Below are 55434 nucleotides of genomic sequence, written 5' to 3'. Positions count from 1 at the left end.
CGAGGCGCCGGTCAAGGACATCCTGATGTTGGGCGCGGTCCTCGTCGCGGGCTGCCAGACGGTCGGTTACGGCGTCGCCTGGGCCGCCTGGTGGCTGAAGCGGCGGTGATCCCATGAACAATCACCTCAGAACCCTGCGCGCCGACCGGGGGTGGAGCCAGGCCGATCTGGCCGCTGCCCTGGGGGTCTCGCGCCAGACCGTCAATGCGCTGGAGACGGGTCGCTACGACCCCTCCCTGCCGCTCGCCTTCAAGATTGCGCGGGTCTTCTCCCAGCCGATCGAATCCATCTTTTCAGACGAGGCTTGATCATGGCCATCCAGTACGAAACCCGTCCGACATCCCTGCTCGTCAAGGCCGCCATGTTCTCGGGCCTCGCGATCCTCGGCGGCGCGTCCGGATACCTCGCCGCCCAGTTCGCCGATCTGGAGGCGCAGGCCGTCACCTGGGACGACAGTCTCGCCTTCGCGGTCGCCTTCGGCCTCCTGACGATCGCGGCGCTCAGCGGCGTCACCATGCTGATCAAACCGTCCGCCGTTCTACCCGGATGCGGCCTGCTGCAGATCGTCGTCTTCGCCCTGGCCGGCCTGATGTTCCTCGTCCCGATGGTGGCTCCGGCCTCCCTCCCGCCCCTCTGGATCTTCGCCGGCATCGTCGCCGCCTTCGCCCTGCAGACCGTCGCCAACGTGATCGTGTGGCGCCGCGCCGACGAGATGATGCGGCGGCTCATGACGGACACCTCGACCATCGCCTTCTGGGGCCTGCAGAGCGCCTTCTTCCTCTATGCCTGCGCCGAACGTCTGGCCCTGATCGAGCCGATCAGCGCCTGGGGGATGTCGGGCATCCTGATGGTCGTCTATCTGATCTCTTCCATCGTCCCTTCCGTGCGCCGGGGTCTCACGTGAGCCCGGATCGCGCCTCCTCCCGGAACCGGAGATTCGACACCATGCCGCTCGTCAGCCGCCTGAAGAACTCCACCGCCTCGATGGGGCGGATCGCCGTCGGCGCGGCCCTTGGGGTCAGCCTCGCCGCCGCCCTGCTCGCCGGCGCGCCCAAGGCCTTCGCCCAGGACGCCGCGCACGTTCACGACCATGCCGCCATCGTCCAGGCGACCGGCGAGGGCCCGGCCCTGTGGTCCGTCTCCGACGCCGATTCGACCATCTATCTGTTCGGCACGGTCCATGTGCTGCGCCCCGACACCCCCTGGGGTTCGGCCAAGGTCGATGCCGCCTTTGACGCCAGCCAGAATGTCATCTTCGAGATTTCCAACCCCGACGATCAGGCCGCGTTGATGCCCCTGATCCAGCAGCACGGACTGTCGCCCCAGACGCCCCTGTCCAGCCTGCTGACGCCGGCGGAGCTCGCTGCTCTTGATACGGCCGCTCGCTCCATCGGTGGGAGCGCCGCACAGTTCGACCCCCTCCGTCCCTGGCTGGTCGCCCTGTCCCTGTCTGTCGCTCCTCTGGTGAAGGCCGGCTACGATCCCGCCTCGGGCGTCGAGCTGATCCTCAAACATCGCGCCGAGGAGGCCGGCAAGCCGGTCACCGGGCTTGAGACCATCGACCGGCAGGTCGAGATCCTGGCCGGCCTGTCCCAGGAGACGCAGCTCGCCTTCCTGCGGTCGACGCTGGAGGATTTCGACGAGGCCACGACCGAGCTCGACACCCTTGTCGACGCCTGGGCCGTCGGCGACGTCGAGACGATCAACCGCGTCGGCGTCATCGATATGCGCACCGCTTCGCAGGAGGTCTATGACGCGCTGCTCACCCGCCGCAACACCGTCTGGGCCGACGAGATCCAGACCATCCTGGCGGGGTCAGGCACGACGTTCATTGCCGTCGGCAGCGCCCACCTCGCCGGTGACGACAGCGTCCAGGAAATCCTTGAAGCGCGCGGCGTCGAGGTCACGCGCCGGTAGGCGCGTCGGCCTGTCGCACTGTCGGGAAACGGCTGGAGCGGGCGGCGGGAATCGAACCCGCACGAAAAGCTTGGGAAGCTTTCAGGCTACCACTACATCACGCCCGCGGAAGCTGCCGGCAACCTAACGCAAAGCGCCCGGCGCTCAAGTGCGGACCGCGCGGCGCCGGAATTATTCAGTCTTGTGACAATCGTTCCGGATAGGGAGCGCCTGTCGTCAATCTGATGCAAAGTATTCGCCGCGATGATTTGACGAATATCGATCAGGCATCGGATCAACTGTAATAATCCGACGATTTTCTGTCACTTCAACTTTGCAATGACCTCTTAAAGGCGGCGCTCGGGATCGCTGGAAACGTGTCGGAATGACGCGCGGCGTTCCGCACATTTCCAACCCGAGGGGAACTCGATGCTTCGTCTGACCAAGGTTCTGATGGCCGGTGCGGCCGTGATGGCGCTGGCCGCCTGCGGCTCCGCCGAAGTGGCGTCCCCCGGCGAGGGTGATTTCGGCGGCGGCACGGGCGGTGGCGGCACGGGTCCGACCCCGCTGCCCCCCGGCACCCCCGCTGCGGACTGCCCGGCTGGTCTGGCCAACGTCGGCGTCGTCGCCGGCGGCACCCTGCGCGCCTGCCAGCTGCCGGCCGACATCACCGGCAACCTGACCCTGTCGGTCCGCGCCGGCACCATCTACGCCATCTCGGGCCGCACCCAGGTCGGCCTCGACCGTGGCCTTGACCCGGCCTCGACCACCGGCGTCCAGGGCGTCCTGACGATCGACCCGGGCGTGAAGATCTTCGCCTCGGGCGGATCGGACTATCTGATCGTCAACCGCGGCTCGCAGATCTTCGCCGAAGGCACCGCCTCCAACCCGATCATCTTCACCAGCCGCCAGAACATCGAAGGCACCACCACCCTGACCTCGCAAGGTCAGTGGGGCGGTCTGGTCATCGCCGGCCGCGCGCCGCAGGCCAACTGCCAGCTGACTGCCCCGGTCACCTGCACCGGCCAGGTCGAAGGCACTTCGGCCTTCTACGGCGGCAACACCCCGACCGATAACTCCGGCCGTATCCGCTACGTCCAGATCAAGTTCTCGGGCTTCGAGATCTCGACCGGCAACGAACTGCAGGGCCTGACCATGGCCGGCGTCGGTTCGGGCACCACGGTTGAGTTCGTTCAGATCCACAACTCGTCGGACGACGGCATCGAAATCTTCGGCGGCAACGTCAACCTGCGCCGCGTCGTGATCACGGGCGCCGACGATGACGGCCTGGACACCGACACCGGCTGGCGCGGCGGCGCACAGTTCGGCATCGTGACCCAGCGCGCGCCGAACTCGACCAGCCGCTCGGCCGGCTTCGAATTCTCGGCCGCCCCGGCCGCGACGCCGCTGGCCTCGCGTTACGTGTCCCAGCCCAAGATCGCCAACTTCACCCTGGTCGGCCGCGTTTCGCCGATCGACGCCCACACCGTCGCCCACTTCGATACGGGCACGGACGCGACGATCATCAACTCGGTCTTCACCGCCGCCGCCGGTTCGCTGGCCGGCTGCCTGGACATCGCCGACGCCGACACGGCGACCAGCCAGCCGACGTTCAACGCGGTCTTCATGTCCTGCCCGGTCTCGTACCGCGCGGCCAACGTCGCCCGCTCGACCGCGACGTTCGCCCAGGCGCCGAGCGGTGGAAACACCGCCGCCGGCACCTCGACCCTGACGGCCCCGTCGGGCGCCGTGCTGACCAACCAGGTCCTGACCTTCATCAACGGCGCCAACGAAACCGCCGTGACGCCGGTCAACGCCCCGGCGGTCTATCCCTTCTTCACCGCCACCACCTACATCGGCGCCGTCCAGAACGCCGCCGACACCTGGTACCTCGGCTGGTCCTGCGGCCTGAACTCCACGGCCTGCTGATCACGGAAGCACGGCGGCGGTCCCGTGAGGGGTCGCCGCCGACCTTTCCGCTTTCCGTTTGAACCCCTTCGAGGCGCAGATCATGAAGACGCTTTCCCTGACCCTGACAGGGGTCCTCCTGGCCACCAGCGCGCTCATCGCGCCCGGGCTGGTTCATGCCCAGACGGCTCCGCTCGAGCCGACCCCCGCCGAGCAATCCGCGCCTCAGGACGAGAGCACTCAGGTCGATGAAATCGTCGTCCTGGGTCGCTACATCCCCGAGCCCAACCGCGAGAGCCCCGAGGTCGCGGCCTTCCTGACGTCGGAAGACCTGGAGCGCACTGGCGACGCCAGCGCCGCCGCCGCCCTGACCCGCGTCACCGGCCTGTCGATCGTCGAAGGCCGCTTCATCTACGTCCGCGGCCTGGGCGAGCGTTACTCCTCGGCCCTGCTCAACGGTTCGCCCCTGCCGTCGCCTGAACCGCTCCAGCGGGTGGTGCCCCTGGACCTGTTCCCCTCCAGCATTCTGGATGGCGTGACCGTTCAGAAAACCTATTCGGTCAACTATCCCGGCGAGTTCGGCGGCGGGGTCATCGATCTGCAGACGATCGACGCCCCGAACGAGCCCTTCTTCACCTTCGGCGCGTCGATGAGCGGCAACACCGAGACGACGGCCCAGGAAGGTCTGATCTACTTCGGTGGTCGCACCGACTTCCTCGGTTTCGACGACGATACCCGCGACATTCCGGGTCCGCTGGCCCTTGCCTTCAACTCGGGCCGCCAGATTCAGGCGGGGCCGAACTATACCAACGCCCAACTGCGGGCCATCGGCCAGTCGCTGGTCAACGCGCCGCTTCGTCTGCTGCAGATCGAGGAAATCCCGGTCAACGTCGGGCTGGAAGCCACCGGCGGCTTCTCCCACGAGACAGCGATCGGCACCCTGGGCGTGATCGTTTCGGCCGGTTACGACAACAGCTGGCGGACCCGTTCGGGCTTCCAGGAGGAAGGCCAGTTCTCGGGCTCCAACATCGTCGCCTCGACGAGCTACGCCTATGATTCGACCCAGAACGACGTCCAGCTGAACCTTCTCGGCGGCCTCTCGCTGTCGGGCCTGGACCACGAGGTCAAGTGGACCAACTTCTACGTCCGCAACACGACCAAGGAGGCCCGTTCGCGGGTCGGGCCGGACTTCGACGCCGGCGGTTCGATCCTGCGTGACGACTATACCGAATGGTTCGTGCGCCAGCTCTTCTCGACCCAGCTGGCCGGCGAGCACGCCTTCATGGATGGAGCGCTGAACCTGGACTGGCGCGCGGCCTACGCGACCACCTCGCGGGATGCGCCCTATGAGACCCGCTTCGGATACGGCCAGGATGCGGCGGGCGACTTCGTCCACGACCTCGAACGCAATCTGATCTCGTTCAGCGAGTTGAGCGATGACGTCTATTCGGGCGGCGCGGACCTCGCCTACACCATTCCCCTGTCCGACTATCGCGAACTGACGGTCAGCGGCGGTTTCGCCCTGTACGAAAACACGCGGGATTCGGTCCGGCGGGACCTGCGCTTCATCTCTCCGAACGGTCTGACTGTCGAGCAGACCGAGAGCCGCGTCGACTTCCTGTTCTCCGACTTCAACATCAACGACGTGACCCTCCAGCTCAACGAGATCACGGGCTCGAACGGCGCGGCGGCCTATGACGGGGAGCTCGTCGTCAACGCCGTCTACGGACAGGTCGATGCCGAGATCATTCCGCTGGTCAATCTGACTGTCGGGGTGCGGTTCGAGGACGCCGAACAGTCGGTGACCCCGCGCGACCTGTTTGGCGGTTCGGCCACCTTCGGCTCCACCCGTCTCGAGGAGCAGTACTATCTGCCCGCCGGCACCGTGACCTGGAACTTCGCCGAGGACATGCAACTGCGCTTCGGCGCGTCCCAGACTATCGGCCGTCCCCAGTTCCGCGAACTGGCGCCCCAGTCCTACACGGACCCGGAAAGCGACCGGACCTTCATCGGCAACCCGTACTTGGTCGATACCGAACTGCTGAACCTGGATGCCCGTTACGAGTGGTATTTCGCCCGCCAGCAGTTCGTCACGGCCGGGGTCTTCTACAAGAAGCTCGACAAGCCGGTCGAAGCCGTGATCGTCGATGTCGGCAACCAGCGCCAGCAGTCCTTCCTGAACGCGCCGGAGGCCACGATCATCGGGGCCGAGGTCGAGGCCAAGAAGTATTTCGAGTTCCCGGACAACAGCATGTCCTTCATCGCCAACAAGCGGTGGCTGGTGCAGGCCAACTACACCTTCTCGGACTCCGAAGTGTCGGTTGACCGGTCCGACACCGTGCTGACGCTGGGCGGCGCGGGTACGCCGGAACAGGCGGCCTTCTTCATCACCGACGGAAGCCGTCTTCAGGGACAGTCCGAACACGTCGCCAACCTGCAACTGGGCTGGGAAGACGACATGGCGCGGTCGCAGGCGACCTTCATCGTCAACTATGTGTCCGAGCGGATCACCGCCCGCGGGGCGGGTGTCGCCGGAAGCCGCGAGCCGGACTATATCCAGGAGCCGGGCGTCTTCCTCGACTTCGTCTATCGCAAGGACTTCGAGGCCATGGGCCGCGATGTGGGCTTCGCCCTCGAGGTCCGTAACCTGCTGGGCACCGACTTCGACGAGTATCAGGAGCTCGGGAACAAGGTTCGCATCAACAACTACGACCTGGGCTCCAGCGCCTCGGTCAGCCTGACCGCCCGCTTCTAGGCAGGCCTGCGATTTCAAAGACCGGGGCCGTCCACCGCGAGGTGGGCGGCCCTTTCCTGTTTCAGTCCGCGCGGTAGACCACCTCGCCATCGACGACGGTCAGGACCGCACGGCCCCCCGGAATGTCGGCCTCGGGGACGGTCATCAGGTCGATGTCGAAGGCGGTGAAGTCGGCGCGCTTGCCGACCTCGATCGTGCCCAGTTCGTCCTCTCGGAATGAGGCGAAGGCCGGCCAGAGGGTGAACATCTTGAGCGCCGTGGCGCGGTCGACGGCCTCGTTCGGGCGCCAGTCAGGCCCCTGGAAACCCTCCAGATCGCGACGGGCGACGGCGGCGTAGAATTCGATCAGGGGATCGCCGCGTTCGACCGGGGCGTCCGATCCGCCGACCACGATGACGCCGATATCGACCAGGCTGTGCCAGGCGTAGGCGCCGTCCAGACGGGCGTCGCCGAGGCGGGCCGGGGCGAAGTGGAAGTCGCCGATCGCGTGGCTGGGCTGCATGGAGGCGATGACGCCCATCCCGGCGAACATCATCTCATCGCGCGGCCGCAGGATCTGGGCGTGCTCGATGCGCCAGCGCGGATCCCGGATGGCGCGGTCGCCGGGCTGAACCTCGGACATGGCGTCGAGGTACCAGTTGAGCACCTCGGTATTGCCCCGGTCGCCGATGGCGTGGGTGGCGACCTGGATGCCGCTGCGCAGGGCGTTCTCATAGAGGGGGACCATCTCCTCGCGCGTGGTCTGCATCAGACCGGAGGTGTGGGGCGCGTCGGAGTAGGGAGCGTGGAGCGCCGCGCCGCGCGAGCCGAGGGCGCCGTCGACATAATACTTGATGGCCCGGGTGATGATCCGGCCGTCGGCGACGCTGCGCGGACCGGAGGCGACCAGGGCGGCCCCGCCGTCGGGGGTGACCGAGTTGTAGATGCGCAGCGGCGCCTCGCCGGCCTCGGCCATCTGTTCCAGCAGGGGGATGTCGGACCAGGGCGCGCTCATGAAGTGGACACCGGTCCAGCCGTAGCGCGCCTCGACCCGGAAGCCGGCGCGATAGGCGTTCCGCTTCGCCTCGGGATCGGCCTGGGGCATCAGGGGGGCGAGCAGGGACATGGCGGCGTCGACGATGAAGCCGGTCGGCCGTCCGTCGGGGCCCCTGGCGATCTCGCCGCCCGATGGCGCGACGGTCGAGGCGTCGATGTGGGCAGCGGCGAGGGCGGCCGAGGAGGCGGTGATGGCGTGACCGTCGGCGCGTTCCAGCAGGACGATGCGGCCGGGAGCGGCGGCGTCGAGGTCGGCGGCGGTCAGGAAGCGGGCCCCGTTCGCGCTCTCCGGCCAGCGGGTCTCGATCCAGCCGCGGCCGATGATGGGGCCGTCTGGATAGGCCTCAGCCCAGGCCGTCAGCCGCGCCATGGCGTCGACGACGGAGGTCGAGCCTTCGAGGTTGAGGGTCAGCTCGCGCCAGCCGATGCCGTCGAGGTGAGCGTGGCCGTCGGTGAAGCCGGGGAAGAGGGTCGCGCCATCGAGGTCGATGACGGTCAGGCCCTCGGTCGAGGGCGCGCCGTCGGCCGGACCGACGTATGCGATGCGGCCGGCGCGGGCGATGACAACCTCGGCGGTGGGGGAGGCTACATTGCCGGTGTGGATGGTCCCTCCCCGGATCAGGAGGTCCTGCGCCTGTGCCGGAAGAGCGAGGGCAGCGAAGGCGGCGGCGGTCAGGAAGGTTCGAAGCATGCGGTCACCGGACTGGCGGAAATCGGACCGGGAGTTGCGGGGATCGGCGCGCGAAGGTCAAGGCCGGGTGGAGCGGCGGTCGGCCCGGACTTCAAAACACCGTCCGAAGCGTTCGAAGCGTCCGGGAAGGCGTCCAGACTCCAGAAATTGGAGTCCACATAGTCCGTAGAGTCTACTCGGCCGGGGGAGGCGATGGCGATGTCAAAGACCGGGACCAGTGTCTCACGGTTTTCGGGAGCGGTTGGGATAAGGCCTCTGAATAGTCCCGGGCGTTGAAATCGCAGGCGGATTCGAGGGATGTGTTGATGGGTATGGGGTGCGCGTCCTTCTCCCCCTGCGGGAGAAGGTGGCAGCCGAAGGCTGACGGATGAGGGGTCACGCCGGCGGCTGGAGTGCGGGCCGACGGGGCTCACCGGGTAAGCGCTGCGTCACCCCTCACCCGCGCGCGCCAGAACGACGGCTGCGCCGCCGTGCGCGAGCGCCCTCTCCCGCAAGGGGAGAGGGAAGTTAATCAGCTTGCCGGAACGCCGACCACCCCGTCCACCGAGCCCGTCGTGACCGGATGGTACCCCGGTCGCGCCTGCGCATAGACGCGGGTCGCGATGGGGCGGCCCCAGTCGCCCTGGCCCCACAGGGAGGTGTAGAGCGGCAGGACGAATTTGCGGCGGCCCTGGGAGGTCAGGAACCGCTCCAGCGTCGGAACGGCCGGATGGTAGCGATGGGCGACGGCGATCTGGAGCCACTGGAACAGCACTTCGGCATTGCCTTCGGCGCGCAGGTTCAGGGTGGCTTCGAGGTCGGCCAGCTGGGCGTTGGTCAGCCACGGACGGGTCGCGGCGGCGCCTTCGGGACGCCAGGCGAGGAAATGCTGGCGCTCCTGCGTCGACCAGCCGCTCCACGGGATGGCCGAGGCCGGGCCCTTGTCGGCGAAGAAGGCGTCGGCGGCCGTGTCGACGGCGGTCAGGGCCGTGGAGACCGGGGCCTGGGCGTTCGACGGCAGGCCGGGCTGGTAGACCCAGTTGTCGAGCTGCAGCTCACGCTCCAGGGCCGAATCGTCGCGCACGAGGTTGGCGCGGATATCGACGAGGAAGCCGGCGGCGGTCATGGGCCGGAAGGCGTTGCGTTCGAAATAGCCCTTGAGCCAGGCGTCGAAGCGTTCGCGGCCGACGATCCGCTCGATGGTGCGCAGGAAGGCGGCCCCCTTCTCATAGGGGATGTCGTTCAGGCCGGCGTCGGGATCGCGGCCTTCCAGATCGACGTGCAGGCGGGTGTCGAGCGGATCCATATCGGCCAGCGACGACTGCAGGTCGTTCCAGCCGAGGACCTGGAGCATCATCGCGCGGTCGCGGCCGTAGACCGCCTCCATGATGCGGTTCTCGAAATAGGTGGTCGTGCCTTCGTTGAGCCAGATGTCGGCCCAGGTGGCGTTGGTGACGAGATTGCCGGACCAGCTATGCGCCAGTTCGTGGGCGACCAGCGAGACCAGCGACTTGTCGCCGGCGACCACGGTCGGGGTGGCGAAGGTCAGGCGCGGGTTCTCCATCCCGCCGAACGGGAAGGAGGGCGGCAGGATCAGCAGGTCATAGCGACCCCAGCGATAGGGGCCGTAGAGGGCCTCGGCCGCGTCGACCAGCTGGCGCATCTCGGAGAACTCGTTGCGCGCGGCCTCCAGACGGCTCGGCTCGGTCCAGACGCCGACGCCTTCGCCGACCGAGGCGAACGACAGGTCGCCGACCGCGAGGGCGATCAGATAGGGCGGGACCGGATTGGTCATGCGGAAGCGATAGGCGTGCATGCCGTCGGCGGCGCGTTCGCCGTCGGGGGTCAGCATCTCGGCCGACATGACGGCCTTGAGCGCCTCGGGCACGGTGATCCTGGCCGAATAGGTCTGGCGGATGCCGGGGCTGTCCTGGGTCGGGACCCAGGTGCGGGTCAGGATGGCCTGGCCCTGGGAGAACAGGAAGGGTTGCTGGCCGCCCGCCGTTTGCGCCGGGGTCAGCCACTGCAGGGCGGCGGCGTCCGGGCGGGTGGAGTAGGTCACCACGATCTTCTGCACCTTGCCGGCCTCGAAGGCAGGGACGGTGACAGTCAGGGACTGGCCCTTGATCGGGTCTTCGGCGCCCAGGGCGAACTCGAGCGGATTGCCCTTGTCGTCGGCGACGGAGCGGATCTCCAGGTTCTTGACGTCAAGGATGACCTGGGTCGCGCCGGGCTCGCCCGTCACGTCGAGCGCAGCCGTGCCGCTGAGAGTCTTCGCGGCGAAGTCGGCGACGAGGTCCAGATCGACGTGTTTGACCCGGGCGATCGCGGGCTGGGCGTAAGAGTGGATGTCGCGTTCGTAGATCACCGGGGCCGTGGCCGAGGCGGGCAGGGGCGGCATGTCGGACTTCGTGTCACCCTGTCCGCAGGCGGCGAGCAGGGCGAGGGTGGAGGCCATCACGGCGAGGCGGGCGCGGGACATCAAGGCTTACTCCGAAACGTTTCGGCGCGGAGGGAGCCCTGAAAGCGTGGCGAGATCAAGGGGCGTCGCGCCCCGTAGTCTATTGGGCGGCGACCGGGACCGGATTGCGGGCCACGAACAGCCTGCCGCGCTCGGCCAGCAGGACGAACCCGAGGGCGACGATCCCGCAGGTGGTGATGCCCAGGGTCATGGGGACGACGGTGCCGTTAAACGACTGGCCGATGCCGAAGCCGACCAGCGAGCCGATGATGGTCGAGATGAATCCCTGGGCCGAGGAGGCGGTGCCGGCGATATGGCCCATCGGCTCCATCGCCATGGCGCCGAAATTCCCGGCCAGCAGCCCGAAGCAGAACATGGTGCAGGCCTGCAGGATGCCGAAGGTCCAGATGGTCTCGTGGCCGCTGAGGGTGACCAGCAGGTGGATGGCGCCGAAGGTGATGAAGCCGAGCAGGGCCGTGTGGCCGATCATGCGCGAGCCCAGCTTCTCCACCAGTTTCGCGTTGATGACGGAGGCGATGGCGATGCCGCCGGCGATCAGGGCGAAGACGGTGGTGAACAGGGCCGGGGCCTCGAACACGTCGAAGAAAATCTGCTGCGACGAGTTGATGAAGGCGAACAGGGCGCCCGTGATCGCCGTCATGGCCAGGGTGTAGCCGATGGAGATGCGGTTAGTGAGCGCCTCCCTGAAGGCGAGGGCGATCCGCTTCGCCTCGATCGGCAGTCGGTCCCGGGGATGCAGGGTCTCGGGCAGACGAATGCCCGCCCAGATCATCAGGGCGACGCCGGCGAAGGCGAGGACGCCGAAGATCGCCTCCCACGGGGCGATCAGCAGGATCGCCTGGCCGAGCGAGGGGGCGATGACGGGGACGCCGAGGAAGACCAGGAAGCTGAGGCTCATGACCCGCGCCATGGTCCGGCCGGAGAAGCGATCGCGGACGATGGACACGGCCAGCACCCGGGTGGCGGCCGAGCCCAGCCCCTGGCCGACGCGGGCCAGGATCAGGGTCTCGAAGGTCGGGGCCAGCATGGCGACGATGCTGAAGGCGACATAGATGCCGACGCCGATCATCAGGATCGGCTTCCTGCCGAAGCGGTCAGCGAGCGGGCCATAGACGATCTGCATGGCGCCGAAGCCCAGCAGATAGGCAGTGATGACCCATTGGCGGCTGTTCTCGTTGGTGACGCCAAGAGCGTTTCCGATGTCGGGCAGGGCCGGCAGCATGGAGTCGATAGCCAGGGCGTTGAGCGCCATCATCAGGGCGATCATGCAGACGAACTCGGGGAAGCCGGGGCCTTTGGGCTTGGCGATGTCGTCTGTTGCTGAGGTCATTGCGCCCAGATGAGCCTTGCGGCGCGACGCCGCAACCGCGAGGCCTGTCACTTTTCGCAACTGCGAGATGACGCCGAGGGGTCGTCGTTACGGCATGAACTGAATGGTGCGGGCGAACTGATGATCGGCGGACGACCGGTCGGTGGTCGCGTCGCGCATCAGGGCGATGGCCGCCTCGCCGAAGCCCATGCCGGGGTGGGTCTCTTCCAGAACCTTGCAATCGCCGACGTGGCCATCGGCGAAGGCGGTGCATTCCAGGGTCACGGCGACGCTCTGGAGCATCGGCGCCGGCGCGGGTTCGAGCGCCATCATCGGCGCGGGCTCGACGGTGAGCGCGGCGCGGGTGAGCGTCGGGGCGCCGACGGTGGGGTCGACGAACAGGGCGAGGGCGAGGGTCAGAGCGATCATGGGACGGCCTTTGGACTGCCTGATTAATGATCGGCGAACCGGAGCGTTCCAGCTGTGCAGCAGGCGACAACGGACCTATCGCTGTTGTGACCCGTTCGGCACACTGACGAGACGGACAACAGGGCGACCCATGGCGAAACGACCGGCGACGGCGAAGAAGACCCTGTCGGCGGCGAACCTGAAGGCGCTGGGGGACGCGCGGCTGGCCGACCTGCTGATGGAGATGGCCGGCGAGGACGCGGGCTGGAAGCGACGGCTGCGCATGGAGCTGGCGGCCGAGGTCGGGGCGGCCGATCTGGCGCTGGAGATCGACAAGCGGCTGAACACCCTGGCGGGAAGCCGGACCCGGGTGTCGTGGAGGAAGCGGCCGGAACTGCTGGCCGACCTGGCGACGGTGCGGCGGATCATCGTGGAGAAGCTGGCTGCCATGGACGCACGGCTGGGGCTGGACCGTCTGGTGGCGTGGTTCGACCTCTATCCGGGGCTGGCGTCGCGGGTTAAGGATCCGAAGGGCGAACTGGCCCTGTTGTTCGACGGATCATCGAGCGAGCTGGCGGCGACGGCGTCGCTGGCCGGACCGGAGGTGGCGGCGCCGATCCTGATCGAGGCGCTGAACACCCGGTTGTCGGAATGGGGCAGCTGGATCGGGCGCGGGGCGGCGGGTCTGAGCACGCCGCTGGCGCGGGCGCTGCTGGCCGGGATCACCGAGGGGCGTCCGAAACCCACTGGTCGGCTGGCGCTGGTGGTCAGAAAGCTGGCGGATCGGTCCGGAGACCTGGACGCCTGGATCGCCTCCCTGCCGGAGGAGGATCGGGTCAAGCCGGAGATCGGGGCGGAGATCGCACGGCGGCTGGCCGAGGCGGGACGGGCGGGCGACGCGCGGGCGGCTCTGGAGGCGTCACGGCCGAGGGGGAATGAGGCCTCGCGCTGGAGCCGGCGCGAGCCCGAACCGCCGCCGCCTCCGCCTGAAAACTGGCTGACCGCCGAGGTCGCCGTGCTGGAGGCCGAGGGGGATGCGAAGGGGGCCTCGGACGCGCGCTGGATGCTGTTCGAACGGACCCTGGCGGAGGCGCCGTTGCGGGCCGAGATCGCCAGACTGGCGGACTTCGAGGACGTCGTGGCGCTGGATCGCGCTTTCGTCCATGCGGCGGCGTACCCGGATGCGACGGCGGGGCTGCGGTTCCTGATGACCTGGCCGGCGCTGCGCGAGGCGGGGGAGATGGTGGTGGCGCGGGCCGGCGACCTGCGCGGCTCGGCCGATGAGGTGCCGCTATGGGCGTCGCGGCTGGAGGGACGGTATCCGGCGGCGGCGCTGGTCCTGCTGCGGGCGCGGGCGATCGCGCTGACGCGGCTGGCCTTGAGCCGAGGCAGCGAGGAGATCGAGCAGTTGATCCAGCAGGCGGCTGCGTTGGCGGCCCTGATCGGAGACGACGGGCAGGACGGGTTCCTGCTGGCGCTGGAGGAGGCGGCGCGGCCGGTCAGGCGCGGGTGGCGCTAGGACGACGGCGGCGCGATCCGTGCCCTGACGAACGCCTCGACCTGGCTTTCGGCGTCACGGCGCGCCTCGGTGCTCGTTTCGTCGGATCATCTCGTCGTAGGCGGCGATGTTTTCAGTCAGGATAAGGCGAGCGGCCTCTGCGCTCTGCCCTGGAATTGGGGTTTGCCCAAGCTCCGCCTGTCGGAGCATTTCGCTCGCGTTTGCGCGAAGCTGTCTGGCCTGGGCCAGGATGTCGTCCGGGGAGGTATTCATGGACGATAGTCTTGAAGCATCAGCCGGTTAGCGTCCCGTAGTTTATCCTGACAAAACCTCTCCGACCTGTCCGGCAACCGACACGGGAACGGTTCGCATCAGCCCCTCGTTTGCTCGCCGGTCGGAAGCGGCTGCCCCCTTGTCGCGCTACCGCACCATGGATTGTGTCCCGGCACTCGCCGTACTGCAGACGGGCCTGCTCGGCGCAAAACCTTTGGTGACACTGACCGGCCCGAGATCGACAGAGGTCTGGATTTCGCACCGGCTCTGGGGGCCCGATGCGTGAGCCGGAAAATCCGCTGGATCGCTCCAAGTCGCTGGTGCCCCCGGTCGGACTCGAACCGACACTCCTCGCGGAACCGGATTTTGAGTCCGGCGCGTCTACCAATTCCACCACAGGGGCCTGCGGACGGACTTCTTAGTGGGCTATCGCGCGTCGCGCTACTTGAGCGAGGTCTTTTTTGGCGGCTACCGCTTGCGACGCGGTCGCTTGCTGCTTGAGCCAGATTTTCGCTCGCTCCCCTTGCGTTCCATCGTGGTGTAACGCATCTGCGCAGGCATGACCGAGACCCTTCCCGACCTCGCCATCGTCTATGAGCATCCCGAATGGTTCGAGCCGCTGTTCGCGGCGCTGGACCGGCACGGGATCAGCTATGTGAAGGTCCCGCTGGCGGGCAGTACGTTCGATCCGGCCGGGTCGCCGGCGCCGGGGACGGTGGTTTTCTCGCGCGTGGCGATGTCGTCGTTCCTGAGGGAGCCCGAGCATCCGATCTTCTACGCCCAGAGCCTGTTCGAACACTGGCAGGGCCAGGGGACGCGGGTGGTCAATGCCTCGGCCCTGAACATCGACACCTCCAAGGCGCGGCAGATGTCCCTGATCGCCCGGCTGGGCCTGAAGGGACCGGCGACGCGGGTGGCGCACCGGCAGGCGGACATTCCCAGGGCGGCCGAGGGGCTGCGCTACCCTGTGCTGGTCAAGGCCGACATCGGCGGGGCCGGGGCGGGCATCACCCGCTATGACGACCCCGAAAAGCTGGCCGAGGCGGCGGGCGAAAAATGGTGCCCGGTCGGGGTCAACGGTCTCTCCCTGATCCAGGAATATGCGCCGCGCCGGGACGGGAAGATCACCCGGGTCGAGACGCTGAATGGCAAATATCTGTACGCCATCGATATCGAGAGCCCGGGCGACGCCTTCGACCTGTGTCCCGCCGACGCCTGTCTGGTGCGGCCGGGCGCGCCGACCCTGACCATGACGAAGACCACTCCGCCGCCAGAGATCATCGCGGCGGTCGAGCGGCTGGCCGTCGCGGGCGAGCTGGAGGTCGGGGGCGTCGAATATCTGATCGACGACCGGGACGGGTCGGTCCTGTTTTACGACATCAACGGCCTGTCCAACTTCGTCGCGAAGCCGGTCGAGGTGCTGGGCTTCGATCCGCATGACACTCTGGTCGAATGGCTCAAGGGCATCGTGGCCGAAGAGAAGGCGAAACGCGCATGAGGTATGGATACTGGGCGCCGGTCTTCGGCGGGTGGCTGAGGAACATCGCCGACGAGCGCGAGGCGTCGTGGGAGAATGCGTCGCGGCTGGTCAAGCGGTCCGAGGCTTTGGGCTATGACCTGACCCTGATCGCCGAGCTCAACCTGAACGACATCAAGGGGATCGAGGCGCCGGCGCTGGACGCCTGGTCGACGGCGGCGGCGCTGGCGGCGGTGACCGAGACGATCGAGCTGATGGTCGCGGTGCGTCCGAACTTCCACCAGCCGGCCCTGTTCGCCAAACAGGCGGCCAATATCGACCGGATCTCGAACGGACGGCTGGCCCTGAATGTCGTCTCGTCCTGGTGGGCGAAGGAGGCGGAGAGCTACGGCCTGCAGTTCGACCAGCACGACGATCGTTATGGCCGGACGGCCGAGTGGCTGACCGTCCTGTCGCGCCTGTGGACCGAGAAGCGCGTCGATTTCGAGGGCAAATACTACAGGCTGCAGGACGCGATCGTGGAGCCGAAGCCGACCTCCACCCCCGAGCGGCCGCGCCCGGTCATCTATGCCGGCGGCGAGTCGGAGGCGGCCAAGACCCTGATCGCGAAACACTGCGACGCCTATGTCATGCACGGCGACGAGCCCGAGCATATCGCGGCCAAGATCGCGGATATGCGCGAGCGGCGCGAGCGTTTCGGCCTGCCGCCGATGTCGTACGGCATGGCCGGCTATGCCATCGTGCGCGACACCCAGGCCGAGGCCGAACGTGAGCTGGAGCGGATCACGACCATTCCCGGTCTGGCGGACGGGACGCCGCCGGCGGGGTTCGCCAACTTCGACCAGTGGCTGTCGGGGACCGAGCTGGAGCGGGAGCTGAAGATCCGCGAATACAGCGTCTCAAACCGGGGCCTGCGCCCCGGGTTCACAGGTACGCCGGAAAGCATCCGTGCGCGGATGGAAGAGTTCGAGGCCGCCGGTCTTGACCTGGTCCTCCTGCAGATGTCGCCGCAGGAAGAAGAGATGGAGCGGTTCTCCGCCCAGGTGATCCGGCCGAACTGAGGCTCAGCGCGGAGGCAGGCGACTGGGGATCGGCGGCAGGTCGAGGCCGAGGCCGTAGCGGACGTAGAAGGAGACCCGGCGGTCTTCCATCGTTCCCGTCTCGCCGTCCTTGAACTCGACCCGTCCGGTCCGGTGCGCGCCGAGCACGGCCGCGCGGCCGAAGCCCCCGCCTTCCGGGAATTCGCTCTCGACGCGGCACTGGCTGAGTGCGCCGCTGCTCTCGACCCCGCAGATCACGGCCGCGACGCCCATTTCAGAGTTCGTCCGCGAGGGGAAGGTCGGCGCGGGCCGGCTTCGCCACTGGAGCCCCGCGAGATTCTCGCGGTCGGGCGCCTCCGTACTGTCCTGCGGCATCTCGCGATCGCAGGCCTCGAAGACCCGTCCGATCGCCGAGGGCGAGGCGGGCAGGTCGACGGCGATCCGTCGAACCCGCTCACCGTCAGGAACCCCGAGGGCGAAACGGCCGCCGCGTCGAAGATCCCGCCCGATGTGGGCCGGCCACAGGGCGAAAGCGGCCTGATTTCGGCCGCCGCTGACCCAGAGGCTGTCGTCGTCGGTTCGCTCGCCCATCTGGTAGCTGAAGGTCTGGATGCCCTGGCGCGTCGGCAGGCCGGAGACGACCACGCTCAGCGTCTCGTCCTGACAACGGACGGCGACGCCGAAGTTTTCGAAGGTCACGGCCGCGATGCTGAGGTCGCGGGCGGCGTCCTGACCGAAATCCCAATCCTCGCCCGTGTCCTGGGCCGAGACGGGACCGGCGGCGAGGAGAACGGCCATGCCGGCGGATGCGATCCTGCGTGTCTGAACGATCATGGACCTATCGCATCCTGTAGTTGACGCGGAAGCCGATCATTCGGGGGGCGTACTGGCCGACGGTCTCGCCGGGACTGGTCAGGCGCGCGTTGCGGGTGGAGCGCAGGGCGGCCCGGCCAAAGCCGCCGTCAAGCGGGAACTCGGACTCGACCTGGCATTGATCGACCCCTCCGTCGGGCTGGACCACGCAGGTGAGCACCGCGAAGCCCTCGGCATAGTTGGTGGCGGGATAGGTCGGCCGCGGTTGCCGGGTCCAGACCACGCCGCGAGGCAGACCGTTCTCCTCGATCTCCGGCAGGAGGGCGTCGCGCGGATCTTCCAATGGCCGTCCACAGGCGGCGAGGGTTTCGTCGATGGCCGCCGAGGACGAGGGCAGGGTGAGGTCATGGCGAAGGTTCCGGCCCTCGCCGCCCCCGCCGGGAACGACGATGCTGACGGGGCCGCCGTCACGGAGCGAACGCGCCAGGCTGGCGGGGTAGTCGGCCATGGCGACCGTGCGGTCTGTGGTGACGCTCCAGACCGAGTCATGCAGGTGGTCGGCGGAGGGACCGATTCTCAGGGTCCGGATGCGGGCCTGGCGCGGGGCCGCAGGCAGGCCGGCCATGACGGCGCCGTAGGCTCCGTCGACGCAGCGGAAGGCGATGGTCAGACCGGTGGTGGTCGGTACGAAGGCGAAGACAGTCTTGTCTTCCGGCTGACGGACGATCTCCCAGTCGTCAGTGACGTCCTGGGCGAGGGCCGCCCCGGCGCCGGCGAGGAAGAAGAGGGTCGTCAGGACACGGATGGCACGCATACGCTTACTCTCGACTGGAACGGATCAGGCGGCGGCCTCGACGTGGCCGTCGGTTCCGCCGGCGAGGACGCGGCGGGCGCGGATGAACATCTCGATCCGCTGCACGACGATCATGCCGACAACGAACAGAAGGAAGGCGTCGGCGATGGCCAACGCATTCAAATGCCAGGCGGCGGCGTGGGGTTCCAGCACCGAGCGCAGGGCGCTGCGTCCGAGGAACAGGCCGATGATCAGGATGATGCCGAGAGGCGAGGCCTGGGCCTTGAGCGTGCCGTCGGCGTGGCGCTCGATGGTCGTCATCTTGCCGCGCCACCAGCCGGCCGCGCAGCCGAGGCCGAGGCCAAGGGCGAGAGTCGCCCAGGCGATCACGTCAAACGGCGTGTGATCGGCGCCGGGCTCCATACTGGTCCCCCAGAGGGCCAGACCCATCAGGGGGGCGATGATCGCGGGCGTGACCCACATCCACTTCGGCCGCAGCGTCCGGGGCGCGCGGGTCCGCAGCAGGATGATCGGCAACATGATCACGAGCGCGATCAGCGGTGCGTACTGTTGCGGCGTCATGGTTGTTCCCCGAAGCTGGAGAAAGCTACCCCAGAGGGTACAACAGCGGCAAGTCGCCGCCGCCGCTTCCTTCTCCCCTTGCGGGAGAAGGTGGCAGCCGAAGGCTGACGGATGAGGGGTCACACCGATGACTGAAGTCGGCGGACAAGCGTGAGCTGTGAAGTCAGCGTGACCCCTCATCCGACCTCGCTCCGCTCGGCCACCTTCTCCCGCAAGGGGAGAAGGGCTCTTCAGACGGGTTGAACGACCTGTTCAATAGCCCCGAAGATCGAGTGGTGTCGGTCGTCGAGCATCTCGATCCGCACGGTGTCGCCGTGTTTCAGGAAGGGGGTGACCGGCGCGCCCGTATTGATCGTCTCGACCGTGCGGATCTCGGCGATGCACGAATAGCCTTGGCCGCCCTGGTCGACCGGCTTGCCCGGGCCGCCGTCGGCGCCCTTGTTCGAGACCGTGCCCGAACCGATTACGGTGCCGGCGACGAGACTGCGGGTCTTCGCCAGGTGTGCGATCAGGACGCCGAAGTCGAAGGTCATGTCGACGCCGGCGTCGGCCGAGCCGAATTCCTTGCCGTTGAGCTGGACCGACAGGGCGCCCGAAAGTTTGCCGTCCTTCCAGCGATCGCCGAGCGCGTCAGGGGTGACGAAGACGGGGGACAGGGTCGAGGCCGGCTTGGACTGGACGAAGCCGAAGCCCTTGCCGAGTTCGCCGGGGATCAGGTTGCGCAGGGACACGTCGTTGACCAGGCCGACGAGGCGGATGTGGCTGCGCGCCTCCTCCTGCGTGACGCCCTGGGGCACGTCGCCGGTGACGACGACGATCTCGGCCTCGAGGTCGCAGCCCCAGCTTTCGTCGGCGAGCGGGATCGGGTCGCGGGCGCCCATGAAGTGGTCGGAGCCGCCCTGGTACATCAGGGGGTCGGTCCAGAAGCTGGCGGGCATCTCGGCGCCGCGGGCCTTACGCACCAGTTCGACGTGGTTCACATAGGCCGAACCGTCCGCCCACTGATAGGCGCGCGGCAGCGGGGCGGCGGCGTCGCGTTCGTGGAACCGGCCGCGCGGCACGGCCTCGTGGTCGAGGCTCTCGGCCAGGGCGCGGAGCCTGGGCTCGCAATGCTCCCAGTCGTCGAGCGCCGCCTGAAGCGTCGGGGCGATCAGGAAGGCGTCGGTGAACCAAGCGAGGTCCGAGGAGACGACCACGAGGCGACCGTCGCGGCCGTGTTTGAGAGAGGCGAGTTTCATGGCGTCAGGCTAGGCGCTTTCGCCCCGCCTGCAAACCGTCAGCCGCCGCAAGATCAGAGGGAAAGCGCTCGTCTCGCGTCGCGGAGCTCGCGGATTCGCGCCGGACCGTCGGACCAGTGATCGTGGAATTTGCGCACGGCCCGGCTGAGAGCATCGATCTGTTCGGGGCCGGTCATGTGGCGGGTCCCGTCCGGATGGGCGTCGCCATCGTGGCTTGCGTGATTCGTCTTGTCGGGGCCGCAGCCCGGATGATGATGGCCCGCCTCGCCGCAGCCTGCAGCCCCGGCGACGGGCAGGCCGCCGACGTAGACCTGATTGATGGTCACCGACGCGGGCGTGCAGGTGCAGTTGCGGGGCGTGTCGCAGGTGCAGCCGTGCGCCTTTCTGTTGCCGTGGTCGCCGCCGTGGCCCCCGCCATGGGCGTCCCGGGATTCCGTGACCTCGCCGGCCAGTGCCTCCTCGAGCGCTTCGAACGGGCCGGCGATGCCGCCGGCCAGGTCCAGCACGGGGCCGAGGCGCTCGCGGATGACGGCCTTCAACGCTTCCGCACGAGATTTGAGGTCGTTGCTGGAGGCAGCCATGGCGGCGTTGGACGCCTTCAGGATGGCCTTGTGTATGTCAGCCGGGGCCTTGTCGGCATCCCGGCCGCCCGACTGTTCCAGATGCCACCGGCCGAGGAAGAACATGCCTGCCGCGACGGCCAGCAGGAGCAGAAAAAGGATCAGGGCCAGCAGGGGCGGCAGGCCCAGGAACAGGGGCTCATCCACGCGGGAATAGACGCCCTCGGCCGCTTCGAAATCCGATGGATACATGCCCGTTTCCCGCAATCGCCGAACGCCGTGCGATCATGCCGCAGGGGCGAACGCCTGACCACGGAAAAGGTTAACGGCGGACTGTGAAGGTTGTGGGCGTGCCCACCCTGCGTCAGGGCGCGTGGAGGATGGCGCGGGCCTCGACGCCTTCGCGGGCGGCGGCGTCGCGGACCTCGACCTCGACGATGATCGCGCCCTCGGGATCGAGCGCCCAGAGGTAGCGGCGCTCGACCTCGACCGTGCGACCGGACGGGGCGAAGCCCTCGAAACTATCGCCCCACGGAGTGATCCGCTTGAGCTCGGGCCAGGTCAGGGAACAGGCGGAGTTCAGTTCCTCCTGGGCCATGACCGTCAGCTCGTCGGACATAGGCCCCCCGCTCAAGGCCTGGGCTCGTCGCCGTAGATGGCGACGTAGGGGGCACGGTCCGGGCCGATCAGGCCTCGGTACATGCCGGTGGTGGTCATGGCGAAGGCGGGGACCCCGGCTGCATCCATGACGATGACGCCGCCGGACCCGCCCAGCGACAGGGCGTCGTCGACCTCGGCCTGGGCGGCGACCTGGCCGGTCGCGCCGTCGGCGATCCGGGAACAGATGTCGCGGGCCACCGAGGCGCGGATGTAGAACTCCCCGTCGCCGGTGGCCGAGACCGCGCAGCCGTCGCGGTTGGAGGCGTAGGTGCCGGCGCCGATGACCGGCACGTCGCCGACCCGGCCCCAGCGCTTTCCGGTCGTGCCGCCGGTGGAAGTGCCGGCCGCGAGGTGACCCCGGCTGTCGAGGGCGACCGCGCCGACGGTGCCGAACTTGCGCTCGTTCAGCGGCGGGGCGGGCTCCAGCGACGCCATGCCTGCGGCGGGGGCGCCGGCGGGACGCTCGGGGATGGGCAGGGCGTTGTCAGTCAGGAATTTCACCAGCCCCTGCCAGCGGCGCTCGGTGAAGAAGAAGGACGGATCGACCTGCTCGAGCCCCTGCGAAGCCGCGAAGGCGTCGGCGCCCGTGCCGATCAGCATGACGTGGGGCGACTGCTCCATCACGGCCCGGGCGGCGGCGATCGGATGGCGGGTGGTGGTCAGGCCGGCCACGGCGCCGGCTGAAAGGTCCGAGCCGTTCATGACGGCGGCGTCCAGTTCGTTGCGACCGGCGGCGGTGAAGACGGCGCCGCGCCCGGCGTTGAACAGGGGATCGTCCTCCATCAGCTGGATCGCGGCCTGGACGGCGTCGAGCGCCTCCCCACCGTTCCTCAGCACCTCGGCGCCGGCCTCCAGCGCCCGGGTCAGGGCGGCGCGATAGGCGGCGTCTTGTTCGGGCGACAGGTTGGCGCGTTCGATCACGCCGGCTCCGCCGTGGATGGCGAAGGACCATTCCGGGCGGTCCTGCGCGGCGGCCGGGGAGGAGAGGGCGAGGGCGGCGAGCGCCCCCGTCAGGATGCGCTTCATTGTCAGGGTTCCCGCTTGTGGTGCGACCATTTCCAGACGCGATAGGCGACGATCGGAGCGAAGCCGCCGATCAGGGCGCCGGCCAGCACGGGCCAGAAGCCCATCTGGAGCCACTGCCCGATCAGGCCGCCGACCACGGCCGCGACGAGCGGGCCGAGGAACGGCAGCCAGGAGGGAGGCGCGATCTTAATTGGCGTCGACCTTGATGACCCCGCGACGGATCTGGTCCAGCTCGATGGAATCGAACAGGGCCTGGAAGTTGCCGTTGCCGAAGCCTTCGTTGCCCTTGCGCTGGATGATCTCGAAGAAGATCGGACCGAAGGTGTCCTGGGTGAAGATCTGCAGCAGCAGGCCTTCCTCGTCGGAGCCGTCGATCAGGATGCGGTTCTTGCGCATGCGTTCGACGTCATGCCCGTGGTTGGGCAGGCGTTTGTCGATCAGTTCGAAATAGGTCTCGATGGTGTCCTGGAAGACGACGCCGCGCTCGCGCATGGTCTCGACGGTGGCGAAGATGTCGTCGGTGGCCAGGGCGATATGCTGGATGCCTTCGCCGTTGTAGCGGCGCAGATATTCCTCGATCTGGGAGTTCTCGTCCTGGCTCTCGTTCAGGGGGATGCGGATGGCGCGGTCGGGCGCGATCATGGCCTGGGAGAACAGGCCCGTCGCCTTGCCCTTGATGTCGAAATACTTCTGCTCCTCGAAGGCGAAGACGTCGCCGTAGAAGCTGGACCAGGTCCGCATCTGGCCGCGCTTCACATTGTGGGTCAGGTGATCCAGCAGGTGCAGGCCGACGTTGTTCTTGCGCTCGGCCTCTTCCCAGCCCTCGATCTCGTCCCAGCTGTCGTAGAGGGAGCCGGTCTCGCCATAGGCGTCGATGATGTAGAGCAGGGACCCGCCGATGCCGCGCAGCACATAGGCGCCTTCGCCGAGCGCGCCGCCGTCATGCATGTCGGCCGGATGGGCGCCGCGCGCGACGGCCTCTTCATAGGCCTTTTTCGCATCGTTGACCCGGAAGGCCATGCCGTTGGCCGACGGGCCGTGGTCGCGGGCGAACTCGCCGGCGTGACCCTCGGGCTTTGTGTGGACCAGGAAGGTAATGTCGCCCTGCTTCATGCGGACGACGCCGTTCTTCGGATTCACATGGGTCTGGACGAAGCCCATGACCTCGATCTGCTTGATCATCGACTGGGGATCGGGACCGGTGAATTCGACGAATTCGAAGCCATCGACGCCGAGCGGGTTCTCATAGGCGGGGATGGTGGCGTCTGGCGTATGGGCGGTCAGGTCGTCCATGAAGCGTCTCCTGAGTTATTGCGGGACCGGGGCGTTTCAAAGTCTGGGCCCGATCGATTGGCGCGGAACCTAGTCGCGGATCGCGCCAGAGCCAAGGCGGTGAAGCGAGTCCTCGCACTCGAACCTGATCCCGGGCGCGACGAGAGGTCGCGTTGAAGCCGCGCGTTCGCCGCTTCAGTCAACAGAAGGGCTCTAGGGCCGAAACGGCAGGATCATCCCGAAATGCAGATCATCCGTCGTCCCTGGAAGCTGAAGCGCGATGACTGTCCCTGTGATCCTGACTTCGTGGACTGGATTTCCGAGCAGGGACTGCGGGACCAGACCATCTTCCATTTCGGCACGGGCGAACATCATCTGGTTGGCCTGTCGAGCGCCCGCTCCGGGGATGGCAACGCCGTCCTCGGGGTCACGGCGACGCCCGCGGAACACGACGCCTACGTCCGGCTGGCGAAGGTCGAGCCGGAGATGACCAAGCGCTACGTCGTCTATTTCGGCGACATCTACAACGTGAACGCCCGTCTTCTGCCGGACCTGGACATAGCCACCCTGTTCCACCTGTGCGAGTTCGCTGACGACCGCGTCGGCTATCGGGCGCTGAATGACGAGAGTCTGCTGCGGATGGTGGCGGATCGCCTGCGCCCGGGCGGGCGGATTCTGTTCTACACCGGCTCCTATGCCTACCCGCGGGCGGCGCCGATCATCGAGGCCTGGGCAGCGTCGTCGGGCTTCTCCGAGGTCGAGGGATTCAGGAGCCTTCGCGTCTTCCAGCGCGCCTGAACCGGGATCAACCCGGCATGAGCCGGGCGGCCCACCCGGCCCCCATCAACAGTCCCACGCCCAGCACGCCCAGAAGGGTCAGCCAGCCGGTCGCCACCGCCGCCCCGCCCAGCACGAACAGGCCGTCGCGCTGGATCAGGCCGACGGACAGGAGGGCGAGCGCGATCGAGGGGATGGTGTTGGTGAAGGGCAGGACGATGGTCAGGGTGGCCAGGATCATGAAGGCTGCGGCCATCCGCTCTCCTGCGCCGGTGGCGAACACAAGAAGGCGCGGTCGCGACAGGCGGTCGATCCAGCCCAGACGTGTCTCGGCGAAATCGGCCATGGCCGCCAGCCAGCGGCCCCTGGCGCGGAGGGTCAGCACCCGGCGCGGCAGCCAAGGCTCCTCGCGTCCGATCAGCAGCTGGGCCGCCACCAGAATGATGATGACTCCCACCGCCTGGGGCACGCCGTACAGGCCCGGGACCAGGCAGGGAAGCGACAGGATCAGGATCAGCAGGCCATAGGCGCGCTCGTCCAGGCGATCGCGGATCTGGTGCAGGGTCAGGCCTTCCTCGCCCCCATCGTCGGCCAGCCGCCGCAGCAGTCGTCCAAGATTCTGGCTGACGTCGTCCTGATGGCGGGAGAGGGGCTGGATCATCGCCGCTCCTTAGCCGGGCGGGTCCGTGCACCGAGGTGACGCGATGCCGCAGGGATGCTAACGGCGCCCCATGCTGCGCAAACTCTACGACTGGGTCTTCGAACAGGCGCGAAAGCCCTATGCCGAGAAGACGATGGCGGTCGTGTCCTTCGCCGAGGCGTCCTTCTTCCCCATTCCGCCGGACGTGATGCTGGCGCCGATGATCCTGTCGCGGCCGGACCGGGCCTATCGCTATGCGGCGGTGTGTTCGATCGCATCCCTGCTGGGCGGACTGCTGGGCTATGCGATCGGGGTCTTCCTGGAGCCGGTGGCCGTCCGGCTGCTGGAGTTCTTCGGCCACGGCATGGACATGAGCGTCTACCAGTCATGGTTCGCCGACAACGGCTTCCTCGTCATCCTCGGCAAGGGGCTGACGCCGATTCCGTTCAAGCTGGTGACCATCGCGGCGGGTCTGGCCCATTTCCACCTGGGCCTGTTCATCCTGGCCGTGGCCATCACCCGCTCTGGACGGTTCTTCCTCGAGGCCTGGATCCTGAAGACCTGGGGACCGTCGATGCTGGAGATCGTGGAGAAGCGTCTGGCCCTGTCGTTCGTGGTCGCGCTCGTGCTGCTGGTCGGCGGCTTCCTTGCGCTGAAGCTTCTGTAGAGCGGATCGACGGACGCGCGCGCGGCGTCTAAGAACGAGACCATGAGAAGCGCCTACACTCTCCTGACCCGGTGGTGGACCGCCTTCGCCCTGGCGATCTCGCTGGCGATGCTGGGCGCGGCCCATGCGTTCGAGCGTTTCGCAGGCCTGGCGCCCTGCAACCTCTGCCTGAAGCAGCGCGAGGTGTTCTGGGGCGCGGTGGCGATCTCGCTGGTGGCCACGCTCTGGGCTGTCATCAGCCAGGCGCGTCGGGGCACGCCGCGCATCGCCGCCTTCCTGTTGTTCGCCGTCTTCGCCACGGGCGCGATCACCGCCGGCTTCCACGCCGGGGGCGAGCTGAAGTGGTGGGCCCTGCCGGCGCTGTGCTCGGGCGGCGGCATGGCGGATCTGGAAGGTCTGACCTCTCTGGCCCTGGGCACGGGTCCGGCCGAGCGCATCGCCATGTGCGACGCGGTGACGTGGAGCTTCCTCGGTCTGTCCATGGCAGGATGGAACGCCCTGATCTCCGCCGCATTGGCCGGGTTCAGCCTGCTCGCCGCCAAGAGGCCGAAAGATGCCCGCGCACCCCGCAACTGAACTCCGCCGCACGCCCCTGCCCCGTCCGGGACGGGGAGCGATGCGCGCGCGGATGGCCGAGATCCTGCGCGTCGATCACGCCGGGGAGTTCGCGGCGGTTAAGATCTACGAGGCGCAAGCGAGGGTCTTCGACGGCGTGCGCGGCAAGGAAGCGATCACCGCCGACATGGTCGAGATGAAGGCCGGGGAACAGGTGCACAAGGCGCGCTTCGACGCCCTGCTGACCCAGCACGGGGTGCGGCCGACGGCCATGCTGCCGCTGTGGTCGCTCGCGGCGACCGGGCTGGGCGCGGCGACGGCCCTGATGGGCGAGAAGGCGGCCCATGCCTGCACCGAGGCGGTCGAGAGCGTGATCGAAGAACACTACGCCGACCAGATCGCCGAACTGGCGGATCGCGAGCCGGAGCTTGCGGCCGAGCTGACGAAGTTCCGCGAGGAAGAGCTGGAGCACCACGACCATGCCGTCGCTCACGGCAGCCGCGAGGCGCCGGGGTATCGGTTGCTGAGCGCTGTGATCAAGGCGGGCTGCCGGGTGGCGATCAAGGTGTCGGAGCGGGTTTAGAGAATCCCCTTCTCCCCTTGCGGGAGAAGGTGGCCGAGCGAAGCGAGGTCGGATGAGGGGTCACGCTTGCGTCGAACGGCAACTCCGCGAGCCCAAATCCCAGCCGCCGGTGCGACCCCTCATCCGTCAGCCTTCGGCTGCCACCTTCTCCCGCAAGGGGAGAAGGGACTTGGTCAGCGCCTCACATCAAACGCCAGCAGCAGGGTCTTCTGGACGAAGTTGCCGTTGTCGTCGCTGAGCAGATAGAGGCGCGTCCCCGTCGCTGTAGAGACGGCCGCAACGCCTTCGAAATTATCCGTCGAGGCCGGCGGACGCAGATGGATCAACGGCGCCGACAGGGTCCCGTCCGGCGCCATGTGGCGGACGCGGGCCTGCATGTTCAGGGGCGGGACGAACAGGCGCTGGACGATGAACCAGCCCCCCGCCGGATCGATGTCCGCGCCGGTGGTCAGGAAGCCGTCGTCATACGATGTCGGGGCGTTGGGCAGGGGCTCGCAGGCGGCCGCGTCGCACAGCCAGGCGCCGCCGGCCTCGCCGAGCGCGAGCCAGCGGCCGTCGGGGGCAGGGGCCAGACCCTCGATGCCCTGATTGTCCTCGAAGGGATGCTGCGGGGTCGGGACCAGGACCGGGCGTTCGGCTGCCCCGGAGCCATAGGACCAGATGCGGTGGTCGCGCTCGAAGCTGATCAGAACGCGGCCGTCGGGGAGCAGGGCGAGGCCTTCCGCGTCGGCATTGGCCTTGGGCGTCAGGACAGCGCCGTCGGGGCCGGTCAGGGGACGGCTGATGGCGCTGCCGGCCGAGGTGAGGCGGCCGTTGCGGTCGAGCCGGATCGTGAAGCGGACGAGGTCGCCGAAATCGCTGACCACCCAGGCGCGGTCGCCCTCGATCTTCAGGTCCGACAGGCCGTGCAGGTTGGGGCCGCGCAGGACCAGGCCGCCGCCGTAGCTCACGCCGGGCACCAGGGTCGCGCCGCCGATACCGAGCGGGACGTGCCGCGCCTCCATCCGGATCGCGTAGTCGGGACCGGAGATCGGGCCCGGCGCGGAGGTGGCGATGGCCGCACAGGCCGCCAACCCCATCAGGGCCAGCGACAGGGCCGCGCGGAAAATCAGCCGCATCACGCCGCGCGCTTGAGGCGACGAGAGCCCTTCTGAGCCTGCTTGGGCGCGGCGTCGAACAGTTCGGCCAGCTTCTCGATCATGACCCCGCCCAGCTGTTCGACGTCGACGATGGTGACCGCGCGGCGGTACCAGCGGGTCACGTCGTGGCCGATGCCGATGGCGATGAGCTCGACCGGGCTCTGCGTTTCGATCCGCTCGATGACAGCCCGCAGGTGCTTGTCGAGATAGAGGGCGGCGTTGGCGCTCTGGGTGGAATCGTCGACCGGCGAGCCGTCGGAGATGACCATCAGGATCTGGCGGCTTTCGGGGCGCGCCTTCAGCCGGTCGTGGGCCCAGGTCAGGGCCTCGCCGTCGATGTTTTCCTTCAGCAGGCCCTCGCGCATCATCAGGCCGAGGTTCTTCTTCGCGCGGCGCCACGGGGCGTCGGCGGCCTTGTAGATGATGTGGCGCAGGTCGTTCAGGCGGCCGGGCATGGCCGGTTTGCCGGCCGTGATCCAGGCCTCGCGCGCCTGCCCGCCCTTCCAGGCGCGGGTGGTGAAGCCTAGGATCTCGACCTTGACGCCGCACCGTTCCAGCGTCCGCGCCAGGATGTCGGCGCAGACCGCCGCGACCATGATCGGCCGCCCACGCATCGAGCCGGAATTGTCGAGCAGCAGGGTCACGACCGTGTCCCGGAACGGGCTTTCGCTCTCCATCTTGAAAGACAGCGGGCTGGTCGGGTCGGTGATGACGCGGGTCAGGCGGGCGGTGTCGAGGACGCCTTCCTCGAGGTCGAAGGACCAGCTGCGGTTCTGCTGCGCCATCAGTCGGCGCTGCAGCTTGTTGGCCAGTCGGGCGACGACGGAGGACAGGATGGTCAGCTGCTGATCGAGCAGGGAGCGCAACCGATCCAGCTCCATCGGATCGCACAGGTCGGCGGCGTCGACGACCTCGTCGAAGGCGGTGGTGAAGACCTTGTAGAAGTCGACCTGACGGCCGTCGTCGGCGTTTTCCTGACGGTTCGGAAGGGCGCCTTCCGCCACGTCGGGGCCGTCGTCGGCGGCGTCGCCGTCGCGCTCGGCGGGGGAGCCGTCCGGGCGGGCGTCGCGGTCCTGTTCGGAGGTCGGGTCCTCGGAGGCGCCGTCCATCGACTGGCCGCCCTCGCCGCCGCTCTCGTTCTCCTCGTCGTCCTGATCCTCGCTGGCCTCGGGTTCCTGGGGATCGGGTTCCTCGTCGCCCTGGTCCTCGGAGGCGTCGTCGCCGCGTCCGTCGCCGGGATCGAGATCGAGCGCGCGCAGCACATCCTTCAGCGCCTTGCCGAAGGCCGCCTGATCGCCGGCCGTCTCGGCCAGTCTGTCGAGCTGATCCTGGGCCCGGGCCTCGATGTCGGCGCGCACGAGGTCGAGCATGGAGCCGGCGCCGTCGGGCGCGCGCTGGCCTGTCACCCGTTCGCGCAGCAGCAGGGCGACGGCCTCTGCGACGGGGACGCGTTCGGCCTCGGTGACCCGCAGCGCGCCCATCTTCTCCAGCCGGGTCAGGAGGGCGGCGTTCATGTTGTTGCGGACGCCCGCCAGAGAGGTCGAGCCGTGGGCCTCGACGCGGGCCTGTTCGACGGCCTCGAACACCTCGGCGGCGCGGCTGTCGGTGGGGCGCAGGGTCGAGTGGATCGCCGGATCGTGGTTGGCCAGACGCAGGGCGAGCCGGTCGGCCTGGCCCCGGATGGTGGCGCTGTCGCCGTCCGACGGCGTGCGCGGCGGATGGGGCAGGGTCAGGACGCCGCCGGTCAGTTTGGGGCCGTCCGAGCCGAACACGACCTCGAGCTCCGACTGTTCCGCCAGGGCGCGAGCCGCATGGGCGAGCGCGCGCTTGAAAATCTCTGCGGGGGTGTCGGCGGGGGGCATGGGCGACACCTAGGGCGTCGGGGCGGCGGAGGCTAGAGTTCCGCACCCGTCGTGCGCATGATCTCGGCGCGGAGCTCGGGCAGGCCCGCGCCCTTTTCGGCTGAGGTCACGATCACGGCCGGGAAGGCGGCGGGGCGTTTGGAGATGGCCTTCAGTGTCGCCGCCTGAACCGTGTCTCGTTCATGCGCCTTGATCTTGTCGGCCTTGGTCAGGACGATCTGGTAGCTGACGGCGGCCAGGTCGAGCGCCTCGAGGGCCTCGGTGTCGACCGACTTCAGCCCGTGGCGGGCGTCGATCAGCAGATAGACCCGCTTCAGCGTGACCCGGCCGCGCAGATAGTCGCGGCCCAGATTCTGGAACTGGCGCACGGTCGTCTTCGACGCCTTGGCCCAGCCGTAGCCGGGCAGGTCGACCAGGCGCATCTTGCCGTCGAGGTCGAAGAAATTGACCTCGCGCGTCCGGCCCGGCTCGTTGGAGGCGCGGGCCAGCTTGTGCATGCCGACAAGGCCGTTGATCAGGCTGGACTTGCCGACGTTCGATCGCCCGGCGAAGGCGATCTCCGGCAGGTCCGGCTCGGGCAGCTGTTCGATCTTGGCCGCGCCCATGACGAAGGTCGCCGGACGCTGGAACAGGACCCGCGCAGCCTCGACCTCTTCGTCAGAGTACGCGGTCAACCGGCTGTCTTCTTGAGCTTGGAGAAGAAGTCATCGATCGGGTTCTCGGCCCCGAAGCGGTGCATGATGAAATACTGCTGTGCGATCGAAAGGACGTTGTTCCACGCCCAGTAGACCAGCAGGCCCGCCGGGAAGCCGGCCATGATGAAGGTGAAGATGATCGGCATCCAGGCGAAGATCTGGCGCTGAACCGGATCGGGCGCGGGCGGGTTCATGGCCTGCTGCAGCCACATGGTGAAGCCGTAGATGATCGCCAGGACGCTGAGCGCCAGGGTGAAGCCGCCGGCGTGAGAGCCGATCAGACCGCCGACCAGCGGCACGGCGGACGGATCCCACGGGATCAGGCCGAACAGGTTCCAGATGTTGGTCGGGTCCGGCGCCGACAGGTCGCGGATCCAGCCGAAGAAGGGCGCGTGTCGCATCTCGATGGTGACGAACAGCACCTTGTACAGGGCGTAGAAGACCGGGATCTGGACCAGGATGGGCAGGCAGCCCGCCAGCGGATTGATCTTCTCCTTCTGGTACAGCTCCATCGTGGCCTTCTGCTGGGCCTGCGGGTCGTCCTTGTGCTGTTCCTTGATCTTTTCCATCTGCGGCTGGAGTTTCCGCATCTTCGAGAGGCTCTCGTAGCTCTTGTTCGCAAGCGGGAACATGATGAGCTTGATGGTCAGGGTCAGGAGCAGGATGGCGACGCCGAAGTTGCCGACCAGGCCGTAGAAGAACTCGACCAGCAGGAAGATCGGTCGCGTCAGGAAGAACAGGAAGCCCCAGTCGATCGCGTAGATGAAGCGCGGCAGGTCGTACTGCTTCTCGTAGGCCGAGAGGATCTCGTTGCGCTTGGCGCCGGCGAACAGGTGCTGGACCTCGGTGATCTGGCGGCCCGGATTGATGGTCCGCGCCTCGCCCAGCATCCGGGCCTCATGGATGTTGTAGCGGTCGGCGTCCGTGACCACGAACTCGGCCTCGACCTTCTCCGTCTGGGGCGGGATCAGGGCCGCCATCCAGTATTTGTCGGTCATGCCCAGCCAGCCGCCGGTGGACTCGAACTCCTCGCGCGGCTTCTTGGCCCAGTCGCCGTACTTCAGCTGGGTGGTGGCGTAGCCGTCGCCTTTGGAGAAGGTGCCGATGGCGCCCTCATGCAGGATCTGGGTCTTGCCCAGCGACGGCGGCACGCCCTGGCGCTCGATGCGGCCGTAGGGGGCGATGATGACGGCCTGGGTCCCCAGGTTGGCGACCGTGTCGGTGACCGTGAACATGTACTGGGCGTCGATGGCGATCACACGGGTGAACCGCAGGCCCTGTCCATTGTCCCACGTCAGGGTGACGGGCGTGGTCTGGGTCAGGGTCGAGCCGTTGGTCAGGCGCCAGACAGTGTTCGGACCCGGAACCCCGCCGGCGATGTTCTGGCCGGTCCAGCCGAACTGGGCGAAATAGGCGTGCTCCATGCCCTGCGGACGGAACAGTTCCTCATAGGGCGAGGCGGGGTCGATGGTCTGGCGGTAGTTCTTGAGGAACAGGTCGTCGATGCGGCCGCCCTGCAGCGACAGCGAGCCCTGCAGCGTCGGCGTCGAGACCGGAATGCGCGGGACCCGACCCAGCGCCTGGGTGCGGTCGGTGACGAAGGTCAGTGCGCCCGTGGCCGTGGAGCCGGGAACCGCGCCCGCCGTCGCGCCGGCCGGAGCCGCAACCTGTTCGGCCGCAGCGGCTTCCTGGGCGGCCTTCCGGCGTTCCATCTGCGGGCCCATGACGAAGACCTGGTACAGGATCAGGATCGCCGCCGTGCACACGGCGAAGATCACCATGTTGCGCGTGTTCTCGTTCTTCATGCGGATCAGCGGTCCTGAGACGTCGTGTCGGTGGAAACTGGGGCAGGCCGGGCGGATTGAGCGCCGTCGGCAGGGGTCGCGAGCCTTGTAAGGGCCGATTTCACATCGTCAAGCAAACGGTCCCACGGACGGTCCGCGGTGCCCTGTCGCGCGATGAAGACATAGTCGCTGCCGGGGACGCCATATTGCCCGACCATGGTCCTCGCAGCCTCGCGCAGGCGGCGCTTGCAGCGGTTGCGCGCAACGGCCCCGCCGACCTTGCGCGTGGCGGTGAAGCCGATGCGCATCGTCGCATCCCCGTCGCCGCGATCCAGACGCTGCACGACCACGGCGCCACGGGCCTGAGAAACGCCTTTCGCGGCCGCCAGAAACTGGGGCCGCGAGGTCAGGCGATGGATTGTAATGGCAATCGTCATCGGTCCCCCCGGATAGAGGGGGGCAGGCCGCTTAAGCCGTAAGCTTCTTGCGGCCCTTGGCGCGACGCCGCGCAACGATCTTCTGTCCGTTCTTGGTGGCCATCCGCGAACGGAAGCCGTGACGGCGCTTGCGCACGAGTCGCGACGGCTGATAGGTCCGCTTCACGGTCGGCTCCAGAGGTTATGAGTTGCGCAAGGGACGAACGTGTCCTCTGCGGGAAGGGCGGGCGTATAAGGGGCGGGGCTTCGGCTGTCAACGCCGGGGACGCTCTCCGGCAGCTTCGAACGGCCGGGAGCGTTGAGGTGACTATGGACCGGTTCAAACGATTTCTGCCCCTGGTGGTCCTGGCCTGCGTCATCGCCCTGATCTTCGGCATGGGCTGGAATCGCTATCTGTCGCTGGACACCCTGCGCGAGCATGGCGGCGAGCTGCGCGCCTTCACGGCCCAGAACTATGTCCTGGCGCTGCTGGTGCTGATGGCGGTGTTCGCCACCGCGACCGCCAGCGTGGTGCCGGGCGTCTTTTTCGTCACCATCACGGCCGGCTATCTGTTCGGGCCCTGGGTCGGCGGGGTCGCGACCTCGATCGCCGCCACCGTCGGCGCCCTGATCGTCTATGCCGTGGCCCGTTCAGCCCTGGGTCAGGACCTGCGTAACAAGGCCGAGCGCGAACAGGGGATGCTGAAGAAGGTCTGCGCCGCCATCGACAAGGATACCTTCTGGTATGTGCTGGCCTCGCGCCTGGCCGTCGTGGTGCCCTTCCACATGATCAATATCGCCGCCGGCATCATGTCCGTGCGGCTGATGTCCTACACGGTTGCGACGGTCATCGGCCTGTTGCCCGCCCACATCATCTATTGCTGGATCGGGGCGCGGCTGAACCAGCTGCTGGCCGAAAATCCGAACCCGGACATCCAAGCCCTGTTCGGCCAGTTCTGGGCGCCGATGGCCGGCGTGTTCGTTCTGGCCGTGGTCCTGCCCCTGGTCCTCAAGACGGTCCAGAAGCGCCTCCCGGGAGCCGCGACGCCGTGAAGCCGCCCCGGGTGATGCCACGCGACCTCTTTGACCGCCTGCGTCCGCCTGCGGACTGGCGCGAGCGGCTGACGCCCCATGCAACGGATGGCTTGTCGTCGCGCCTGCTGCTGCTGACCGTGCTGTTCACCCTGGCGGTTCAGGCGCTGATCCTCGGGCCCAATGCCGCAAGCTTCCATGAGCGCTGGCTGCTGGACCGGCTGCAGGCGGCCGAGCTGGCCTCCGTGGGCGTCGAGGCCCTGCCCTACAGCGCCGTGGACGACCAGACAGCCGAACAGCTGCTGCGCATCGGCGGGGTGTCGGCGGTGGCGATCAGCGATCAGGGGGTGATGCGCCAGCTGTTGCAGGCCCCGAACCTGGCCCGCGCGCCCGACTTCATCGATCTGCGTCGCCGTAGTCTGGGCGCGCGGCTGCTGGATCCGGTGCGGACCCTGTTCGGCCATCCCGACCGGTCGATCCGGGCCCGCGCGGCGCCGCGTTATCGCTCCGGCGACTTCATCGACGTGGTCGCTCCCGCCGAGCCGCTGAAGATCGAACTGCGGGCCTTCCTGCTCAACAGCCTTCTGGTCTCGATCCTGATTTCCGTGGTCGCGGGCGGGCTTCTGTACGCGGGCCTGTCCTTCCTGGTGCTGCAGCCGCTGCGGCGGGTGACCCGGTCTATCGAAGGCTTCGCCGCCGACCCCCAGACCGTCGCCCCGACCCCCTCTGACCGCCACGACGAGATCGGCCGGGTCGAGCGCGAACTGGCCGTGATGCAGGAAGAGGTGCGTCAGGCCCTGCGGTCCCGCTCCCGCCTGGTGGCGCTGGGCGAGGCGGTGGCCAAGATCAATCACGACCTCAGGAATATGCTGACCTCGGCCCAGATCGCGTCGGAGCGTCTGGCCGATTCCGCCGACCCCCAGGTGGCCAAGGCCCTGCCGCGTCTGGAGCGGGCCCTGGGCCGCGCCGCCGCCCTGACCCGCAATGTGCTCGACTACGGCAAGTCCGAGGAGCCGGCGCCGGTTCTGGACCGCATCGTCCTGGCCGCCGCCGCGACCTCCGCCGCCGAGGACGCGGGGCTGGAGAGCGATGGCGTCCGGCTGGTGAAATCCTTGCCGCCCCGCTTCGCTGTCCAGGCCGACGCCGACCAACTCCACCGCATCCTCGTCAATCTGATGCGCAACGCCCGTCAGGCCATCGAGGGCGATGCAACGCGCACGGTGCGCAGGAAGGGCGGGCCGCTGGGGTCGATCATGGTCGAGGCGTCGGGCGAGGACGGCTGGTGTGTGGTCCGCGTCATCGATGACGGCCCCGGCATTCCGCCGCGGCTGTCGGAACGGTTGTTCGAGCCCTTTGTCTCCGGAGGATCCTCGGACGGCACCGGCCTGGGCCTGACCATCTCGCGCGAGCTGGCGGCCAACCACGGCGGAGAGCTGAGGCTGGTCGAAACCGGCCCGACCGGCACGACGTTCGAGCTGCGCCTGCCGGGCTGAGGCCTACTCCGTCCGGACCACGCCTTCGCGCCGATCATCGGCGCCGCCGTCCCAGTGATCCCCGCGCCAGATCGCGCCATGCAGGCCCGAGGTCTCCGAAGCATTGGGCTGGATGACGATGCCGTTCCGCGCCAGACCTTCGGTCAGGGTCGGTCCGAACCGGTTCGTGTCGGCGCCGAATTCCGGCCCCCTGGCGACGAGGTTGGGCAGGTCGAAGGTCGCCTGCACCGGCAGGCCCCAGATCAGGGTCCCGATCAGCCCCTTGGCGTTGTAGGCCAGGATCGCCGAGCCCCCCGGGGACCCCATGACGCCGACCAGACGGCCCTGATGGTCCAGTATGATGATCGGCGACATCGACGAACGCGGTCGCTTGCCCGCCGCCACGGCGTTGGCGATGGGCGCACCCTGCGCCGTCCTCGGCGAGAACGAGAAATCCGTCAGCTGGTTGTTGAGGAAGAAGCCCGCCGCCATCCGGCCCGAGCCGAAGATGCTCTCGACCGTCGTGGTCATGGAGACGGCGTTCCCGGCTGAGTCGACGACGACCATGTGCGAGGTGCCGGCGGGTTCGCGCGTGGCGTCCGGGGCGCGGAACACCCCTCCCGGCGGCGTACCGGCGGTGGCGGCGCCGGTCAGGCCGGGCGCGAGGGCGGCGCGAGAGGCGACATAGTCCTCATCCAGCAGGCCGGCGACCGGCACGCCGACGAAGGCGGGATCGGCGACATAGCGGTCGCGGTCGGCGTACATCAGGCGCTGCAGCTGGGCGAACATGGTCCAGGCGTCCGCGCTGGTCTCGCCCTCTGCCAGCACGGGGGCGGCGGTCGCGGTCTCGGCCATGGCCAGAAGCTGCAGCAGGGCCACGCCGCTGGACGGCGGCGGCGGAACGCAGATGACATGGATCCGGAACGGACGGCACAGGGCGTCGCGCGCGATCGGGCGATAGGCCGCGAGGTCGGCCATGCTCAGCGCGCCCGGGCGCGGCTCGGCATGGACCGTGTCGACGATGGCTTCGGCGATCGGACCCGTGCGCAGGGCGGCGATGCCGTCCCGGGCGATGGTCGCCACCGTCCCGGCATAGGCGGGGTTCCTGAGGGTGTCCCCGGCGACGTAGCGGGTCCCGTCAGGCTTGGTGAAATACTCGGTGGCCCAGCGCGTCCGGGCCTGTCCGCCGCCGGCGATGAAGCCGGCCAGACGCGGGCTGACCGTGAAGCCGTCGCGGGCCAATCGTTCGGCGTCGACGAACAGGGAGGACCAGGCCATGGTCCCGTGGGCCTCCTGCGCCATGGCGAGGGCCGCCACAGCGCCGGGCGCGCCGGTCGAGCGTCCGCTCAGCACCGCGTCAAAGAAGGGCAGGGGCAGGCCGTTCTCGTAGAACAGTTCGGGCGTCGCACCGGCCGGGGCGGTCTCGCGCCCGTCGTAGGTGGTGACCTCCCGGGTGTCCGCGTCATAGACCATGATGAAGGCCCCGCCGCCGAGGCCGGAGGACTGGGGCTCGACGAGGCCCAGCACGGCCTGCACAGCGACCGCCGCGTCCACCGCCGACCCGCCGCGCCGCAACACGGCCATGCCCGCCTCGACCGCCAGAGGATTGGCCGCCGCCACGAAAGGCCCGCGCGCCGGGGCGGCGGCCGGGGTCTCGAGGGCCTGGACAGGAGCGGGCGGGGCGCCGCCGACCGTCGCGGTCTGGCACCCGGCCAGCGCCAAGGTCGACGAAAGCGCCATCACGGCGACGAGCAACGGACGGAACGGCGACTTCGACATATTCATCTGGGAGGCGACCCGGAAAAGCACTGACGCGGAGAGGCGTTCCCCCGACCTAAGCCCCGCTGTGCGGCTCGCCAAGCATCGGTTTTACAAAGGGGTCGAAAACCGGGTTGCGCCGGCGAAGACGACCCGCTAGATACCCGCCCTCGCCGTAAAGGCCTGTGCGCGCCCGTAGCTCAGCTGGATAGAGCATCAGACTACGAATCTGAGGGTCGGACGTTCGAATCGTTCCGGGCGCGCCATTTCTTCCCCGATCAGAAAATCCCGATCCGGGGCCTTCAGGCCTCGCGGGACAGATGCGTCGCGACGCCGTCGGCAGTGATGCCTTCGAGTGCGCGCGTGACAGCGTTGATGAACCGCTCGTCGCCCGCGAGGCGGGGGGAGATGATGCCGGTCAGGCTGGAGACGGCGCGGACGCGATCGGTCGCGGTCGCGGTGACGGCGTCGGCGAGGGCTCCGGCGACGGTGGCGGCCATGGGATCGTCGATCGTGAACCGTTCGCCGGCTTCGGTGACCCCCTCCTGCCATTTGATCCATCCGGCGACGCCGAGCGCCAGGGCGTCGATGGGCTGGTTTTCGTCGAGGCGGGCGGTGATCGTGGCCAGCAGGCGCTGGGGCAGCTTCTGGGAGCCGTCCATGGCGATCTGGCGGGTGCGGTGCTGCAGCGACGGATTGCTGAAGCGGGCCATCAGGTCACGGCGATAGGCAGGGATGTCGAGGCCGGGGGGCGGGTTCAGCGTGGTCCCGGCCTCGTTCCACAGGCGTTCGACGAAGGCCCTGAACGCCGGGATGGCGACGACCTGGTGCACGAAGGCGTGGCCGGCGAGGCCGCCCAGATAGGCGAGGGAGGAATGGGCGCCGTTGAGCAGGCGCAGCTTGGCGTCCTCCCACGGTGCGACCTCGGCGGTCAGCTGGACGCCCAAGGCTGCGAAATCCGGGCGGGGGCAGGCGAAGCGGTCCTCGACGACCCACTGGGTGAAGGGCTCGGTCTTGACCATGCCTTCGTCGCGGGCGCCGAGCGCGGCGGCCTGGACGGCGATGTCCTCTGGCGTCGTGGCCGGGACGATGCGGTCGACCATGGTCTGGGGGAAGGCGCCTTCGGCGGCGATCCATTCGGCCAGCCCCGCGTCATGGGCCTCGGCCATCGCCAGCACGGCGGAGCGCACGCGGGCGCCGTTGTGCGGGAGGTTGTCGCAGGAGACGACGGTGAAGGGCGGCAGACCGGCGCGCCGGCGCCCGGCCAGGGCGGCGACGAGGAAGCCGGGCGCGGTGCGCGGCTTCGACAGGTCGGCGAGGTCGGCGGCGACGTCGGGGTCTGCGGTCAGCAGGCCGCCCGAGGCCGGGTCGAGCCGGTACCCCTTTTCGGTCACCGTCAGGGTGACGAGGTGGACGTCGGGCGAGGACATGGCCGCGACCACGGCGGCGGGGTCCTCCGGCGCGACCAGCACGCCCTGAACGGCGCCGATGATGCGGGTGCGGTCGCTGACGCCGTCGCGAACGACCAGGCTGTAGAGGCCGTCCTGGGGGTTGAGCTGATCGCGCACGGCCGGCGAACGCAGGGAGACGCCAAGCACGCCCCAGCGCAGGTCGTCCGACCTCAGGGCGTCGTCGAACACCACGGCCTGATGCGCCCGGTGAAAGGCGCCGATGCCGAGGTGGACGACGCCGGTCTTCACCGCGGCGCGGTCATAGCCGGGACGTTCGACCTCGGCCGGCAGATCGGCGAGGGTTGCGTTCGAAAGACGGGTCGTCACAGCCTGTAGGCCGCCTTGACCAGGTCATAGGTCAGGGCGCGGGCCAGGTCGTGGGCCTCGTCCTCCTCCATCCGGTGTTCGACGACCAGTTTGGCCAGCCAGCCGCAGTCCATCCGCCGGGCCACATCGTGACGGGCCGGGATGGACAGGAAGGCGCGGGTGTCGTCGTTGAAGCCGACGGTGTTGTAGAAGCCTGCCGTCTCGGTCGCCTGCTCGCGGAAGCGTCGCATGCCCTCGGGCGCATCGTGGAACCACCAGGGCGGGCCGAGTTTCAGCGCCGGATAGTGGCCGGCGAGCGGGGCCAGCTCGCGGCTGTAGGCGGTCTCGTCCAGGGTGAAGAGGATGATGGTCAGGCCGGGCTCTGAACCGAACCGGTCCAGCAGCGGCTTGAGGTCGGCGACGTAGTTGGTCGCGGTCGGGATGTCGGCGCCCTTGTCGCGGCCGAACTTCCGGAAAACGACCTCGTTGTGATTGCGGAAGCTGCCCGGGTGGATCTGCATCGTCAGGCCGTCGTCCAGGCTCATGCGCGCCATCTCGGTCAGCATCTGGCCGCGGAACAGTTCGGCCTCCTTCGCCGAGACCGGGCCGGTCGCGACCCGCTCGTACAGGGCGGCGGCTTCGGCGGGGTCGAGATTGGCGGTGAAGGCCGTCGGGTGGCCGTGGTCGGTCGAGGTCGCGCCATGGGAGGCGAAGAAGGCGCGGCGCTTCCGGTGGGCGGCGAGGTAGCCGTCCCAGGTCGAGACGTCCTCGCCCGTGAGGGTCCCGAACTGCACCAGATTGTCGTGGAAGCCCTCGAAATCGGGGTCCAGAACCGGGTCCGGGCGATAGGCGGTGACCACCTTGCCCGACCAGCCCGAGGCCTTGATCGAGGCGTGGTGTTCGAGCGGATCGAGCGGGCTCTCGGTCGTGGCGATGACCTCGATATTGTAGCGCTCGAACAGGGCGCGGGGCTTGAAGGCGTCGGTCTTCAGGGCCGCGTCGATGATGTCGTAGTAGTGGTCGGCGGTCTCGGCCGAGAGGCGCACGTCGATGCCGAACACTTCCGAATAGACCCAGTCGTGCCACATCCGCGACGGGGTCCCCCGGAACAGGTGGTAGCGCTCGGCGAAGCGACGCCAGATCTTGCGGGGGTCGGTCTCGACCGGTCCGCCGTCGGCGCGCGGAACGCCCACGTCCTCCAGCGCCACGCCCTGGCTGAACAGCATGCGGAAGACATAGTGATCCGGGGTGATCAGGAGCTCCGCCGGATTGGCCCAGTTCTGGTTCCCGGCGAACCACGACGGGTCGGTGTGCCCGTGCGGGCTGACGATCGGCAGGTCCTTGATCCCGGCATGGAGCCGGCGCGCCACCGCCCGGGTCTCGGGATCGGCGGGGAAGAGGCGATCGGGATGGAGACGGAGCGGATGGGTCATGCGAACTCACGAGAACGGAAACCGGTGTCAGGTCCGGTGATAGCGGGCGATCTCCGGCACAGTCCAGTTCACATTCGGCATCACAGCTTCGTTCGGAGCGACCACAGCTCGGGGAAGCAGCGTCGTTCGAGCGTCGATGACAGATAGCCGACCCCGTCGGTGCCGCCGGTGCCGCGACGGCGACCGATGATCCGCTCCACCGTCACCACATGTTTGTGGCGCCAGGTCAGCAGGGCGTCGTCCAGATCGACCAGTTTTTCGGCCAGTTGATAGAAGGACCACCAGCGTTCGGTGTCGCGATAGACCTCCAGCCAGGCCGCCTCGACGGCCTCGGACGGCTGCCAGGGCTGGCTCACGTCGCGGTTCAGCACGTCGGCGGGCACGGGCAGGCCGGCCTTCGACATCTGGGCCAGGGCGTCGTCATAGAGGCTTGGGGCGGCCAGCGCCTCGGCCAGGGCGGCGTGGGCCTCCGGCCGATCCAGCTGGAACGACAGGAATTTCGAATCCTTCAGCCCCAGCATGGTCTCGAAGCGGCGGAACTGATCGCTCTGGAAGCCTGAGCTGGAGCCCAGCACGCCGCGGAAGCGGAGGTAGTCGGCCGGGGTCATGGTGGCCAGAATGTCCCAGCTCTGGGTCATCACAGCCTGGATGCGGCTGACACGCGCCAGGCTCTTGTAGGCCGGGACCAGATCGCCGGCGCGAACCAGCGACTGGGCCAGGGCGACCTCATGCAGGATCTGTTTGAGCCAGAGTTCCTTGGTCTGGTGGATGACCACGAACAGCATCTCGTCGTGTTCGTCGCTGACAGGGCTCTGGGCGGCCAGCAGCCGGTCCAGATCCAGATAGCGGGCATAGGTCATGTCGGCGGCGGGCGTGTCGGTCATGCCGTTGTATCGACCGGTTCCAGCCTGGCCTCAAGGTCAGCCGACCAGAAGGGGACGCGTCTGGTCCTCGCCGGTGCATGACAGGCCGTGGACGCCGAACTCCGCGAACCGCCGATCAAGCGGACGCGGTCTTCAACGCTTCGAAGGTCTGGAGAAGGAATGGTGGACGCGACAGGGATTGAACCTGTGACCCCCTCGATGTCAACGAGGTGCTCTCCCGCTGAGCTACGCATCCGCCAAGACGGTTCCGAACGGGTCCGGAACGGGAAGGAGGGGTCTATAACCAGCCCGTGCGACGGCTGCAAGGGCGAAACGGGGGTGATATTGGGGCATCTTTCAAGGGCGCTACCGCTCCGCTCGCGGAGCCTCGCTGCTTGAGCGCGATGTCGAGGCCGAACGAACCCTTGCGCTCAAGCAGTGAGCCGCCGCACGGCGAGCGGTATCGCCCTTTCTGGAATCAAGCCGCGGCGCACATCTTTTCGACTTCGCTGACCAGGTCGCGCAGGTGGACGGGCTTGGACAGGACCTTTGCCTGGGGGCTGGCCTGGGCGGCGCTGAGGGCCACGGCGGCGAAGCCTGTGATGAACATGATGCGCAGCCCGGGCTGTCGGGCGGCGGCGACACGCGCCACCTCGATCCCGTCGGCGCCGGGCATGACGATGTCGGTCAGAAGGAGATCGTAGGGGCCGTGCTCGAGGGCGTCGATGGCGTCGTCGCCGTTCTCGCAATCGATGACCTGGTGGCCCGCCCGTTCGAGCGCGCGGGTAAGAAAGCCCCGCAGCGATGCGTCGTCTTCGGCCAGCAGAATGCGCGCCATGCGTGGTAGTCCCCTGTTCAGAGCCTCGACGCTAATCCGGTAACGGTAAACCGGCCATGAAATTCCCGCTCGGGGATTGTTCGCCACATCGACAGCTCAGTGGAAAACCTCGCGGATCGCGCGGAAAATCCGCGTCGCACTTTTCCGGATCAGGCCCTATGCGGGAACCATGACGCCGCCGTTCGACGCCAGTACGCCTGCTTCCGATCCCCGGCTCCCCTTCGTCGTGACGCCGGCGACTGGAGAGGCGGGCGCGATGGTGTTCGCTTCCCCGCACTCCGGCCGGGCGCGGCCCGCCGACATGGGCGAGGCGGCCGGGTTGAGCCTCTTGACCCTGCGCAGCGCGGAGGATGTCGGCGTCGATGGCCTGATCGCAGGCGGTCCGTCGCGTGGCGTCCCGCTCATCGCCGGGCGGGTGTCGCGGGCCTATGTGGATCTGAACCGGGCGCCGAATGAACTCGATCCGGCGTTGGTGGAAGGCGGGATTGACGCTCAGCCGACTGCCCGGGTCACAGCCGGATATGGGGTCATCCCTCGCAAGGCGGGGGACGGAACCGTCCTGTACGACCGGACGCTGGCCCGGGCCGAGGCCCTGGGCAGGCTGGAGCGGGTGCACGCGCCGTATCACGACGCGCTCGGCGATCTTATGCAGGCTGCGCGGGATCGCCACGGCCTCGCCCTGCTGATCGACTGGCATTCCATGCCGTCCCGGGCGGCGGCCGTGACCGGTCGGAACCGGAGAGGCATCGATGTGGTGCTGGGGGACCGGCACGGGTCCTCCTGTCGCGGGGCGACGATGCGGCGGATCCGTACCCTGTTCGAAGCCCAGGGATGGCGGGTCGGGCTGAACGCCCCCTATGCGGGCGGCTATTCGACGGAGCGGTGGGGGCGGCCCGACGAAGGGTTCCAGGCCGTGCAGGTCGAGCTGAACCGGGCCCTCTATCTGGACGAGGCGACGCTGGAACCATCCGAAGACTACGGGCGGTTCAGCAAGGCGCTGGATCGAGTCATCACGGCGCTCGCCGCCGAGACCTGGCCGCGCTGATCCCGGCTTCGGAGCGAAAAAAAGCCGCGCCCGAGGGCGCGGCATAAAAGTCTATAGGGAGGAAACGCCCAGGAAGGGCAAGACGCCCGGAGGCGTCGAAGGTCAATCTAGGTTGCGGTGCACAACGCGTCAAGCGGGCTTTTATGATCAATGATCACGCCTTGTTACCGCCAGCAGCAGCGTCCCCGCCTTGATGTAAGCGCTTTCAGAACACGTTTCGTGCGCGATCCGCATCCGGACAATATATTGCAGTGCGAAATGGTCAGGCTTGACGTTCGCGATCACTCTCCAGAAGCCGCCGGGCGGTCCGGATCGCGCGGGCCGCCGGTGAAGCAGACTGGCGCCAGACCAGAAGTGTGAAGGCGGACAGGACCCCCGCGCACAGCCAGATCGGTCCAAACAGCCAGGCCGCGGCGGCCAGGGCGAAATAGTAGCCGCGCACGCCCTGGCTGAAGGCGGCCAGCGCGGGATTGAGGACCTGGGCGGTGGCTTCGCCGAAGGCGACCTTGTCGGATTCCGTATGGATCTCGGGCGCCGCACCGATCAGGGCCAGCGCATAGTTCATCTGGCGGATTGACCAGATGAAATCGAGCAGACCGCGGGCGAGGCACAGAAGGACCAGACCGAGCTTGGCCTCCAGAAGGGGGACGGGCACGTCTTCGGCGCCGACGGCGGAGAAACCCTGCAGCGCCTGATCGCCGCCGAACAGGATGCCGCCGACCCCCGCGATCAACAGCAGGTTGGATGAGGCGAAGAAGGAGCCGGAGTTGATCGAGTGTCCAAGGAGCTGGCTGTCCAGCAGCCGGATCTCCCGGTGCGTCATAGCCGTCATCCAGGCGTGACGGACGGTCAGCATGTCGGTGTTGAGCGAGCCGCTGCGGTGCGCCAGTAGCCGTAGAAGCGGGTCGTAGCCTAGCCAGCACAGGAAGAAGAGGGCCAGACCCAGCCAGTCGATCGTGGTCATTCCCGCAGGACTCCCTTGCTTGCCGTCATCGCGCGGCCTCGCCGGCGCTTGCCGTTCGCCGCCGGGAGGCTTATCACGCCCGCCTCCCTTCGCAGACGCACAAAACCGAGCCCGCCATGAACATCGACGCCATTCCCGTCGGTCCGAACCCGCCCTGGGACCTGAACGTGATCATCGAGATCCCGCAAGGGGGCCTGCCGGTCAAATACGAGATGGACAAGGCGTCCGGCGCCCTGTTCGTCGACCGCTTCCTGCACACGGCCATGTACTACCCGGGCAACTACGGCTTCGTGCCGCACACCCTGGCGGACGACGGCGATCCCTGCGACGTGATCGTGCTGAACCCGACGCCGGTGGTGCCGGGCTGCGTCATCCGCTCGCGCCCGATCGGCGTGCTGATGATGGAAGACGAGGCCGGCGGTGACGACAAGATCCTGGCCGTGCCGGTCGACGCCCTGCACCCCTACTATACCGACATCGCCAGCTACCGGCAGCTGCCGACCATCATGGTCGAGCAGATCGAGCACTTCTTCACCCGCTACAAGGATCTGGAGAAGAACAAGTCGGTCCGCGTGAAGCGCTGGGGCGACGCCGGCGAAGCCGCCGAGCTGATCGTCGAAGGCATGCGCGCCTATGAGGCGGCCGAGAAGGCCAAAAGCGGCAAGGCGGCCAACGCCGCCTGATCCGCTCCGGAGCGTCGACGATAAAATCTCGTTCGACGCCCGGATTTCTGCTGTGACGGGCTTTTCGGGCCGTTTTTCGGGTTTGAGTGCGCCCTGGTCTGCGGCTGAGCTACAATCCCGACACTGCGGATTGCGGGGGCGCCGGCCGTCCCCATATGGCGGGGATGGCAACACTCTCTGTTCTCGATCTCGCGCCGGTGCCCGAGGGTTCCGACGTCTCCCGCGCCTTGGCGAATACGGTCGACCTCGCACGGCACGCGGAGCGGCTGGGCTACAATCGCTACTGGCTGGCGGAGCACCACAACATGGCCGGGATCGCCTCGGCCGCCACCTCGGTGGTGATCGGGGCGGTGGCGGGGGCGACGAAGACGATCCGCGTGGGCGCCGGCGGGGTCATGTTGCCCAACCACGCCCCTCTGGTGATCGCCGAGCAGTTCGGCACCCTGAATGCCCTCTATCCCGGCCGGATCGACCTGGGTCTGGGCCGCGCGCCGGGGTCGGATCAGGCCACGGCCCGCGCCCTGAGGCGGACCCTGCAGGGCTACGTCGACGGCTTCCCGCAGGACGTGATGGAGCTGATGCACTGGCTCGAGCCCGCATCGGATGACCAGCGTATCCGGGCCAACCCTGGCGAGGGGCAGGACATTCCGGTCTGGATCCTCGGCTCATCGACCTATGGCGCCCAGCTGGCCGCTCATCTGGGCCTGCCCTATGCCTTCGCCAGCCATTTCGCGCCGTCCGAGATGATGTCGGCCATACGCATCTATCGCGAGACCTTCCGCCCGTCGGCGCGGCTTGAGAAGCCGTATCTGATGCTGGGCTACAACGTCTTCGCCGCCGGGACGGACGAGGCCGCCCGGCTGCTGTTCAGCTCGGTCCAGCAGGCCTTCGTGAACCTGAGGAGCGGCCGTCCCGGCAAGCTGCCGCCGCCGAAGGCCGGATACGCCGAGAGCCTGAACGAAGGCGAGCGCGCGATGATCGCCCAGGCCCTGTCCTGTTCCGCCGTCGGGTCGCCCGGGACCGTGCGGGCTGCGATCGACGCCTTCACGGCGGCGACGGGCGCGGACGAGCTGATGATCACCAGCCAGATCTGGGACCACGACGCGCGGGTCCGCTCGCTGGAACTGCTGGCCGGGGCGATGGCGGACGGGCGGGCCGCAGCCTAGGTCGTCTCGGGCGTCTTCTTCTTCCGCGGCGCGCGGGGTTTGCGCGGCGGCTTGGCCGCAGTCGCAGCCGCAGCTTCGGTTTGGGCGGGCGGTCGGGGCTCCCCGGGTGGGTGAGCGGCCGCCGTCTTGGGCTCGGCGAGCGGCAGGGTGTCGGTCGGGGTCGTCAGCTTGAGTTTCGACGTCTCCCGCCAGGTCATCAGATCCTGCAGTTCCCGCCAGTCGATGCCCAGGCGGATCGCCGTCTGGATATCGTCTCCGGGCTCGCCGGGTTCCCGGCCGAGAAGCCGGCCCTTCAAATGACGACAGGTCGACAGGATGTTCGACGCCGCCTGCAACTCCGGGGGCGCTCCGGGAAAACGGCCGATGTCTTCGAGAGTCGCATATCGCCAGCCCTGTTCGGGAGGGCTGGCCAGAAGCATCGACCAGCGCGCCTCGGCGTCCACATGTTCGCCGAGGAAGACCCATCCGTCGGCCGAGGGGCCGCGCCGGTAGTGGCCCGGTTGGGTCGGGAGGTGGTGGTCGCTGTAAACCTGCAGGGCCAGCTTCTCGACCTTGGCCATGATCGGCAGACTGGCTGTCGAGGCCTTTCCTGCTCGTTCCCAGACATCCGCCGCCTGTGCGATCGCGGTCGAACCGGCGCCTCGACGCCGACGTCCGCCCCCAAACCAGGTTCGCCAGGAGGCCATCTGACTAGTTGCTGTTCAGCGTGCTCGTCACGGACAGGTCGTACACGACACGGCTGAACTGCTGGACGAGGCCGAAGAACTTGCCGACCTCTGCCGAGAGGGCGCGCGGAGCATAGATGATGTCGTTCGGCTGGATCAGGAAGCTGGAAGCTGTGAAGAAGCCCACGCCTTCTTCGAGGTTCAATCGATAGACCACCGGGACCCCCTTGGCAGTGACGGCCTGGGTCACTCCGAGCGCCTCGGCGACCTCGGGACGCTCGAAGCGGAATATAAGAACCGAGCGCGCGTTTGCGGCGCTGTCGTTCAGGCCACCCGACCGGCTGAGGGCGTCGGCCAGTGTGAGCTCGCCCGCAGGCATGTCCTGCTGGGTGACGGCGCCGAGAGCGCCGAACGAGGAGAAGCGGCGCGGCTGATAGGTCAGGTTGACCTGATCGCCGCTCTGCAAGCGGACGTTCTCCGAGAAGTCCGTGGTGACTGCGGTGAGAGGCGCGACAAAGGTCTGGTCGCCTCGCCGGATTCGAACCTCGACATCCTGAGACGGTCGGGCCGAACCGCCCGCGGCGGCGATAACGTCCAGAATGGTGTCGGCGTTGGTCGAGAGCGGCACACGACCCGGGTCCTTGACTTCGCCCAGCACGGTCACTGCGTTCGACACATTGGTCGCGATGGTGACACTGACCTGCGGGTTTCCGACCCGGCCTTGCAGGGCCCGACGAATAGCCGATTGAGCTTCGCTCGGCGTCAGTCCGGCGACCGCCACTCCGCCGGCGAAGGGCACGGCGACGGTTCCGTTGCGATCAACTGTCGAGATGGGGAGGTTCTGATTGCCCGATCGAACGCCTGACGAGGCGGGTCCCCCGCCGAAGAGGGAGCCGCTGGGTTCCATGATGGCGATCGCCAGTTGGTCGCCGATCCCTATGACGTCGACCGGAGCTGTGCTGGCCGCCCCGGCCAGAGAGCCGAAACGCTGACCTGTCACGGCCTTGATGCGTTCAGCCGCCGCATAGTCCAGATCGACGATCGCATAGTCGCGCGCTTCTTCCGCGCCACGCACGACTGCGCGGTTCGACGGACCGTCCCGCGGCAAGGTCGAGCAGCCGCCGAGAATGGCGACGATCAGGAGGGCGAGGATGGATCGCGTCATGGTGTCCGAACTCAGCAGTAGAGCGCCGTGATTACCGGCCTTTGACCTGGCGCGCCAGCGCAAGTCGTCGTCGTACAACGCGCCACGGCGTCAATCCGTCAAGCCGACCCGCCGCCCGACCTCGGAGAAATGCCGGTCCCACGTCGGGGGCGTGAATGACGCAGCCTTCGGCGGGTGTCGCGTGGCTTTTTCGAGGGCATCCAGCCAGCCGAGTCCGTCCAGCGGATCAATCAGCTGCGCGTCAGGCACCAGTTCGCGGTGAACCGGGATATCGGAGGCGATCAGAGGCACGCCGAGGGCGGACGCCTCCACTGCCGGCAGGTCGAAACCCTCGACCGAGGACGGGGCGACCAGGGCGCGCGCGCTGGCCATCAGGGTCGCGAGAGCCGAGTCGGGCAGGTCGGCGGCCTGATGCACCAGACCGCGCAGGGCGGGCGAGCGTTCCAGATGATCCAGCACCGCCTCGTTCTCCCAGCCGTAGCGACCGACCAGAACCAGCTGGGGCGCCGCATCGCCCATCCGCTCGTGCAGCCGCCGCCAGATGGTCAGCAGGAAGGCCAGGTTTTTGCGCGCCTCGATCGTACCGATGTGAACGAAATAGGGCCGGGGGGTCGCCGCGGTCAGAGGCGTCAGGAAGGTCGGCTCCAGCCCCAGATGCACGGCATGGATCGGCGGCGGCGTCACGCCTTCGCGAGCCGCGAAAGTGGCCAGCTCATCGGCCGTATAGCGCGAGTTGACGACGATCCGGGACGCGGTGTTCAGCGTGTTCAATACCCGCTCGCGATGCTTGTCGCGGTCGCCCGGCCGGCAGTACTCGGGGTGGGTGATGGGGATCAGGTCGTGCAGGAAGACGATCCGCTCGATGCCCCGATCGCGAAGTTCCGTCAGGACGCGAACATCGCCCAGCCCCGTGTGGCCCACGTTGAAATAGAGGGTGCTGTCCGGAAGCTTCTGGATCCACTGCGAGCGGAAGAACTGCTTCCAAACGCGCCGACGTCGTCCCGGCGTCCGTCCCGGATCGGTCGGCGGGGTCCCAATGACGGAGTCGGACGACTTCGAGTCGCCGCTGAGCGCGGTCATCAGCCGCATCTCGTCGTCTGTCAGGGAGCGTTCGAAGAAGGCGCCGGTCCAGCGGGATCGCATGGCGACCACGCATTTTCGGAACCAGGCCTCGTCGACGACGACCAGCTGGTCATTGCGGCTCCTGACGGGAGTGACCTGGACATCGGGCAGGGACAGCAGCCATTCCGCATAGGCCAGGCAGACGCGGTCCACCCCCGTCGGCGCGGTCCGTTCGACCCGGCTCAGCAGCCGGCTGGCGTCAAAGAGGACCGATCGCGTCACGACAGGCCGAGGCGGCCGTACATTGCGGACAGCCGTCCCTGATAGGCCTCGACCGAGAATTTCGCGGCCTGGACCAGGCCACGGCGCACAAGGTCGTCCCGCATGGCCTCGTCGGCGTCGAGGGCGCGCAGACCGCGCGTCATGGCCTGGACGTCATAGGGATCGACCATGACGGCCGCGTCGCCGGCGACTTCCGGCAGCGAACCGCCGGTGGAGGTCAGAACGGCGGTGGACAGGGCCATGGACTCCAGCACCGGCAGACCGAAGCCTTCATAAAGCGACGGGAACAGGGTCGCCTTGGCGCCGCGGATCAGGCTGATCAGCAGCGAGAAGGGCATGTATTCATAGCGTCGAATCCGTTGGGCGCTCGGCCCGCCGTCGCGCATGACCTGGTTCAGAAGGGCGGTCTCGCCTTCGTCCAGCCAGGCGCGACCGCCGACTATGACCAACGGTGTCTCCACGCCTGATGCCAGATAGGCCTCGACGATGCGGCCCAGGTTCTTCTTCGGTTCAATGGCGCCGAAGTGGAGGAAATACTCCTTCCAGCCGAGGTTGAAGACGCCCTCCAGTTCGATGGTCACATCGGCCTGGGTACGGCTGGTCAGGACTTCGGGCAGGTCCACCGCCTGATAGGTGTTGGTGACCCGATCCTCCGAGACGTCGAGCAGACGGATCACGTCCTGTCGCGTGGTTTCCGAAACCACCGCGATGTGGTCGGCGCGCCGGGCGATCATCTTGCACAGCGCCATATAGGTCGCCTTGTCATCCAGCGTCGTGTGCGGCAGGCGCAGAGGGATCAGGTCGTGGATCGTGTAGATGTTCGGCACGCCCCGCGCATACAGCGGCAAGGTGGCGGTCCATTGCATGGCGTCTGGTCGCTTGATCTCGCCCGAGGCTTCGAAATCGACCGGCGTCTCCTTGCCGTAGGCATTGAAGCAGCGATTGGAGACCTGAAACAGGTCCCGGGCCGCCCAGTAGGCGTTCGCTTCCGGCCGGCCGCCACGCGACGGCCAGACGACTTCGCCGCTGGGCGGGATCGGCCAGGCCGACTGCCCGAACCGGCTGGTGTAGGTGCGCAGAAATCGCTCGAACTTTTTGACTTTCGGACCCGGGCGCTCCGGATCGACCAGAGCGGCTTCGTTCACGACATTGCTGGACGAGCGCTTGGCGGCGGGCCCGTACAGAACCTGTCCGTCCATCCCGAGCCGGCCCAGGGTCGACAGCAGGTTGCGGCCGTATGTGGCGATGCCCGACCCCTTGGCCATGGCGATGTTGAACCCATCCACGCAGATCGTGGACCGTGATTTCGCAGACGAGGGGACGCCTGGCGCGTTCACCGGCGTCATGGGCGCGTCGCTCACGAAAACACTAGAAAGATCAGAGCGAAGGGACCGCTCGGCAACATCAGACGGCGTATCCAAATCCAGCCTTCGGCGTGGTTTTTCCGAACCGGCGGAAGCGTCGCGCGGCTGGCTTGCGGGGTAGACCCTTGCCCGGCAGGGGTCAACCGCAAGCGGCCCTGCTGTCAGGAGACGTAACCCGCCTGCATCAGTTCGGCGACATGGACGATGGCGACCGGTCGATCATCCTGGATCACGAACAGGTTCGAGATCTTGTTGGCTGTCAGCAGGTCGACCACGTCGCTCATCCGCTGGTCGGGCGTGACGGTGATCGGCGACTTGCTCATGATGTCGGCGGCGGTGATGCGGCTGATGTCCTGGGCGAAGGCGCGGCGGATGTCGCCATCGGTGATCATCCCGGCCAGGGATCCGTCGGAATCCAGCACGGCGACCGCGCCCTTGCGGCCCTCGGTGATACGGGCGACCAGGTCGGCGAAGACGGCGTCCAGCGGCACGGTCGGCGGCGGTGCATGATTGTCGCCCATCCATTCGCGCACGCTCTGCAGGCTCATGCCCAGGGATCCGCCCGGGTGGTGCATGCCGAAATCGGTGGCCGAGAAACCGCGTCGATCCATCAGCACCATGGCCAGGGCGTCGCCGAGCGCGAGGGTCATCAGGGTCGAGGTGGTGGGCGCCAGGCCGTTGGCGCAGGCTTCGGCCACGCTGGGCATGACCAGCGGAACCGCCGACATGCGGGCGAGGAACGACGACCCGCGCTGGGTCATGCCGATCACGGGAATGTCGTTGCGCTGGCAGAACAGCAGGGGATCGCGCAGTTCCCGGCTTTCGCCCGAACTCGAGATGGCCAGCAGGGTGGTGTCGCCGCGCAGCATGCCCAGGTCGCCGTGGCTCATCTCCGCCGGGTGAACGAAGAAGGCGTTGGTGCCGGTGGAGGCGAGGGTGGCGGCGATCTTGCCGCCGATGTGGCCGGACTTGCCCATGCCGGTGACCACGACATAGCCGGGTCGCGACAGGATGACGTCGCAGGCGCGCGCGATGCTGGAATCCACCGTCCGTTCCAGCGCCTGCAGGGCCTCGATGTTCAGCCGGATCACCTCGCGCGCGCGTGCCGTCATGGCGCCGACGGCTTCGGGCGGGGAGGCGGGGGCGTCGAGGGGCATGAGCCGTCTTTCTGATGCGGCGCCCTTCCAGCCTGCGCGTGCGCGCGGCGGGCGTCTGTCGTCGTCGTGGAGCGGAATTGCCCCATCCGGCGGGGTTTCACAATGGAGGGGCGGGGACGGCCTGAAGGTGGTGAGAGGTCATCGTAACGCAAGTTCAGACGGAAACCGGTCAACCTTTGCCGGACGGGCGCGTTGGGCATGCGGGGCCGTCAACTCGTTTGGATTTTCATGCTGTCAGATACCGGAACGCTCGCCGAAACCCTGCCCGCGCCCCCGGTGGCGCTGGCGCAGTCCCTTGCGCTGTTTCTTGATCTCGACGGCGTTCTGGCTCCGATGGCGCCAACGCCGGACGCCGTCGTGGCCGACCCGCGGCGTACTGCGGTCCTGACCCGGCTCGACCAGGTGCTGGACGGCCGTCTGGCGATCGTCAGTGGGCGGACCCTGGGCGAGATCGACCGGATCGCTGGCCGCGCCTCCCGTTCGGCCGCCGGCGTGCACGGGCTGGAACGGCGACGACGGGACGGCGCGGTGGATCGTGCCCCGGCCTCACCCGGCGTCGCACAGGCCCTGGCCGCCTTCCGGCGCTTCGCCGCCGACCGGCCGGGCGTCCTCGTCGAGGACAAGGGGATCTCGACCGGCCTCCACTATCGGCAGTCGCCCTCCAGCGCCGGCGAAGCCCTCGTCCTGGCGCGCGGTCTCGCCGAGACCACCGGCCTGACGCTCCAGCCCGGCCACATGGTGGTGGAGCTCCGGACTCCCGGCGCCGACAAGGGGGGAGCGGTTACGGCCTTCATGGCCGAGCCGCCGTTCTCAGGCGCCGTGCCCGTCATGCTGGGCGACGACCTGACCGACGAGGCGGGCTTCCGCGCGGCCGAGAGCCTCGGCGGCTTCGGCGTGCTGGTCGGTCCGTACCGGGCGACAGCGGCGCGCTATGGTCTGCGCGACGTTGCGGCCGTGATGGACTGGCTTGAGGCTGTCGCAGCGGAGGCGGAGCAATGACCATGGCCTCGCCCCTGCGTCCTTCGCTGGATCTCGCGCCCATCGGAAACTGCGCCCTCTCCGCCCTGATCGATCGCAACGGTCGATTTGTCTGGGCCTGCGCGCCGCGTGTCGACGGCGATCCGGTCTTTTCGGCCCTGATGAACGGCGAAACTCCCGAGCACGGCTTCTGGGAAATCGAGCTTGAGGGCCTGAAACATGTGAGCCAGGCCTATATCGACAACACACCGGTCCTGCGTACCGTCCTGACGGCGCATGACGGCGCGGCAGTGGAGATCATCGACTTCGCCCCCCGGCATCTGAAGCATTCCCGGACCTACCGGCCGCTGGCCTTCGCGCGGATCATCCGGCCGCTCAACGGAGCTCCGCGAATCCGCGTCCGTCTGAGACCTTCCGCCGACTGGGGCGCGCGTCGGGCGGACCTGACCTCGGGCTCCAACCACATCCGCTACCTGTGCACCGACGTCACCCTGAGGCTGACTACCGATTGTCCAGTCTCGCATGTGCTGGAGGAGCGGGTGTTCCGGCTGGAGCGGTCGCTGGCCTTCTTCCTCGGCCCGGACGAGGGCTACGACCAGGAGGTCGGGCCCGGCGTTTCGGCCACGCTGGATCGCACCGTCGCCTACTGGAAGGACTGGGTCCGCACCCTCTACATCCCGCTCGACTATCAGGAGGCGGTCATCCGGGCCGCGATCACGCTCAAGCTCTGCGCCTACGAGGAGACAGGCGCCATCGTCGCGGCCATGACCACCTCGGTGCCGGAGTTCCCCGAGAGCGGGCGGAACTGGGACTATCGCTACTGCTGGATCCGGGACGCCTACTACACGGTCCGGGCCCTGAACCGGCTCGGCGCCGTCGACATGCTGGAGAACTACCTCGTCTATCTGAGGAACCTCGTGGACTCGTCCGCCGGCGGCCACGTCCAGCCCGTCTATGGCGTGGGACTGGAAGAGGACATCGACGAGCGGATCGTCACGTCTGTCGAAGGCTATCGCGGTATGACGCCCGTCCGGGTCGGCAACCAGGCGCGCGAGCATTTGCAACACGACGTCTACGGACAGATCGTCCTGCCGTTGGTCCAGTCCTTCTACGATCAGCGCCTGCTGCGGCCGGGCTCGATCGACGACTTCCATGCCCTGGAGAAGGTCGGCGAACGGGCCTTCGCCATGCATGATCAGGTCGATGCGGGCCTGTGGGAATTCCGGACGATCGCCAGGGTGCACACCTATTCCTCGGTCATGTGCTGGGCTGCCTGCGACCGGTTGGGCAAGGCGGCGGACCACCTGGGCCTTGATCTGCAGGCCGTGGTGTGGCGCGAGCGGGCGCAGACGATCCGGGAACGGATCGAGGCGGAGACCTTCATTCCGGAGGAGGGGCGGTTCGGCGCCTCGTTTGGCGGGACGGAGCTGGACGCATCTCTGCTTCAGCTGGTCGACCTCGGCTTCCTGGCCCCGGACGATCCACGCCAGGTCGCCACGTTCAACGCCATCGAGCGCGACCTGAAAAAGGGGCCGTACCTGTTCCGCTATGTGATCCCGGACGACTTCGGCGAGCCGGAGACGGCGTTCAACTTCTGCACCTTCTGGTTCATCGAGGCGCTGCACCAGAACGGGCGGGACGAAGAGGCCCGCGAGATTTTCGAACAGATGCTGGCGCGACGAACGCACGCGGGTCTGCTGAGCGAGGACATATCGCTCGGCGACAACGAACTGTGGGGCAATTATCCGCAGACCTATTCGCTGGTCGGCATCATCAACTGCGCCATCCTGCTCAGCCGTTCGTGGACGGACGTTCGCTGAATTCGGTACGGATTTCAGGCGCCAGAGCGTCAACCCGGAGGCGATCACGATGTTGCGTTGCAGCTAAACTCAAGCGTTGGCGTTTGAGGCGGCATGTCTCGTCTGATCGTTGTTTCCAACCGGGTGTCGGCGCCGACCGACCCGGCCGCCGGGTCCGCCGGCGGCCTCGCCATGGCCCTGTCCGCCGCGCTTCGAAAATATGATGGTCTGTGGTTCGGCTGGTCGGGTGAGACGACCGAACACTTCACCGGCGAACTCAACTATGAGGACCGCGCCGGCGTCACCGTCGCCCTCGTGGATCTGGAAGCCCAGGACGTCGAGGAATACTACAACGGCTACGCCAACAAGACCCTGTGGCCCCTGTTCCACCACCGTGTCGATCTGACCGCCTACGAGCGGTCTTATGGCGAGGGCTACGAGCGGGTGAACCGGCGGTTCGCCGAGGTGCTGGCCCCCCTGCTCGAGCCCGACGACGTCATCTGGATCCACGACTATCACCTGATCCCGATGGCGCGGGATCTGCGGCGGCTGGGCATCAGGAACCGGATCGGCTTCTTCCTGCATACGCCCTGGCCGGCGAGGCAGTTGCTGGTGACCCTTCCGCACCACCGGCGGCTGGTGGAGAGCCTGTTCGCCTACGACCTGATCGGCTTCCAGACCCAGGAATGGCTGGATCTGTTCCGCGACTATGTAATCTCTGAGGCGAGAGGCGAACTGTCCGGATACGGCGGGCTTGAAGCCTTCGATCGCCGGGTTCAGATCGGCGTCTTCCCGATCGGCATCGACGTCCAGGGATTCGTCGATGCCCGCAATTCGCGAGAGGGAAACCGCACCTACGACCGAATGGCGGCATCCTCCGCCTTCCGCTCGATGATGGTCGGCGTGGACCGGCTCGACTACTCCAAGGGGCTTGAGGAACGGATGCTCGGCTACGAGCAGTTCCTGCAGGACAATGCCGACATGCGCGGCGACGTCTTCCTGGTGCAGGTGACGCCGATCAGCCGCGACGACGTGGACACCTATCAGGACATCCGCGCCCGGCTGGACGCCCTGGCCGGCCGGATCAACGGCGAGTTCGCCGACATGGACTGGCAGCCGATCCGCTATCTGAATCGCT

General features: G+C 67.9%; 52 protein-coding genes and 4 tRNA genes (2 of these 56 cut by a window edge). 22 read left to right on the top strand and 34 right to left on the bottom strand.

Features of this window, described 5'->3' with window-relative positions; translation table 11 throughout:
- The 4 genes in view from ACW17Y_RS14430 to ACW17Y_RS14415 are tightly spaced (at most 41 nt apart) and all read left to right on the top strand, a layout consistent with a single transcriptional unit that may run on beyond the window.
- Positions 1-109 carry the 3' portion of a hypothetical protein gene (locus ACW17Y_RS14430; protein ID WP_492036365.1) on the top strand. 332 nt of this gene lie to the left of the window's left edge, so 109 of the gene's 441 nt are visible here — the last part of the coding sequence; the start codon falls outside the window, past its left edge; it ends in the stop codon at positions 107-109.
- Between the two features lie 4 nt (positions 110-113).
- Positions 114-308: a helix-turn-helix transcriptional regulator gene (locus tag ACW17Y_RS14425; RefSeq protein WP_428150936.1), complete on the top strand. Its 195-nt coding sequence runs from the start codon at positions 114-116 to the stop codon at positions 306-308.
- Positions 305-904 carry a hypothetical protein gene (locus tag ACW17Y_RS14420; RefSeq protein ID WP_492036364.1) on the top strand — a complete coding sequence of 200 codons (600 nt, stop codon included), beginning with the start codon at positions 305-307 and terminating at the stop codon, positions 902-904. Before ACW17Y_RS14425 ends, ACW17Y_RS14420 begins: the two co-directional genes overlap by 4 nt.
- Positions 905-945: 41 nt before the next feature.
- The gene (locus tag ACW17Y_RS14415) at positions 946-1917 is read left to right on the top strand and encodes a TraB/GumN family protein (protein WP_492036363.1); all 972 of its coding nucleotides are present in this window, start codon (positions 946-948) and stop codon (positions 1915-1917) included.
- A 33-nt stretch (positions 1918-1950) separates the two neighbouring features.
- On the opposite strand, the gene ACW17Y_RS14410 is transcribed toward ACW17Y_RS14415, so the two are convergent.
- Positions 1951-2024: transfer RNA gene (locus tag ACW17Y_RS14410), tRNA-Gly, on the bottom strand.
- A 301-nt stretch (positions 2025-2325) separates the two neighbouring features.
- Here ACW17Y_RS14410 and ACW17Y_RS14405 point away from each other — a divergent pair.
- Both ACW17Y_RS14405 and ACW17Y_RS14400 read left to right on the top strand, forming a co-directional pair.
- Positions 2326-3825: a beta-helix domain-containing protein gene (locus ACW17Y_RS14405; protein ID WP_492036362.1), complete on the top strand. Its 1500-nt coding sequence runs from the start codon at positions 2326-2328 to the stop codon at positions 3823-3825.
- A gap of 82 nt (positions 3826-3907) precedes the next feature.
- Positions 3908-6559 carry a TonB-dependent receptor domain-containing protein gene (locus tag ACW17Y_RS14400; protein WP_492036361.1) on the top strand — a complete coding sequence of 884 codons (2652 nt, stop codon included), beginning with the start codon at positions 3908-3910 and terminating at the stop codon, positions 6557-6559.
- Positions 6560-6620: 61 nt separating this feature from the next.
- Here ACW17Y_RS14400 and ACW17Y_RS14395 read toward each other — a convergent pair whose 3' ends face one another.
- From ACW17Y_RS14395 to ACW17Y_RS14380, 4 genes are all read right to left on the bottom strand, one after another.
- Positions 6621-8285, bottom strand: coding sequence for an amidohydrolase (locus ACW17Y_RS14395; RefSeq protein ID WP_492036360.1), 1665 nt, complete (start codon positions 8283-8285; stop codon positions 6621-6623).
- A gap of 511 nt (positions 8286-8796) precedes the next feature.
- Positions 8797-10746 (bottom strand): M1 family metallopeptidase, encoded by a 1950-nt coding sequence (locus ACW17Y_RS14390; RefSeq protein ID WP_492036359.1) that lies wholly within the window; start codon positions 10744-10746, stop codon positions 8797-8799.
- A 79-nt stretch (positions 10747-10825) separates the two neighbouring features.
- Positions 10826-12076 carry a multidrug effflux MFS transporter gene (locus tag ACW17Y_RS14385; protein ID WP_492036358.1) on the bottom strand — a complete coding sequence of 417 codons (1251 nt, stop codon included), beginning with the start codon at positions 12074-12076 and terminating at the stop codon, positions 10826-10828.
- Between the two features lie 87 nt (positions 12077-12163).
- Positions 12164-12484 (bottom strand): hypothetical protein, encoded by a 321-nt coding sequence (locus tag ACW17Y_RS14380; RefSeq protein ID WP_492036357.1) that lies wholly within the window; start codon positions 12482-12484, stop codon positions 12164-12166.
- Positions 12485-12614: 130 nt separating this feature from the next.
- Between ACW17Y_RS14380 and ACW17Y_RS14375 the strand changes: the two genes are divergently transcribed.
- Entirely contained in the window at positions 12615-13982 is a 1368-nt protein-coding gene (locus tag ACW17Y_RS14375; RefSeq protein ID WP_492036356.1) for a DUF6880 family protein, read from the top strand.
- A gap of 570 nt (positions 13983-14552) precedes the next feature.
- Here ACW17Y_RS14375 and ACW17Y_RS14370 read toward each other — a convergent pair.
- Positions 14553-14637, bottom strand: a tRNA-Leu gene (locus ACW17Y_RS14370).
- Positions 14638-14793: 156 nt separating this feature from the next.
- Between ACW17Y_RS14370 and ACW17Y_RS14365 the strand changes: the two genes are divergently transcribed.
- Positions 14794-15732 carry an ATP-grasp domain-containing protein gene (locus tag ACW17Y_RS14365; RefSeq protein WP_492036355.1) on the top strand — a complete coding sequence of 313 codons (939 nt, stop codon included), beginning with the start codon at positions 14794-14796 and terminating at the stop codon, positions 15730-15732.
- Entirely contained in the window at positions 15729-16772 is a 1044-nt protein-coding gene (locus ACW17Y_RS14360; protein WP_492036354.1) for an LLM class flavin-dependent oxidoreductase, read from the top strand. The genes ACW17Y_RS14365 and ACW17Y_RS14360 overlap by 4 nt, the downstream gene beginning before the upstream one ends.
- A 3-nt stretch (positions 16773-16775) precedes the next feature.
- Here the strand turns inward: ACW17Y_RS14360 and ACW17Y_RS14355 are convergent, their stop codons facing one another.
- The 9 genes from ACW17Y_RS14355 to hppD all read right to left on the bottom strand — a co-directional run bounded on the left by ACW17Y_RS14355 (position 16776) and on the right by hppD (position 23716).
- Entirely contained in the window at positions 16776-17585 is an 810-nt protein-coding gene (locus tag ACW17Y_RS14355) for a hypothetical protein (RefSeq protein ID WP_492036353.1), read from the bottom strand.
- Between the two features lie 4 nt (positions 17586-17589).
- The gene (locus ACW17Y_RS14350) at positions 17590-18378 is read right to left on the bottom strand and encodes an energy transducer TonB (protein WP_492036352.1); all 789 of its coding nucleotides are present in this window, start codon (positions 18376-18378) and stop codon (positions 17590-17592) included.
- Positions 18379-18402: 24 nt separating this feature from the next.
- On the bottom strand, positions 18403-18939 hold the full coding sequence (locus tag ACW17Y_RS14345; RefSeq protein WP_492036351.1) for a CcdC protein domain-containing protein: 537 nt from the start codon (positions 18937-18939) through the stop codon (positions 18403-18405).
- A 230-nt stretch (positions 18940-19169) separates the two neighbouring features.
- Entirely contained in the window at positions 19170-20177 is a 1008-nt protein-coding gene (locus ACW17Y_RS14340; protein ID WP_492036350.1) for a fumarylacetoacetate hydrolase family protein, read from the bottom strand.
- Between the two features lie 53 nt (positions 20178-20230).
- A complete protein-coding gene (locus ACW17Y_RS14335; RefSeq protein ID WP_492036349.1) occupies positions 20231-20989 on the bottom strand; it encodes a hypothetical protein in 759 nt (252 codons plus the stop codon).
- A gap of 112 nt (positions 20990-21101) precedes the next feature.
- A complete protein-coding gene (locus tag ACW17Y_RS14330; RefSeq protein WP_492036348.1) occupies positions 21102-21356 on the bottom strand; it encodes a hypothetical protein in 255 nt (84 codons plus the stop codon).
- Between the two features lie 11 nt (positions 21357-21367).
- Positions 21368-22423 (bottom strand): isoaspartyl peptidase/L-asparaginase family protein, encoded by a 1056-nt coding sequence (locus tag ACW17Y_RS14325; protein ID WP_492036347.1) that lies wholly within the window; start codon positions 22421-22423, stop codon positions 21368-21370.
- Positions 22424-22425: 2 nt separating this feature from the next.
- The gene (locus ACW17Y_RS14320) at positions 22426-22560 is read right to left on the bottom strand and encodes a hypothetical protein (RefSeq protein ID WP_426046115.1); all 135 of its coding nucleotides are present in this window, start codon (positions 22558-22560) and stop codon (positions 22426-22428) included.
- Positions 22561-22609: 49 nt separating this feature from the next.
- Positions 22610-23716, bottom strand: coding sequence for a 4-hydroxyphenylpyruvate dioxygenase (gene hppD, locus ACW17Y_RS14315; RefSeq protein WP_492036346.1), 1107 nt, complete (start codon positions 23714-23716; stop codon positions 22610-22612).
- Between the two features lie 222 nt (positions 23717-23938).
- On the opposite strand from hppD, the gene ACW17Y_RS14310 reads away from it, so the two are divergent.
- Positions 23939-24493 (top strand): hypothetical protein, encoded by a 555-nt coding sequence (locus ACW17Y_RS14310; RefSeq protein ID WP_492036345.1) that lies wholly within the window; start codon positions 23939-23941, stop codon positions 24491-24493.
- A 7-nt stretch (positions 24494-24500) separates the two neighbouring features.
- Here ACW17Y_RS14310 and ACW17Y_RS14305 read toward each other — a convergent pair whose 3' ends face one another.
- Positions 24501-25133 carry an exopolysaccharide biosynthesis protein gene (locus ACW17Y_RS14305; RefSeq protein WP_492036344.1) on the bottom strand — a complete coding sequence of 211 codons (633 nt, stop codon included), beginning with the start codon at positions 25131-25133 and terminating at the stop codon, positions 24501-24503.
- Between the two features lie 70 nt (positions 25134-25203).
- On the opposite strand from ACW17Y_RS14305, the gene ACW17Y_RS14300 reads away from it, so the two are divergent.
- The 3 genes from ACW17Y_RS14300 to ACW17Y_RS14290 are packed head-to-tail and all read left to right on the top strand — an operon-like array spanning position 25204 to position 26917.
- Positions 25204-25779, top strand: coding sequence for a YqaA family protein (locus ACW17Y_RS14300; protein ID WP_492036343.1), 576 nt, complete (start codon positions 25204-25206; stop codon positions 25777-25779).
- Positions 25780-25821: 42 nt separating this feature from the next.
- A complete protein-coding gene (locus tag ACW17Y_RS14295; RefSeq protein WP_492036342.1) occupies positions 25822-26355 on the top strand; it encodes a disulfide bond formation protein B in 534 nt (177 codons plus the stop codon).
- A complete protein-coding gene (locus tag ACW17Y_RS14290; protein WP_492036341.1) occupies positions 26333-26917 on the top strand; it encodes a demethoxyubiquinone hydroxylase family protein in 585 nt (194 codons plus the stop codon). Before ACW17Y_RS14295 ends, ACW17Y_RS14290 begins: the two co-directional genes overlap by 23 nt.
- 173 nt (positions 26918-27090) lie before the next feature.
- Here the strand turns inward: ACW17Y_RS14290 and ACW17Y_RS14285 are convergent, their stop codons facing one another.
- Genes ACW17Y_RS14285 through rpmH form a run of 6 tightly spaced genes read right to left on the bottom strand, consistent with a single transcriptional unit; the run spans position 27091 to position 33000 of the window.
- On the bottom strand, positions 27091-28035 hold the full coding sequence (locus ACW17Y_RS14285; protein ID WP_492036340.1) for an esterase-like activity of phytase family protein: 945 nt from the start codon (positions 28033-28035) through the stop codon (positions 27091-27093).
- Positions 28035-29918 (bottom strand): cobaltochelatase subunit CobT, encoded by a 1884-nt coding sequence (gene cobT / locus ACW17Y_RS14280; protein ID WP_492036339.1) that lies wholly within the window; start codon positions 29916-29918, stop codon positions 28035-28037. Before cobT ends, ACW17Y_RS14285 begins: the two co-directional genes overlap by 1 nt.
- A gap of 32 nt (positions 29919-29950) precedes the next feature.
- Positions 29951-30592 carry a ribosome biogenesis GTP-binding protein YihA/YsxC gene (yihA, locus tag ACW17Y_RS14275; RefSeq protein ID WP_492036338.1) on the bottom strand — a complete coding sequence of 214 codons (642 nt, stop codon included), beginning with the start codon at positions 30590-30592 and terminating at the stop codon, positions 29951-29953.
- Entirely contained in the window at positions 30589-32418 is a 1830-nt protein-coding gene (yidC, locus tag ACW17Y_RS14270; protein ID WP_492036337.1) for a membrane protein insertase YidC, read from the bottom strand. Before yidC ends, yihA begins: the two co-directional genes overlap by 4 nt.
- Positions 32419-32423: 5 nt before the next feature.
- Positions 32424-32834, bottom strand: a complete 411-nt coding sequence (gene rnpA / locus ACW17Y_RS14265) for a ribonuclease P protein component (protein ID WP_492036336.1) — start codon at positions 32832-32834, stop codon at positions 32424-32426.
- Between the two features lie 31 nt (positions 32835-32865).
- A complete protein-coding gene (rpmH, locus tag ACW17Y_RS14260) occupies positions 32866-33000 on the bottom strand; it encodes a 50S ribosomal protein L34 (protein ID WP_013268133.1) in 135 nt (44 codons plus the stop codon).
- A gap of 143 nt (positions 33001-33143) precedes the next feature.
- Here rpmH and ACW17Y_RS14255 point away from each other — a divergent pair, with 143 nt between their 5' ends.
- Both ACW17Y_RS14255 and ACW17Y_RS14250 read left to right on the top strand, forming a co-directional pair.
- Positions 33144-33866 (top strand): TVP38/TMEM64 family protein, encoded by a 723-nt coding sequence (locus tag ACW17Y_RS14255; RefSeq protein WP_492036335.1) that lies wholly within the window; start codon positions 33144-33146, stop codon positions 33864-33866.
- Positions 33863-35338, top strand: coding sequence for a sensor histidine kinase (locus tag ACW17Y_RS14250; protein ID WP_492036334.1), 1476 nt, complete (start codon positions 33863-33865; stop codon positions 35336-35338). Before ACW17Y_RS14255 ends, ACW17Y_RS14250 begins: the two co-directional genes overlap by 4 nt.
- A gap of 3 nt (positions 35339-35341) precedes the next feature.
- Here the strand turns inward: ACW17Y_RS14250 and ACW17Y_RS14245 are convergent, their stop codons facing one another.
- Positions 35342-37096, bottom strand: a complete 1755-nt coding sequence (locus tag ACW17Y_RS14245) for a gamma-glutamyltransferase family protein (RefSeq protein ID WP_492038311.1) — start codon at positions 37094-37096, stop codon at positions 35342-35344.
- Between the two features lie 168 nt (positions 37097-37264).
- On the opposite strand from ACW17Y_RS14245, the gene ACW17Y_RS14240 reads away from it, so the two are divergent.
- Positions 37265-37341 (top strand) — tRNA-Arg (locus ACW17Y_RS14240).
- A gap of 36 nt (positions 37342-37377) precedes the next feature.
- Here the strand turns inward: ACW17Y_RS14240 and ACW17Y_RS14235 are convergent.
- The 5 genes from ACW17Y_RS14235 to cpdR form a co-directional block, all read right to left on the bottom strand.
- Positions 37378-38853: a mannitol dehydrogenase family protein gene (locus ACW17Y_RS14235; RefSeq protein WP_492036333.1), complete on the bottom strand. Its 1476-nt coding sequence runs from the start codon at positions 38851-38853 to the stop codon at positions 37378-37380.
- Complete coding sequence (uxaC, locus tag ACW17Y_RS14230) at positions 38850-40265, bottom strand: glucuronate isomerase (protein ID WP_492036332.1); 1416 nt, start codon at positions 40263-40265, stop codon at positions 38850-38852. Before uxaC ends, ACW17Y_RS14235 begins: the two co-directional genes overlap by 4 nt.
- An 80-nt stretch (positions 40266-40345) precedes the next feature.
- Complete coding sequence (locus ACW17Y_RS14225) at positions 40346-41149, bottom strand: tryptophan 2,3-dioxygenase (RefSeq protein WP_492036331.1); 804 nt, start codon at positions 41147-41149, stop codon at positions 40346-40348.
- A gap of 160 nt (positions 41150-41309) precedes the next feature.
- Positions 41310-41384, bottom strand: a tRNA-Val gene (locus ACW17Y_RS14220).
- A gap of 222 nt (positions 41385-41606) precedes the next feature.
- On the bottom strand, positions 41607-41966 hold the full coding sequence (gene cpdR, locus ACW17Y_RS14215) for a cell cycle two-component system response regulator CpdR (protein ID WP_271084958.1): 360 nt from the start codon (positions 41964-41966) through the stop codon (positions 41607-41609).
- Positions 41967-42135: 169 nt separating this feature from the next.
- Here cpdR and ACW17Y_RS14210 point away from each other — a divergent pair, with 169 nt between their 5' ends.
- Positions 42136-43011: an N-formylglutamate amidohydrolase gene (locus ACW17Y_RS14210; protein WP_492036330.1), complete on the top strand. Its 876-nt coding sequence runs from the start codon at positions 42136-42138 to the stop codon at positions 43009-43011.
- 262 nt (positions 43012-43273) lie between these two features.
- Here ACW17Y_RS14210 and ACW17Y_RS14205 read toward each other — a convergent pair whose 3' ends face one another.
- Positions 43274-43975 (bottom strand): DUF599 domain-containing protein, encoded by a 702-nt coding sequence (locus tag ACW17Y_RS14205; protein WP_492036329.1) that lies wholly within the window; start codon positions 43973-43975, stop codon positions 43274-43276.
- Positions 43976-44091: 116 nt separating this feature from the next.
- Between ACW17Y_RS14205 and ppa the strand changes: the two genes are divergently transcribed.
- Positions 44092-44658, top strand: coding sequence for an inorganic diphosphatase (gene ppa, locus ACW17Y_RS14200; protein WP_425992218.1), 567 nt, complete (start codon positions 44092-44094; stop codon positions 44656-44658).
- 164 nt (positions 44659-44822) lie between these two features.
- A complete protein-coding gene (locus ACW17Y_RS14195) occupies positions 44823-45824 on the top strand; it encodes an LLM class flavin-dependent oxidoreductase (protein WP_492036328.1) in 1002 nt (333 codons plus the stop codon).
- Here ACW17Y_RS14195 and ACW17Y_RS14190 read toward each other — a convergent pair.
- From ACW17Y_RS14190 to ACW17Y_RS14170, 5 genes are all read right to left on the bottom strand, one after another.
- Entirely contained in the window at positions 45821-46510 is a 690-nt protein-coding gene (locus tag ACW17Y_RS14190) for a hypothetical protein (protein ID WP_492036327.1), read from the bottom strand. The genes ACW17Y_RS14195 and ACW17Y_RS14190 overlap by 4 nt on opposite strands.
- 4 nt (positions 46511-46514) lie before the next feature.
- Positions 46515-47654: a polysaccharide biosynthesis/export family protein gene (locus ACW17Y_RS14185; protein ID WP_492036326.1), complete on the bottom strand. Its 1140-nt coding sequence runs from the start codon at positions 47652-47654 to the stop codon at positions 46515-46517.
- A gap of 90 nt (positions 47655-47744) precedes the next feature.
- Positions 47745-48998 carry a glycosyltransferase family 4 protein gene (locus ACW17Y_RS14180; RefSeq protein ID WP_492036325.1) on the bottom strand — a complete coding sequence of 418 codons (1254 nt, stop codon included), beginning with the start codon at positions 48996-48998 and terminating at the stop codon, positions 47745-47747.
- A complete protein-coding gene (locus ACW17Y_RS14175; RefSeq protein ID WP_492036324.1) occupies positions 48995-50359 on the bottom strand; it encodes a glycosyltransferase family 4 protein in 1365 nt (454 codons plus the stop codon). Before ACW17Y_RS14175 ends, ACW17Y_RS14180 begins: the two co-directional genes overlap by 4 nt.
- Positions 50360-50523: 164 nt before the next feature.
- Positions 50524-51519, bottom strand: coding sequence for a KpsF/GutQ family sugar-phosphate isomerase (locus ACW17Y_RS14170; RefSeq protein WP_492036323.1), 996 nt, complete (start codon positions 51517-51519; stop codon positions 50524-50526).
- A 228-nt stretch (positions 51520-51747) separates the two neighbouring features.
- On the opposite strand from ACW17Y_RS14170, the gene otsB reads away from it, so the two are divergent.
- From otsB to ACW17Y_RS14155, 3 genes are all read left to right on the top strand, one after another.
- Positions 51748-52518 (top strand): trehalose-phosphatase, encoded by a 771-nt coding sequence (otsB, locus tag ACW17Y_RS14165; protein WP_492036322.1) that lies wholly within the window; start codon positions 51748-51750, stop codon positions 52516-52518.
- Positions 52515-54317 (top strand): glycoside hydrolase family 15 protein, encoded by a 1803-nt coding sequence (locus ACW17Y_RS14160; protein ID WP_492036321.1) that lies wholly within the window; start codon positions 52515-52517, stop codon positions 54315-54317. Before otsB ends, ACW17Y_RS14160 begins: the two co-directional genes overlap by 4 nt.
- Before the next feature lie 93 nt (positions 54318-54410).
- Positions 54411-55434: the 5' portion of an alpha,alpha-trehalose-phosphate synthase (UDP-forming) gene (locus tag ACW17Y_RS14155; protein WP_492036320.1), read on the top strand. Its footprint extends 404 nt past the window's final position; 1024 of the gene's 1428 nt are visible here — the first part of the coding sequence; its start codon is at positions 54411-54413; its stop codon lies off the right edge, out of view.

The sequence above is a fragment of the Brevundimonas sp. AVps7 genome, from assembly GCF_058681545.1.
Note: the sequence above shows the minus strand (reverse complement) of the source record. Positions and strands in the feature narration are given on the sequence as shown.

Excerpts from the sequence above, each read along its gene's own strand:
- ACW17Y_RS14330 (WP_492036348.1), bottom strand. The coding sequence starts at position 21,356 with ATGTCCGACGAGCTGACGGTCATGGCCCAGGAGGAACTGAACTCCGCC.
- ACW17Y_RS14360 (WP_492036354.1), top strand. The coding sequence starts at position 15,729 with ATGAGGTATGGATACTGGGCGCCGGTCTTCGGCGGGTGGCTGAGGAAC.
- cpdR (WP_271084958.1), bottom strand. The coding sequence starts at position 41,966 with ATGGCGCGCATTCTGCTGGCCGAAGACGACGCATCGCTGCGGGGCTTT.
- yidC (WP_492036337.1), bottom strand. The coding sequence starts at position 32,418 with ATGAAGAACGAGAACACGCGCAACATGGTGATCTTCGCCGTGTGCACG.
- otsB (WP_492036322.1), top strand. The coding sequence starts at position 51,748 with ATGCTGTCAGATACCGGAACGCTCGCCGAAACCCTGCCCGCGCCCCCG.
- ACW17Y_RS14390 (WP_492036359.1), bottom strand. The coding sequence starts at position 10,746 with ATGTCCCGCGCCCGCCTCGCCGTGATGGCCTCCACCCTCGCCCTGCTC.
- ACW17Y_RS14400 (WP_492036361.1), top strand. The coding sequence starts at position 3,908 with ATGAAGACGCTTTCCCTGACCCTGACAGGGGTCCTCCTGGCCACCAGC.
- ACW17Y_RS14185 (WP_492036326.1), bottom strand. The coding sequence starts at position 47,654 with ATGACGCGATCCATCCTCGCCCTCCTGATCGTCGCCATTCTCGGCGGC.
- ACW17Y_RS14325 (WP_492036347.1), bottom strand. The coding sequence starts at position 22,423 with ATGAAGCGCATCCTGACGGGGGCGCTCGCCGCCCTCGCCCTCTCCTCC.
- ACW17Y_RS14335 (WP_492036349.1), bottom strand. The coding sequence starts at position 20,989 with ATGTATCCATCGGATTTCGAAGCGGCCGAGGGCGTCTATTCCCGCGTG.
- ACW17Y_RS14300 (WP_492036343.1), top strand. The coding sequence starts at position 25,204 with ATGCTGCGCAAACTCTACGACTGGGTCTTCGAACAGGCGCGAAAGCCC.
- ACW17Y_RS14195 (WP_492036328.1), top strand. The coding sequence starts at position 44,823 with ATGGCAACACTCTCTGTTCTCGATCTCGCGCCGGTGCCCGAGGGTTCC.
- uxaC (WP_492036332.1), bottom strand. The coding sequence starts at position 40,265 with ATGACCCATCCGCTCCGTCTCCATCCCGATCGCCTCTTCCCCGCCGAT.
- ACW17Y_RS14290 (WP_492036341.1), top strand. The coding sequence starts at position 26,333 with ATGCCCGCGCACCCCGCAACTGAACTCCGCCGCACGCCCCTGCCCCGT.
- ACW17Y_RS14345 (WP_492036351.1), bottom strand. The coding sequence starts at position 18,939 with ATGACGCCGCAACAGTACGCACCGCTGATCGCGCTCGTGATCATGTTG.
- ACW17Y_RS14385 (WP_492036358.1), bottom strand. The coding sequence starts at position 12,076 with ATGACCTCAGCAACAGACGACATCGCCAAGCCCAAAGGCCCCGGCTTC.
- ACW17Y_RS14365 (WP_492036355.1), top strand. The coding sequence starts at position 14,794 with ATGACCGAGACCCTTCCCGACCTCGCCATCGTCTATGAGCATCCCGAA.
- ACW17Y_RS14425 (WP_428150936.1), top strand. The coding sequence starts at position 114 with ATGAACAATCACCTCAGAACCCTGCGCGCCGACCGGGGGTGGAGCCAG.
- ACW17Y_RS14160 (WP_492036321.1), top strand. The coding sequence starts at position 52,515 with ATGACCATGGCCTCGCCCCTGCGTCCTTCGCTGGATCTCGCGCCCATC.
- ACW17Y_RS14340 (WP_492036350.1), bottom strand. The coding sequence starts at position 20,177 with ATGAAACTCGCCTCTCTCAAACACGGCCGCGACGGTCGCCTCGTGGTC.
- ACW17Y_RS14210 (WP_492036330.1), top strand. The coding sequence starts at position 42,136 with ATGACGCCGCCGTTCGACGCCAGTACGCCTGCTTCCGATCCCCGGCTC.
- ACW17Y_RS14225 (WP_492036331.1), bottom strand. The coding sequence starts at position 41,149 with ATGACCGACACGCCCGCCGCCGACATGACCTATGCCCGCTATCTGGAT.
- rnpA (WP_492036336.1), bottom strand. The coding sequence starts at position 32,834 with ATGACGATTGCCATTACAATCCATCGCCTGACCTCGCGGCCCCAGTTT.
- ACW17Y_RS14295 (WP_492036342.1), top strand. The coding sequence starts at position 25,822 with ATGAGAAGCGCCTACACTCTCCTGACCCGGTGGTGGACCGCCTTCGCC.
- ACW17Y_RS14245 (WP_492038311.1), bottom strand. The coding sequence starts at position 37,096 with ATGTCGAAGTCGCCGTTCCGTCCGTTGCTCGTCGCCGTGATGGCGCTT.
- hppD (WP_492036346.1), bottom strand. The coding sequence starts at position 23,716 with ATGGACGACCTGACCGCCCATACGCCAGACGCCACCATCCCCGCCTAT.
- ACW17Y_RS14170 (WP_492036323.1), bottom strand. The coding sequence starts at position 51,519 with ATGCCCCTCGACGCCCCCGCCTCCCCGCCCGAAGCCGTCGGCGCCATG.
- ACW17Y_RS14375 (WP_492036356.1), top strand. The coding sequence starts at position 12,615 with ATGGCGAAACGACCGGCGACGGCGAAGAAGACCCTGTCGGCGGCGAAC.
- ACW17Y_RS14355 (WP_492036353.1), bottom strand. The coding sequence starts at position 17,585 with ATGATCGTTCAGACACGCAGGATCGCATCCGCCGGCATGGCCGTTCTC.
- ACW17Y_RS14190 (WP_492036327.1), bottom strand. The coding sequence starts at position 46,510 with ATGGCCTCCTGGCGAACCTGGTTTGGGGGCGGACGTCGGCGTCGAGGC.
- ACW17Y_RS14350 (WP_492036352.1), bottom strand. The coding sequence starts at position 18,378 with ATGCGTGCCATCCGTGTCCTGACGACCCTCTTCTTCCTCGCCGGCGCC.
- ACW17Y_RS14395 (WP_492036360.1), bottom strand. The coding sequence starts at position 8,285 with ATGCTTCGAACCTTCCTGACCGCCGCCGCCTTCGCTGCCCTCGCTCTT.
- ACW17Y_RS14380 (WP_492036357.1), bottom strand. The coding sequence starts at position 12,484 with ATGATCGCTCTGACCCTCGCCCTCGCCCTGTTCGTCGACCCCACCGTC.
- ACW17Y_RS14255 (WP_492036335.1), top strand. The coding sequence starts at position 33,144 with ATGGACCGGTTCAAACGATTTCTGCCCCTGGTGGTCCTGGCCTGCGTC.
- ACW17Y_RS14405 (WP_492036362.1), top strand. The coding sequence starts at position 2,326 with ATGCTTCGTCTGACCAAGGTTCTGATGGCCGGTGCGGCCGTGATGGCG.
- ACW17Y_RS14305 (WP_492036344.1), bottom strand. The coding sequence starts at position 25,133 with ATGATCCAGCCCCTCTCCCGCCATCAGGACGACGTCAGCCAGAATCTT.
- cobT (WP_492036339.1), bottom strand. The coding sequence starts at position 29,918 with ATGCCCCCCGCCGACACCCCCGCAGAGATTTTCAAGCGCGCGCTCGCC.
- ACW17Y_RS14285 (WP_492036340.1), bottom strand. The coding sequence starts at position 28,035 with ATGCGGCTGATTTTCCGCGCGGCCCTGTCGCTGGCCCTGATGGGGTTG.
- ppa (WP_425992218.1), top strand. The coding sequence starts at position 44,092 with ATGAACATCGACGCCATTCCCGTCGGTCCGAACCCGCCCTGGGACCTG.
- ACW17Y_RS14205 (WP_492036329.1), bottom strand. The coding sequence starts at position 43,975 with ATGACCACGATCGACTGGCTGGGTCTGGCCCTCTTCTTCCTGTGCTGG.
- ACW17Y_RS14415 (WP_492036363.1), top strand. The coding sequence starts at position 946 with ATGCCGCTCGTCAGCCGCCTGAAGAACTCCACCGCCTCGATGGGGCGG.
- ACW17Y_RS14310 (WP_492036345.1), top strand. The coding sequence starts at position 23,939 with ATGCAGATCATCCGTCGTCCCTGGAAGCTGAAGCGCGATGACTGTCCC.